Raw genomic sequence first — 55,888 nt, forward strand, 5'->3', positions numbered from 1 at the left:
GATCGACGTGAATAGGCCGCCCGCGCCGGCAGGATCGAACAAAGGAGAATGTCCACGGGCGTCCGGCAACGACGTCGTCGACAGCAGGAAGCCGGAGAAGCATATGCTGCAATGCTCCTCGTCATCATCCAGTCCGGCAGGATGGGCCTGTGAAACCAGCGACGTCGTCGGAGGCGTGAGGGCGCCTCCCACCGCTGTCACGCCGTGCACGGCGCTGCGCGCGGGAGCGACGCCGTGATCGTGAGAATGGCCGAAACAGAGCAGGATCTGGAGGATCAACGCCGCAAGCGCGACCCAGGCGGTCGCACGTCGGGCGGTGTCCCGCGTCACCATTGGTGCCGCCTCCGACGCGAACAGCATTCCGCTCCGATCCCCGAAAGCTCCGAGACCCGCGATCTCGAACGCGCAAAAGATGCACAGGTCGTCACAGGATAGCAGGAATATGGCAACCGATGGGCGGCGGCGGTTGACCGTGCAACGGCGTGTCACTCTTCTTGAGGCGCGAGAGTGGGAGTCAAACCCACGCAACAATGGGAGTGGCCGATCCAACTAAGCGTTGCGAACGCAAAATATCCGACCGCGGCACGAAAAATCAGCGTCGCGCGATCAGCGCTTTCGGCGTCGGTCCCGCACCGAGCGGCAACCGAGTCGCCCCAAGGTCGTCCAGCACGAATTAGGTCTCTCCGTTGGCATCGTGAAGGACCATGGATGGGGCACGCCTGACAAGAGCCTACCCTTAACCTCGCGGTCGATCTCTACGGGATTTCGGGTCAGAGGATTCGATTGCGATCAGGGCGATTGTGGAGTCCGGAACGGCATTAGGCGGGCCGCTGCGGGAAGCTTGAGGTTTTATTTTTGTCGGCGAATGGCGCACATCACCCTGCTGGTATTTGTGCTGGTATCGGCAGCGATTGACCAATAAAATGACTTTGAATTCAGATGGTTACGGGAATAAGCGATTGCCGGCCAGGGGCACCACGCTTTGCCCTTCCGGGCTTGGCGTGGCGTAGCCATGTGAGGCCGAAAGCGCGAAGCGTGTCCGGCGAGGCCTCTTGGCGAAGACGGACCGGCTGGTTGCCCTTCTCGTAGCTAAGCGACGTCCTCCCTAGCAATCATCAAGCCCGCCTATATTTTCTTGCGGTGGTCTCCACGCAGCGAGCAGCTTGATGGCCAGACGACGCGAGACCGACGCAAAGCCCGGCGACCTCCCCCGCTATTTCGTCTGGGTACGCGGGCTAGACGGACCCGAGCCGCAGAAATGGATGGCGATGGATTTCGGCGTCGACGGCTGGAAGCGGGCGCAGGTGCTGGCCTATCTCGAGCTGCCGGAGGAGGAGCGACATCTGTCGCTGTCGATACTGGCAAGACGCTATCCGCCGCCGCGGGTGGAGGCGTCGTAACCCGTCCGACCAGAGCGAACACTCACCTCCCCCTCGCTGCCGTCGGCGTCAGGCCGAATCGGCGGCGGAAGCAGCGGTTGAAATAGGAGAGGTCGTTGAAGCCGCAGGCAAATGCGATGTCGCTGATGCGCCCGTCGCTGCGGGCCAGGAGATCGGCGGCCTTGCGCAGGCGCAGCTCGTTCAGGCGCGTGGTGAAGCTGGCGCCGGCCTCAAACAGCAGCTCGTTGACGTAGCGTTCGGAGAGACCGGCCGCGAGAGCGAGCTTCTGCGCGGAAAAATCCGGCTCGTGGAAACGAGTCTGCAGGATCGCCAACGCGGCCTGGAGCCGCACGGCACGCAGGCCGCGTCGCCTGGCGGCGGACGCGACATCGGCGCGTGCGCCCAATCCGAGCGCCGCGAGGTCGAGCAGATGCGCCGCAATCGCCATGCCGGCCTCTTCGACGGCGGCGGAATGGCGCAGGAGAAGATCGCTGTAGTCCATCGCGAGCGACAGCGCCCCGCCGGGCGCGAGCTCCTGCCCGACCAATTCATCGACATCGGCCACCATCGCGCGCAGCGTCGCGACCGGCAGATGCACGTTGGTGAAACGCTTGTGGTTCGCGCCGTCAGCGGCGACGAACGGCTCGTCCAGCTTGAGCAGCACCATCGAGCCCGGCCGCAAGGTGATCTCGCGGCCGCGGTGACGCACATGGGAGGCGCGATCACCGGTGTTGCGCACCAGGCAGAAGCGGTCGTCCCCGGTCTCGACCACCTGTCGCTTTTCGCGCCGCACGGTGACGAAGCTGCCGTCGCAGCGACCAAGCATGGTGGTGCCGACGTGGATTGAGTTCATGGTGGCGCGAAACGGCACGTCGGACGCGGGGTCGAGCTCACCGGTATTGGAAAAATGCTCGAACAATTCCGCAAAGCGGATGAAGCGCTGCCGCTCGGACAGGCCCTGCGGCAGCATATCGGTCGATAACGCTTTCCGGATGACGGGCATCGGGGAAGGATTTTTGGGAAAAGGATTTTGAAGAGAGACTTGTGAAGACTGACTGGCAAGAAACGGAGCGAACCTGCCGGGCGCGGACTGAACCCCCGGTGAACGCGCTCCGTCAGGCTAACAGCACGATGACGTGATTTAAACAGCGCCGGTCAGTCCAAACCCAAAATCGTTCGACGCCGGACAGTCCAAGACGGCGTCCTCGCAAGAGTCTTATTCAGGCCGCGGATGCGCCGGGTTCGTCTTCACGCCGGTGCCTCCCGGCATCCGGGCAGCCGCACCTGTCGCCCGCTGGAGGAGACAACGCATGCGAACTTCCCTACCCCGCAGCCTCGCACTGGGCGCGGCGATCGCCGCAAGCCTCGGCATCGGCTACGCAATCGGCGCCCAGCCGCACATGGACGAGAGCGTCACGATCCTGCAACAGGCCCGCGCCGAGCTCACCAAGGCCGAACCGAACAAGGGCGGCCACCGCGAGAAGGCGCTCGGCCTGATCGACCAGGCGATTGCCGAAGTGCGCGCCGGCATCGCCTTTGCGGCCACGCATTGAGTCGCAATGGGGGACTGCACATGATGCGACACATCCTTGCCGCCGCGTTTGCGCTCGCCGCGATCACCGGCTCCGCCAAGGCCATTCCCCTTGCACCAGTCGATGCTCCCGCGGCGAACGACATCGTCGCGGTGGCCGGCGGCTGCGGCGCCGGCTGGCATCGCGGCCCCTACGGAGGCTGTCTGAAGAACTACGCCAACCCCGCCGCTCACGCCTGCCCACGCGGCTATCACATTGGCCCCAATGGCGGTTGCCGCGGGAACGGAAGGTAAATGGTCTCCCGGACGCCCGGCGCACCTCGCCCGGGCGTCTGCCAGCCTGCGAAGGAAGCCGCCTATGATGTCAGCGCCTGCGCACCGGTCAGGGGCGCCGTGTTGCGGGTCGGGATCAACGTGCGGTCGATCGAACCTTTCAACGTGATCGAGAGGTCACGGTGAAAGGTGGCGTCGGAGAAGTACCACGAATGCGATGTCACCGCGTCGAGAGTGACGTCGCCGGTCGCGGGGTAGGTCGCGTGAAAGTGATCCGAGCAATTGACGTTGACCGCCTTGGACGGTGCGTCGGCCGGCAATCCGACGCGACCGACGCGCGGCGATAGGCCAACGCGCTTCACGTTGGATATTTGCAAGACCTGATCATAGCCATTGAAGAAGTTGGTCAACCGGTAGCAGTGCCGGTAAGTGCTCTCGGTTTCCGGATTGCCTGCGGAAAACGACGATGCTGACACGTCGCCCGCGATCAGCACGAGCTGGCCGGCCGTCCATGCCGTCGCGGTGGCCTGTCCGTCGTCAGCATGATCAAACGCCTCGCGAATGAGATACGCCCCTGTTGAATGACCGAGAACGTGGACATTGATGTCGCACTTCTGCTGCTGGGCCCGCACGAACAGCTTGATGCCTGCGCTGACCAGACGCACGGCAGTGATGCGCGCGTGGTCGCGGTCCCTGAGATAAGCAAGGGCCAGATCACCGGACGGCCAGTCGAAGCTGATCACCTGGCAGGCAAACTGGTTCGTCGTCAGCCCGGCCTGGATCAGCTTGTGGCGCTGGTCAACCGTAGCAACGGTGTTGTTGTAGCCGTGAACAAAGAAGAGAACGTCGCCGCTCGGCCCATCGTCGGGATAGTTCGGATCGGGCGGAAAGATCGCCATGATCTGGCGGATCCACTGCGCCTGCGTGATCTGATGCTGGGGCGCGGGCGTTTCGTTGTCGGGCACTGCGAGATAGCGGGCCGGGCCAAGCTCGATCTCATCTGTAAATGCGCCGCCGGACACTTTTCGCAAGCTGATCCAGTACTTCATTGCACCGTCTCAAATGGTTGTCTCTTCGGGGGAGAGCAAAAGAAATCAGGACAACAATGATCGCGCGAAGCCGCGTCATATCGCAAACGAACGGTAGCTTGTGGCCGACTGCGATCGAAAAGCTGACGGCCTCCGCCGCCTCAGAAGGCTACAGTGCAACGATCGGTGAAGCAATCAAAACGTGCATATTTTAATCTCACGCCTTCTTGGAGTACTCGGCCTCATGGTCCGAGACGTCCGCTTTGCGGGCTCCTCACCCTGAAGGTCCGGGATTCTACCGCGATACAACAGGCGGGCATCTCGAAGGATGGCCGCAAGGAGAGGCTGCCGGGCAGATCCGTGCGGCTGCAACTACGGCAGATGAACGCATGCCTGCGCGACAACAGGGCCAAGCTCTCGCATGCGTGGCGCAAGGTCGTGCAGTCGCATGAAGATTGATGCGGGGGGCGCTAAAGCGACGAGATTAGGATGAACCGTCATCGCGCTTTAGGTTGTTGTTTGCGCATGATCTCCGCGCAAACGCTCCGCGTTTGTCGCGAGGGAAAACTGCTCCACACTTTTCAGGATCATGCTCTAATCGTCGTCGTCATCTCCGAACAGCCTCATCTGCGGGAAGCCGCGATTCTGCGGATAGCCACGGCGCGGACCTGAGCCGAATTCGCGAGCATCGGCATCTTCACGAACGTTGCGAGCGACGTCGTCCCAGTCAGTCCGATCACGCATCTCGCGCGGATCGCGCATGTCGTAGCGGCGGCGCTCGGCCCAGCGCTGCCGTCGATCGGCGCGATGCCGCTCCGATGCCGCGCGCTTCACGTCGGCCTCCTTTGCCTTCGCATAGGCATTGTCCGGTGAGGCCGACTGCTCGGTCGAAGCTTGCTGCTCCGCAGGCTTGGCAGGATGCGCGGTTTGCGTGTTGGCCTGCTGGGACTCACGGCTTGCAGCCGGCTGAGCCGGCGGCGCGGATGACTCGGCATTGACCGTGGCGGGCGGCGCCTCGGCCTGGACCGGCGGCGCGACCACGGCACCGAAGACCTTCGATCCCGTGAGATATTGCACGCGCTCGGATGGCGCATTGGTCGTTGCCGTCGATTCTGCACGCCGCTCCGGCTTCGTCGTATCGGGGCCGTGCTTGGGCGCGATGGGGTTCATGATATTGCCGGCGACGATGCCGCCGCCAAGACCGACGGCGATGGCTGCGACGATGGTTCCTCCACCGAAGAAATAGGCTGTCAAGGCGCGCATCGGTCCACTCCCTCTTTCGAGCGAGCAACGCATCGCGCAATTTGATGTTCCGGGAACGATACGACGTTCAGGAAAATGCTGGAGTTCCGTCGCTTAGTGCGCGGAACTCTCGAGCTCCGCGTCAGATCTGCTGAGCGACCTTCTCGAGCCCGATGATGCGGGCGAGCTTGCGCACTTCCTCTTTCTGGTCGTCGCGCAACTGGAACAGCAGCGGCATCGCGGCCGACTTCAACTGCTGGACCTCATCGCAGTTCGGATCGATTGGCACACCCTGCACCTGCGGATTGGAGAGCTTGTTCGCCTGGATCTTGCGCGCGACATTGCGCAGCGCTGTCTCGACCGAGGGCCAATAATATTCCTGCGACGACGACAGCTTCAGCCGGTCCTTGATACCCGCGATCTGAACGTCGGAGAGCAGCGAATAGGATTTCTGCGGCTGCGGCTTTGCGACCAGCTTTGGCTTGGCAGGCGCGTCGGTCGCTGCAGCCGGCGCCTCGGAGGCGCTCGCCTTGGGCGCAGGGGGGAAATCGGATGGCGTGGCGGCGGCGAAGGCTTGGCGCAACTGCTCCGTAAGAGCAGGCCTGTCGACCGGCTCGACGGCGGCGGAGGCCAGAGCGAGTGTCGGAACGTTCAGCCGGTCGGCCTTGCTGGCGCGGTTGGCGGCGACCGGCTTGGGAGCGACCTGCGAGACCATATCGGCGCCCGCGGCCGGCACGCTGTCACGGCCGAAAATAGCGATCGCGGCGGCGCCGAGAACCAGGAAGCAAGTCAGCACGACGATGGTGATGGCTTTCGACAAACGTCTCTCCGCGTCCGGCTCTCTACCGCTTGATGCTAGGAAACTGGGCAGGAATTAAGGCCTAACCGCGCCAGCGCAGCGGAAAACGCTGGGACGACGGCGACACCGATTTGGAAAACTCAACGAAATCAGGAAGCTAGCGCCAGGTCGTAGGCGTCCTGGATATCGGCGACGATCTCGGAGGCCTCCCACACCGCCCGCGGCTCAACCGACTGGAGCGTCACCGTCCAATTGCCGCCGCGCCGGGTGCGGGGCACGCTGAGGATGTCGAAGCGCACGTTGCGGCAGAGCGGGTGACGGGCGAGCGCATGTGCCACGCGGACGCGGACTTCATCCAGCGTCGCCGACGTCTTGGCGTTGAGAAAATCGTAGTCCATCGCCTGTCCCCTCTTCGTGCCGATTGGCGGCTGCGAGGGGGATTCTGGGAGCGCGATGGTTAATGCTGCGTTAAATACGACGGCCGGCTGGATTGCGTGGATGGCGAAGGCGGTTATCCGCATTTTCCAGAGATCTGGCATCGCATCGCGTCCACCGCTGCGCCCAAACCACAGGTGTCATCGCCCGGCTCGACCGGGCGATCCAGTACGTTGCGGCTTCTCCGCTCAATCACAGCCGCCTCTGGAATGCTGGATGCTCCGCTTGCCGCCTACGCTGACGCTTCGGCGAGCCAAGACCTCGCACCCCGGCGAAGCCTTGGCGTAGCCGGGCCGCGGGGCATGACACCGAGATTGAGGCGCGTGCGTCGCGCAGCCAATCACCGCTTCTCGATCACCAGGCTTTGCACCGCGCGGCCGAAATAGCCTTGCCGGTCGGCGAGCCGCGACATCGCAAGGCCCGCGCCATCTGCGCCGATCCAGGATTCTCCGTCGAGCAGGATCCAGTCGCCGACCGGCTGCCGTGCAAAACTGACGGTGAGGTCGGCGTTGATGTAGGTCCAGGCGCGAAAATCGAGTGTCGAGGCGGTGCCGTTGGAGAAGTCGGCTGCGACGACCGCGCGCATGGCCTGCGAGACGGCTTGTCCCTCGATCAACGGCGTGTCGACCCGAAACCAGATCGCACCGGCACCGGCCTGGCCGAAGCGGCCGCGCGCTGCGCGCATAGAGACCGAACGCACGAACGGGCTGGTGGCAGCGTGCCCGTCCTCGATCAGCGACTGCTCCGGCGGCGGCAGGGTCACCGGCAGCTCCTTGACGTCATCGGGCAGCGTCAGCGCCTGCCGCCTGATCTTCAGCACGGTCGCGCCGACCACGACGACGCCGTCAGCCAGGAGCTTGATGCCGCAGAGCTGGATCTTGCGGCCTTCGCGCAAGACCTCGGTCGCGATGGTGAGAGGCGCCACCGGCACCGGACGCATCAAATCAATGGTGACGCGCGCGATGTCCATCGGCACGGACGTTGCCATCCGCTCAGCCGCCCACACGACGAGCGATGCCGGCGCCGAGCCGTGCTGCATGCGCGGGTCCCATGGACCCGCAGCATTAGGACTGGTGACGACGCTATTGCCGTCGACGCGGTAGATGGCACCCATTGCGAGCGCCATCACAGCGGCGGATCGATCGCTTCGTCATATTCCTTCTTGAAGCGCGCGATCAGCTCGGCCGCGGGCACGATTCCCTCGACGCTGCCGATGCCCTGGCCCGAGCCCCAGATCTCCTTCCATGCCTTCGGCTTGGCGCGCTCGCCGGAAGCATCGGTGCCGAAATTCATCTTGGAGGGGTCGGACGTCGGCAGGTTCTCCGGATCCATGCCGGCAGCGAGGATCGACGGCTTCAGGTAGTTGCCGTGCACGCCGGTGAAAAGATTGGAATACACGATGTCGTCGGCGCTCGAGCCCGCGATCATCTCCTTGTACTTCTCGACCGCGTTTGCCTCTTTCGTGGCGATGAAGGCCGAGCCGACATAGGCAAAGTCGGCGCCGAGGATGCGCGCGGCGCGGATCGCCTTGCCGTTGCCGATCGCGCCCGACAGCGCGATCGGGCCGTCGAACCATTTTCGCGTCTCGGCAACGAAGGCGAGCGGCGAGATGGTGCCGGCGTGGCCGCCGGCGCCGGCCGCGACCAGGATGAGGCCGTCGGCGCCCTTCTCGATCGCCTTGTGCGCGAACTTCTGGTTGATCACGTCGTGGAAGACGATGCCGCCCCAGCCATGCACGGCCTGATTGAGCTCCTCGCGCGCGCCGAGCGAGGAGATGAGCATCGGCACCTTGTACTTGGCGCAAAGCGCCATGTCGTGATCGAGCCTGTTGTTCGACTTGTGTACGATCTGGTTCACCGCGAACGGCGCGGAAGGACGCTCGGGATGCGCGCGGTCATAGGCCGCGAGCTCTTCGGTGATCCGTGCCAGCCACTCGTCAAGCAGCTCCGGCGGCCGAGCGTTCAGCGCCGGGAACGAGCCGACCACACCTGCCTTGCACTGCGCGATCACCAGATCGGGCACCGAGATGATGAAGAGCGGCGAGCCGATCACGGGGATCGACAGACGCCCTTTGAACAAGGCAGGCATGGACATTGCGGAGCGATCCTCTATTGGCGGACGAGTTGAAGGCTTGGCGCCATACCAACAAGGCAATCTTTCCACTGTCAAGTATTGCGTTTGCACGCCGTCCGCCGGACGTCGTTACCGCAATTCCAAGTCGCGGAATTCACCGCGAGCGTCGGCGCCTCACTCGCCCAGATCAGGATTGATCAGCCGCTCGAACGAGAACATCTCGTCCCATTTCTCCTGTGTCAGCAGCTTGCGCTCGACCACCACGATCTGGTGTAGCGACTTGCCGCTCTTGTAGCCCTCGCGGGCGATCTCGGCGCACTGCTTGTAGCCAAGCAGCGGCTTCAGCACGGTGACGATGCCGAGCGAGTTGAGCACCATGTTGCGGGTGTGCTCTTCGTTGGCGGTGATGCCGACGACGCAGTTCTCGCGCAGGCTGTTGACCGCGCGCTCCATGGTGCGGATCGAGAAGAACAACGCGAACGAAATCACCGGCTCCATCACGTTGAGCTGGAGCTGGCCCGCGGAGGCCGCGAGGGTCACCGTGGTGTCGAGGCCGATGACGAGGAAGCTGGTCTGGTTGACGACCTCGGGGATCACCGGATTGACCTTGCCGGGCATGATCGACGAGCCCGGCTGAAGCTGCGGCAGGTTGATCTCGTTGAAGCCGGCGCGCGGGCCCGAGGCCAGCAGGCGAATGTCGTTGCAGATCTTGGTGAGCTTGCTCGCGGTGCGCTTCAAGACGCCGGAGAGCTGCACATAGGCGCCGGTGTCCGACGTCGCCTCGACGAGATCGCCGGCGAGCACGAAGTCGACGCCGGTCAGCGCGCTCAGGTGCCTGACGGCGAGCTTGGGATATCCGACCGCCGCTGTGACCGACGTGCCGATCGCGGTGGCGCCGAGATTGATCTCGCGCAACAATGCACGAGCTTCCGAGATGCGATCCACCTCCTCGCCGATCGTCGTGCCCCAGCCGCGGAACTCGGCGCCGAGCGACATCGGCACTGCGTCCTGGAGATGTGTGCGTCCCATCTTCAGCACGCGATCGAACTCGCGCCCCTTGGCGAAGAACGCCTCCTGCAACTGCCGCAGCGCCGTCATGTAGCTTTCAAGCCGCAGGATCAGCGCCAGACGGAAAGCGGTTGGATAGGTGTCGTTGGTCGACTGGCCGTAATTGACGTGGTCGTTCGGGCTGACGTGCTGATAGTCGCCCTTGCCGAAGCCGAGCGATTCCAGCGCGAGGTTGGCGATCACCTCGTTGGCGTTCATGTTGGTCGAGGTGCCGGCGCCGCCCTGGATGAAATCGGTGACGAACTGATCCATCATGTCGCCGGCGATGACGCGATCGCAGCCGAGGATGATCGCGTCCGCTACCTTGGCGTCGATCGCGCCGAGGTCGCGATTGGCCATCGCGGCGGCCTTCTTGACGTAGCCAAGCGCCTTCACGAAGTAAGGCTCCTGGTTCATCGGAATGCCGGTGATGTGGAAGTTCTCCTTCCCGCGGATGGTCTGGACGCCGTAGTAGATGTTGTCGGCGATCTCACGCTGTCCGAGGAAGTCCTGCTCCGTACGGCTCATAGGCGCTCCTTGTGGTTTGCTGGCGCGCAGGTCATCGCCTCAGTTCTGGCACAGCGCGCTGGTGACGAACGTATCGGTGCGGCAGTCATCCGGCTTGCGGGTTCTGCCGGGAATCAAGACCTTTGCTGAGCAGCTCTGCGCGGAGTCAGCGTTCAGGCTCTTGCCTTCCTTGTAGCCTTTGCCCTGGCAGAGCCTGTCGGCAGCCTGCTTGCAATCCGGCGCGCCGTTTGCGGAGGCCGGGCAGGCCGCGCGCCCCGACACCATGGTCGATGGCATTGCCATGCGCGACAGGTCGTCGATGGTCTCGCTCGGACTTTTGATCGGCGGCAGGATCGAGGGCAGCTTGTCGAACAGCTTACCGATTTCGTTGACCAGCCCGGGATTCTCCTCGCGCGCCGGTGGGGCTGATGCCGCGGGAGTTGATTGCGGCGGCGAAGCCTGCGGTCCGGCCTCTTGAAGGCCGAGCGACGGCGCCGTTGACTGTGCCCATCCGGGCCCGCCGGCGCAAGGCGGAAGGAATAGCGCTGCTGTCACAATCATCCGGAGTCGCGTGACCGGGTTGCCGGATCGAACCATCATGGCCCAACCGTAGCCGAAGCCAGCGCGCCGGCAAAGCGCCTGCCGCGCGATCGGATAAGTTGATCAGATCAGCTTGATCGCAACCACGAAGCCGAGCACCAGCACCGCGGCGCCGATCGCCACCCACAAGGCGAGATGCCGCTCGATCCTGACCCGGATCCAGTCGCCGTACCGGTTGAGAAGTACTGCGGCGACGAAGAAGCGCCCGCCACGCGCGATGATCGAGCACAGAATGAATAGCCCGATGTTGTAGCCGGCGAAGCCCGACGTGATTGTGACGAGCTTGTAGGGGATCGGCGTGAGGCCCTTGAGCAGGATGATCACCGCGCCCCATTCGGCATAGGAAGCCCGGAACGCATCAACCTTGTCGCCGAGGCCGTAGACCTGGATCAGCCAGTGGCCGACCGAGTCATAGAGCAGCGCGCCGATGGCATAGCCAAGCATGCCGCCCAGCACCGAAGTCGCGGTGCAGACCGCGGCGTAGACCCAGGCGCGCTGCGGGCGCGCCAGCGACATCGGGATCAGCATCACGTCCGGGGGGACAGGAAAGAACGAGCTTTCTGCAAAGGCCACGGCGCCCATGATCCAGAGCGCGTAGGGCTTGTGGGCGGAGTCGATGCACCAGTCGTAGATACGTTTCAGCATGGCGCCGCGATGAAGCACCATGGGAGCGATTTGTCCATGGCGAGATGGGGCCGATTTGTAGCGCTTCTAGTGGCGCTTGCGCGCCGTCCGACCCTCGAGCGCGACAATTGGCCGCCGGGCGGCAACGCCGGGTGAGGCGACTTTGGGCAGCTTCATCGGCGATTTCGGCAGCTTCTCGGCGATACCCAGCATGTCTTCCCGCCGCGCCATCTCGCGCCAGACGTCCTCGGGTCGCACGCCGGCCGAGGCCCAGAGCACGGTGAGATTGTAGAGCAGGTCGGCGCTTTCCCGGATCACGGCTTCGCTATCGCCATGAACGGCATCGATGACCACCTCGATGGCTTCCTCGGCAAGTTTTTTCGCCATTTTGGCCGGGCCACGCTGAAACAGCCGGGCGGTACGCGATGTTGCCGGATCAAGATCCCTGGCCGCGAGCACAGCCAGATATAGCCGCTCAAGCGAATCACTCATGTACTCAAAACTACTCTAAACCAATGGTGGACGTGTTAACGTCTGACAATAAAAGCAAAATTTGAGCCGGCGCGGCAACCGCGCCGGCTTATCGTGGTCAACAGCTTACCAACAGCCGGCGCCGCTTCGGCTGCAAGTCGCAAAGGGATCGCGACCGACATTGCCATTATAGGGGTAGTTCGGATCGCTCCCGTAGTAGCCCGAGCCGCTGTAGTAAGCCGGCCCACCGTAATAGGTTGGCCCGCCATAGTAGGCGGGTCCGCCATAGTCATAGGCGTAGGCATCGCGGGTGGCAGCGATCGCAAGCCCGGTGCCGACGATGCCGGCAAAGGCCGCCGCAGCGGCCGCTCCACCGCCACCATGCCAGTGGCGACCTCCGGCGAAGGACGTCGAGGGCGCGGCGATGGTCAGCGCCACTACGGCGACGGTGGCGAGTACGGCCTTGCGGCCAATCGTCGTGGAAATTCGGTCAAACATATCGGCCTCCATGGGTGCCTGCGGACGGGCTTATCTCTCTAAAACCCGCGCATCCCATGTTGGGTTCCCCAACCCCAACAGAAGCTGAACGGCGACAAATTCGCGCAGAGATTGCGAAATCGTGACACATTCCGCTCATCAACCGTTCAGGTTTGATGGGCCAGGATGACGACTGCCGGCGCTTTGCAAGCGTCACAAAAAGAAGCAACGCTAGTCCGGCGCGAATTCATGCGCGCATGCCCGAAATTCATCTCCCACTGTCTGTTGGCTCTCTGGATCGGGCTCGCGCTACTGGCGTGTCCGCGCCCGCGCCCGGCAAGCGCCGCGGACGACACGGCGCGGCATGCCGCGATCCAGTTCTCTTTCGACCGCCCGATTGAATCGAGCATGGCGCCGTTCTTCATGGCGGCGAAGGACGGGTTGTTCGGCGCCGAGCACCTCACCGTGTCGTTCAGCAACGCCGCAGGCTCGCCAGAGGCGCTTGCGCGAATCGCCAGGGGCGACAGTGATCTCGCTCTCGTCGACATCAACGAATTGATCCGCTTTCGCGACAGGCCAGATGCCCCGCCGATCAAGGCCGTGTTCGTGCTGTTCAACCGGGCGCCCTACGCGATCGTCGCGCGCAGGAGCCGCGGCATCCATACGCTATCCGACCTCGAGGGCAAGACGGTCGGCGTTGCCGACAGCGATTTGTCGATCCGGCTGTGGCCGGCGCTCGCGCGTCAGAATGCCATCAATGCGGCGCGTGTGAGATTCTACAAGATGAGTGCAGCGGTGCGCGAGCCGATCCTGTCCGCCGGACAGGTCGATGCCGTCGCCGGCTTCAGCTATTTGTCGGCCGTGAATTTGCGCGACCGCGGCGTGCCCGCCGACGATCTCGCGGTGCTGCGCTATGCCGATTATGGCTGCGAGGCCTATGGCTTTGCCGTGGTGGTGAACCCGTCCTTTGCCGCGTCGAAGCCGGACGCCGTGAAAGGTTTCGTGCGCGCGCTGATCGGCGGACTCAATGCAACGGTCAAGGAGCCGGAGCGCGCTGTCGACGAGGTCGTCAGCCGGATGGAGGACGGCGTGCGCGACCTCGAGCTCGCAAGGCTATCCACCGTGCTTGCCGACAACATCCTGACCGATGACGTCCGCCGCAACGGTCTCGGCGGCGTCGATCCCGCGCGCTTGGATCGCGCGATCGACCAGATCGCGCAGGATTTCAAGTTCCGCAGGCGCCCCACTGCGAGCGATATTTTCGACGAACAGTTCCTGCCGCCGATGGCTGGCCGGCTGATCAATTGAATAAAACTGAGAGCTTCGGCTGTATCTTGCGCCCCATCCCTGATTAGAATGCCACCTCGTTCGATCCCGCCCGCGCGAGTGCTGTACCTTCATGTCGATCCTTCGTCTCTACACCCGCGTTCTCGAGTTGCTCGGCAAGGAGGCGCGGCTGGGCTGGCTGCTGGCGATCGCCAATCTGCTGCTCGCGACGGCGCAGTTCGCCGAGCCCGTGCTGTTCGGCAAGATCGTCGACGTGCTCTCCGGCAAGACCGTCGCAGGCTCGAACTCCGCATGGCCATTCCTGTTCGCCTGGGTCGCGTTCGGGCTGTTCACGATCGGCTGTAGCGCGCTGGTGGCGCTGCATGCCGACCGGCTTGCCCATCGCCAGCGCCAGGCCGTGCTGACGAGCTATTTCGAGCACATTTTGCAACTGCCTCTGACCTTCCACTCCGGCACCCATTCCGGGCGGCTGATGAAGGTGATGCTCAACGGCACGGATGCGTTGTGGCGGCTGTGGCTCGGCTTCTTCCGCGAGCATTTTGCCGCGATCCTGTCGGTGTTCGTGCTACTGCCGCTGTCGCTCTATCTGAACTGGCGGCTCGCCATCCTGCTGTTCGCGCTCTGCGTCGTATTCACGGCGCTGACGACCTTCGTCGTGCGCAAGACCTACGGCATGCAGATGACGGTCGAGGAGCACTATAGCGACCTCTCTGCGCGCGCCTCCGACGCGCTCGGCAACGTGGCGCTGGTGCAGAGTTTCGTCCGCGTCGAAGCCGAGGTGCAGGGACTGCGCTTCGTTGCCGACCAGTTGCTCGCCGCGCAAATGCCGGTGCTGTCCTGGTGGGCGCTCGTCACCGTGATCACGCGCGCCTCCACCACCATCACGGTGCTCGCGATCTTCACGCTCGGAATCGCGCTGCACGACCAGGGACTGACGACGGTCGGCGAGATCGTGATGTTCGTGAGCTTTGCAACGCTTTTGATCCAGAAGCTCGAGCAGGTCGTGAGCTTCGTCAACAACGTCTTCATGGAGGCGCCGCGCTTACGCGAATTCTTCAACGTGCTCGATGCCGTGCCCGCCGTGCACGACCGGCCCGATGCGATCGACGTCGGGCGCCTGTCGGGCCTCGTCGAATTCCACGACGTCACCTTCTCCTATGACGGCAAGCGGCCGGCGGTCGAGGATCTCTCCTTCACCGCGCTGCCCGGACAGACGATCGCGCTGGTCGGCCCGACCGGCGCCGGCAAGTCGACCGCGATCGCGCTTCTGCATCGTGCGTTCGATCCGCAATCGGGCTTCATCAAGATCGACGGCATGGATGTGCGCGGGGTAACGCTCACGGCGCTGCGGCGGAACATCGGCGTGGTGTTCCAGGAAGCGCTGCTGTTCAACCGCTCGATCGCGGAGAATTTGCGCGTCGGCAAGCCGGACGCAACCGACGCGGATATGCGGCTCGCGGCCGAGCGCGCGCAGGCGCTCGAATTCATCGAGCGCAGCGGCGGCTTCGAGACCAACGCGGGCGAGCGCGGCCGCATGCTGTCCGGCGGCGAGCGGCAGCGGCTGTCGATCGCGCGTGCGCTGCTGAAGGACCCGCCAATCCTGATCCTGGACGAGGCCACCAGCGCGCTCGATGCCGTCACCGAGGCGAAGGTCAACGCTGCTCTCGATGAAGTGATGCGAGGCCGCACCACCTTCGTGATCGCCCATCGCCTCTCCACCATCCGCAATGCCACGAGGATCCTGGTGTTCGACAGTGGCCGCGTGATCGAAAGCGGAACTTTCGATGAACTCGTGGCCAAAGGCGGCCATTTCGCCGCGCTCGCCAGGGCCCAGTTCATGGTGCAGGAAAGTGCACGGACGAGCGTGACAGCGGCGGAGGCCGCAGCCCCGGCTGTGACCTCCCAGTAAAACCGTCGAAATTCGGCCTATTTCATCGCTGAATACCCGGTCAGGCCCCCTGTTCTCGGTGAACGAGCCGGTATAGGTTTGCACCCGCCGCAAGCGGCGGCGCTGACCTACGCTTCAAACCCGAACCTCAGATCATGAGAACCGCATTATCGGGCGGCTCTCCAAGGACCGGAATCGGATAGTGCACTTCTTTCGCCCGCTGCTTCGCCTTGCCCCGCTGAACCTGGCCATCGTGGCCGCCGCGCTGACGTTGCTTGCGCCGCGCGACGCGCGCGCCGAGGCGCTGCTTCTGATCGAGGCCGACAGCGGCAAGGTCTTGCAGGCGGAGAATGCGACCATTCCCTGGTATCCGGCCTCGGTAACCAAGATCATGACCGCCTACGTCACGCTGAAGGCGGTGAAGGACGGCAAGCTCACGCTCGACTCGCTGCTGACGGTCTCACCGACAGCGGCTTCGCAATCGCCCTCGAAGATGGGCTTTCGTCCCGGCACGCAGGTCACCGTCGACAACGCGCTGAAGATGATGATGGTCAAGTCGGCGAACGACATGGCCGTGGTGCTCGCCGAGGGCGTCGGTGGTTCGATCGACGGCTTCTCCGCAATGATGAACCAGACCGCCTCGAAGCTCGGCATGACGCAGACGAGCTACGTCAATCCGAACGGGCTGCCCGCCGACGGCCAGATCACCTCGGCGCGCGATCTTGGAATCCTGGCGCGCTCGTTCCTGCGTGACCTGCCGGAATACGAGTATTTCGTGCACATCCCGGCGATCCGCTTCGGCAAGCGCATCACGCCGAACTTCAACAAGCTGATCGGCCGTTATCCCGGCGCCGACGGTTTCAAGACCGGCTTCATCTGCGCCTCCGGTTACAACCTCGTGGCATCAGCGTCCCGCAACGGTCGACGGCTGATCGCGGTGGTGCTCGGCGCCAATTCCGGCACCGCGCGCGCGGTCAAGGCGGCTCAGCTTCTGGAGCGCGGCTTCTCGCAGGACACGCTGTCGTGGCTGCGTCCCGCGCTCGGCACGGTCGACAGCCTCGCGCCGGTCGACGCCTCGCCGCCGAACCTGCGCGACGAGATGTGCGGCGGCCACCGCAAGCGCCCGGCCAGCGACGACGACGATGCGCTGATCGCAACCAATGGCGGCACGGGCGGATCGACGTCCCTGACGGGCGGCGAAGCCCAGGTGACGTTCTTCACCGCCGGCCTGCAACCGCCCATGATGAAGGCGTCCGACTTGCTCGCCTCGGCCGCAGCGCCCGCCGAGCCGGTGCCGGTCTATACCGGGCCGACGCGAAGCGGCGCCGCCCTGATTGCGGCGGTCGCGGCCGATGCCGACCAGCAGGCGACCCCAAAGGCGCGAGGCAAGAAGTCGCGCGTTGCGGCGAAGAAGCCTGAGGCGACCGACAAGCCGAAAGATGCGGGCAAGGACGCCAAGTCGAGCGCCAAGCTTGATGCCAAGCCGGATGCGAAGGGTGAAGCCAAACCCGCAGCCAAGCCGGTCAAGCACGCCAATGCCAAGCCCGACACGGCCGCGAAGCCCCCGGAAAAGCCTGCGGCGAACGGCGACTCCGCGGCCAAGCCTGCCAAGCCGAAGGCAACCGCCAAGCCCGCGGCCAAGCCTGCGCCCAACAACAGTTAACGGCCCGCCGGCCGGCCCTTCACCCGCACTTCGCAACTGCGACAGCGCGGTTTGCGACGATTCCAGTAGCCACTTCCGGCCCCTTGTCCTAAGCCTCAACCGCTTGCCACCGGTTGCGGCAGGCTCAATACTGCGTGCAACGAGGCAAGCCTGAGACACATCGGGCTCTGGTTTAGGAGGGGAGTACCTATGGAGCGCATCTGGCTCAAACAATATCCGCCCGGCGTGCCAGCCGATATCGAGCCGACGCAATACGCATCGCTGGTCGACCTCCTGGAGGAGAGCTTTGCGAAGTTCGCCGACCGCAAGGCCTTCATCTGCATGGACAAGGCGATCAGCTACCGCGACCTCGACCAGATGTCTCTGGCGCTTGCCTCCTATTTGCAGAGCCGCGGCCTGCAACGCGGCGCGCGCGTCGCGATCATGATGCCGAACGTGCTGCAATATCCGGTCGCGACTGCGGCCGTGCTGCGCGCGGGCTTCGCGGTCGTCAACGTCAACCCGCTCTATACGCCGCGCGAGCTCGAGCACCAGCTCAAGGATTCCGGCGCCGAAGCCATCATCGTGCTGGAGAATTTTGCCCACACCGTCGAGCAGGTGATCGCCAAGACGTCCGTCAAGCACGTCGTCATGGCAAGCATGGGCGACCTGCTCGGCTTCAAGGGCGTGATCGTCAACCTCGTCGTTCGCCGCGTGAAGAAAATGGTGCCGGCGTATTCGCTGCCGGGTGCAATCGCCTTCAACGATGCGCTGGCAGCGGGCCGCAGCGCGACCTTCAACAAGCCAAAACTGTCGCCCGGCGACGTCGCTTTCCTGCAATATACCGGCGGCACGACCGGCGTCTCCAAAGGCGCCACGCTGCTTCACCGCAACATCGTCTCCAACGTGCTGCAGAACGACGCGTGGCTACAGCCGGCGGTCGCCGCGCCGCCGCATGTCGATCACCTCATGATCGTCTGCGCGCTCCCGCTCTATCACATCTTCGCGCTGACGGCCTGCTACCTGCTCGCGGTGCGTGCCGGCGGCTGCAATCTTTTGATCCCCAACCCGCGCGACATCCCCGGCTTCATCAAGGAGCTGGCGAAGTACCAGGTCAACAGCTTCCCGGCGGTCAACACGCTCTACAACGGCCTGATGCACCATCCCGACTTCAAGAAGCTCGACTTCTCCAAACTCAAGATCTCCAACGGCGGCGGCATGGCCGTGCAGCGCCCGGTCGCCGAGCAGTGGAAGGCGGTGACCGGCTGCTTCATCGCGGAAGGCTACGGCCTGTCCGAGACCGCGCCGACACTCACCTGCAATCCGGCGACCACGAATGAGTTCTCCGGCTCGATCGGCATTCCCGTGCCCTCGACCTGGATCTCGATCCGTGACGACGACGGCAACGAGGTGGCGCTGGGACAGCCCGGCGAAATCTGCGCCAAGGGCCCTCAGGTGATGTCAGGCTACTGGAACAGGCCGGAGGAGACCGCCAAGGTCATGACCACGGACGGCTACTTCCGCACCGGCGACATCGGCGTGATGGACGAGAAGGGGTATATCAAGATCGTCGATCGCAAGAAGGACATGATCCTGGTCTCGGGCTTCAACGTTTATCCGAACGAGATCGAGGAAGTGATCGCGAGCCATCCGGGCGTGCTCGAATGCGCGGTGATTGGCATTCCCGACGCGAAATCGGGCGAGGCGGTGAAGGCCTTCGTGGTGAAGAAGGACCCGAACCTGACGGCCGAGGACGTGATCAAGTACTGTCACGAGCAGCTCACCGGCTACAAGGTGCCCAAGCACATCGAGTTCCGGAGCGAGCTGCCGAAGACCAATGTCGGCAAGATTTTGCGTCGGCAGCTCCGCGACGAGAAGAAGGCCGAGGCGGCGTAAGCCAGCCCCTCGATGCCTGATGCCAACGACATCGCGCCGGCCGGCGTCCTCGCCTTCTGGCGCGAGGCCGGCGGCGAGCGCTGGTACAAGCGCGACGATGATTTCGACGCCGAAATCCGCAGCCGCTTTCTGGAGCTGTGGCAGCGCGCGGCGAATGGAGGCTTGTCGTCGTGGGAGGCCAGCGATGACGGTGCGCTGGCGCTCGTCATCGTGCTCGACCAGTTTCCCCGCAACATGTTCCGCGGCGACGCGCTGACCTACGCGAGCGACGCGCTGGCGCGCGAGGTGGCCCGCCGAGCGCTCGCCCGCGGCGCCGACGGACGGGTCGATCCAGCCTTGCGCGAATTCTTCTACCTGCCGTTCATGCATTCCGAGCATTTGCCCGACCAACTGCACTGCGTCGCGCTGTTCCGAAAAATCGACAGCAGCGACAACCTGAAATACGCCGAGGAGCACGCCGACATCATCCACCGGTTCGGACGCTTCCCTCACCGCAATCGCATCCTCGGCCGCTGCTCCACGCCGGACGAGCAAGCGTTCCTGGATGGTGGCGGCTTTTCCGGTTGATGACATCACGGTGAAGGGCGGAGAGCTTTCGTCCCCTTGCGCATCGGAAATATTGTGCGGCCCGGCCGCCCGGTCTACAAAGCGGAACCGAATTCCAGGGAGAACTGACGATGGCGATCCAGATTGGCGACAAGCTGCCCGAGGCGAAATTCCGCGTGATGACGGCGGAGGGTCCGCAGGTCAAATCGACCGATGACATTTTCAAAGGCAAGAAGGTGGCGCTGTTCGCGGTGCCCGGTGCCTACACCGGCACCTGCCACAAGATGCATCTGCCGAGCATCTTCCTCAACGCCTATGCCATCAAGGACAAGGGCGTCGACACGATCGCGATCGTCTCGGTCAACGACGCCTTCGTCATGAACGCCTGGAAACGCGACACCGACCAGCGCGATGAGGCGACCTTCCTCGCAGACGGCAATGCCGACTTCACCAAGGCGATCGGCATGGAGCTTGACGCCTCCGCCAACGGTCTCGGCATCCGCTCCAAGCGCTACTCGATGCTGGTCGAGGACGGCGTCGTGAAGAAACTGAACCTCGAGGCAATGCCCGGCAAGGTCGAGGTATCTGGCGGCGATACGCTGCTCGGGCAGCTGTAAGGCGCGACTCAACTTAAGCCAAACAAACGACTGTCATGCCCCGCGAAGGCGAGGGCTTTGCATAAGTTGGCGCGAAGATCGGAAACGGCACTCGTTTCTCGGGGCAGAGGCGCGTCGGCAGGATCGAAGATGGGCCGGGCGGGTCTGCCCGGCACCGGCCTAGGTCGGGTTCAAGATGGTCCAGCGCTTGAGGTTCATGGCGGCAAGGGCGAGATAGAAGGCTGTGGCATTGCGGGCAAGGCCGCGATGACGAGCGCGTGCGAAGCGATATGTATTCTTCAGTAGCGCGAACAGCGGCTCGACCGGCGCTCGGACGCGGGAGATGATCTCGTTGCGACGAACCGTCCATCGAGGCATCTGGTGCCAGCGGTTGCCTCGTCGCGCGATGCCGTCGCGAATGCCGAGATCTCTTAGTCGCACTCGACGAGCCTTGTTGTCATAGGCTTTGTCAGCATAAACCGTCGCCTCGTCTCCACAGATCAGTTCGTCCGCAGGTACGGTCTCATTGACGTTGGCGGGCGTGAAGATGGCTCGCCGTACAATCCGGCTACCTTGATCCATCGCGACATGCGCCTTGTAGCCGAAGAAGTATTTGTTCTCCTTCCTGGTCCAGGCGGCATCCGGATCGAGCGGGCTTCCGACCAGCTTGCTTCCAGGCCTGCCGTCGGCATCTGGAGGCGGCGGAGTGCTTGGCGGTTCGGGGGGATTAACGGAGGAACGGATCAGCGAAGCATCAATCAGCGTGCCGCGCTTCAGGACAAATCCAGACTTCTCGATCTGTGCCGTGATGATGGCAAACGCCCGCTCTGCCAACCCGCTCTTGGCCAACTGCTCCCGGAAACGCCACAGCGTCGAATGGTCCGGCACCGGATCACTCAGGGAGAGGCCCAGGAAACGCCTGAACGACAGCCGGTCGACCAAGGCTTCCTCAAGCCCAGGATCCGACAGTCCATACCATTGCTGCAGCAATAACGCCTTGAATAGCGCCAGCGAGGGGTAGCCGGGAGCGCCCATCGAGCCGCTACGCAAACCGCTCAGCAGACCATCCACCGCACTCCAGTCGACCAGTTCCGAGACCCGCTGCAGCGCGACGTTGGCCCGCCCTGCATCAGCCAACAAACCGTCGGTAAAGCTCAACTGGCCGATCTGCCGCTCCGCCATGATCCTCTCCCGCGAATCCTTCGGAAAAGAGAATCATCTCGCGCCAACTTATGCAAAGCCCTCGCGAAGGCGGGGCATCCAGTATTCCAGAGACGTCGAGATTTCATTGCGACCGCCGCAGCGTACTGGATCGCCCGGTCAAGCCGGGCGATGACGACTGAGGTTGAGGCGGCATCGCTACGATGACCGCGCCCTACTCCCTCACTCTCTGCTGCATCCTCGCCATCGCAATCCCGTCACGTGCGAGTTGGTCAGCGCGCTCGTTTTCGGGGTGGCCGGCGTGTCCCTTGACCCAGTGCCAGCGCACCTCATGCGCCTTCAGCGCTGTGTCGAGGCGCTGCCAGAGCTCGACGTTCTTCACTGGCTTCTTGTCGGCGGTGCGCCAGCCGTTGCGCTTCCAGCCATGGATCCAGCCGGTGATGCCCTGCCGGACATATTGGCTGTCGGTGTAGAGATCGACGGTGCAGGGCTTCTTCAGGGCTTCGAGCGCCGAGATCGCCGCCATCAGCTCCATCTGGTTGTTGGTGGTGTGGCGCTCGCCACCGTTCAGCTCCTTCTCCTTGTCGCCGAACCTCAGGATTGCGCCCCAGCCGCCGGGCCCGGGATTTCCCGAGCACGCGCCGTCCGTGAAGATCGTGACATTGGGCAGCTCGCTCACGCGACCAGTCCTGACGGCAAGAGGCCATAGTCACGCACGCTCGAAACGCTCCGGTGGAAGCGCAGCTTGCGGACGTATTCCATCGGGTCCTTGGGGCGCACCAGCGCACCCGATGGCACGTTCAGCCAGTCGACCAGCCGCGTCAGCAGGAAGCGGATCGCCGCACCGCGCGCCAGCAGCGGCAGCGCGGCTTCCTCCGCCTCAGTCAACTTGCGGACGCGCCCATAGGCATTGAGGAAGGCGCGCGCCTTGGTGACGTTGAAGGAGTGATCCGGCTCGAAGCACCAGGCATTGAGACAGATCGCGACGTCATAGGCGAACATGTCGTTGCAGGCGAAGGTGAAGTCGATGATCCCGGAGAGCTTGTCGCCGAGGAAGAAGACGTTGTCATTGAACAGGTCGGCGTGGATCACACCCTCGGGCAGGTTGTTAGGCCAGACACCGCTCGAGAGATGGTCGAGCTCGACTTCGAGGAATGCACGCAGGCCTGGCTGCACCTCGTCGGCGCGTGCTGCGGCCTGGTCGAACAGCGGCCGCCAGCCGGACACCGAGAGCGCGTTGGCGCGCCGAACCGGGAAATTGGCGCCGGCCAGATGCATCTTCGCCAGCGCCTCGCCGACACCCGCGCAATGCGTGGCGTTCGGCTTGCGCGGCCAGACGCCTTCGAGAAAGGTGATGATCGCCGCCGGCCGTCCCGCAAGCTCGCGCAGCGCCTCGCCGTCCTTGCCCTTCACCGGCAGCGGGCAGTTAATGCCGTGTTCGGCCAGGTGCGTCATCAGCGCGAGGAAGAACGGCAGGTCGTTCTTCGCCACGCGCTTCTCGTAGAGCGTGAGGATGAACGAGGCTTGATTGTTTCCTTGGCTCGTGTGCAGCAGGAAGTTGGAGTTCTCGACGCCTTCGGCGATGCCCTTGTAGGACAGGAGTTCGCCGAGATCGTATTGGCTTAAGTAATCCGCAAGCTCGTCGGCGGCGACATCGGTGTAGACCGCCATACAAGATTACTCGGCAGCGGCTTCGGGGCGCAGCGAGCGCGGCAGCGGGAAGAACTCGTTCTCTTCCGCGGCCGACACCGTCTCCACATGTAGTGTGTAGCGCTCGGCAAAGGCATCCATGATCTCCTCGACGATTACCTCCGGCGCCGAGGCGCCCGCGGTGATGCCGAGGCTCTTGATGTTGCCGAAACGATCCCAGTCGATGTCGGCGGCGCGCTGCGCCAGCACGGCGATGTTGCAGCCCTCGCGCTCAGCGACCTCGCGCAGGCGCTGCGAGTTCGACGAGTTCGGCGCGCCGACCACGATCAATGCATCGACCACGGGGGCCACCTTCTTCACCGCGAGTTGGCGGTTGGTGGTGGCGTAGCAGATGTCTTCCTTGTGCGGCCCATTGATGTTCGGGAAGCGCTCCTTCAGGAGCGCCACGATCTCCGCAGTGTCGTCGATCGACAGCGTGGTCTGGGTCACGAAGGCGAGGTTGTTCGGATCCTTCGGGGCGATGGTCTTGGCGTCCTCGGCGGTCTCGATCAGGGTCACGGCGCCGGCCGGGAGCTGGCCGAGGGTGCCGACCACCTCGGGATGATGGGAATGGCCGATCAGGAAGATCTCGCGGCCACGCTTGAAGTGGATCGCGGCCTCGCGGTGCACCTTGGTCACCAGCGGGCAGGTCGCATCCAGCGAGAAGAGGTTGCGGGATTGCGCGTCGGCCGGAACTGACTTCGGCACGCCATGGGCCGAAAACACCACGGGCGCAGTGGTATTTTCCGGGATTTCAGCCAGCTCCTCGACGAAAATCGCGCCCTTCTTCTTCAACCCGTCCACGACATATTTGTTGTGCACAATCTCATGGCGAACATAGACCGGGGCACCATACATGGTGAGCGCCCGCTCCACGGTGTCGATGGCCCGCACCACCCCCGCGCAGAAGCCGCGGGGAGAACAAAGCACGATGTTGAGGTCTGGTTTAGCTGACATGAAGCGATCTCGGGACCGAATCACCCTCGGCCGATGGGCCGGGAACGGTCGATGGATGAAATAGGGCTTGGCACGGACTGCTAGGGACTTGGGCCCCCTTTCGGGCGCTGTCAAGGCACTATCTATAGCAGAACCATTGCGTGAATGGCCCCTCACGGCTTATATAGGCGTTAATTCCCGTCATCGCTGATGACCCCCGGTTTCGCCTCCAAAGAGGTGGGCGAAGCACAAAGGAGATTTGCCCATGAGCAACGCACCTCTGATGCCCAAGGCGACCGCCGTCTGGCTGCTCGACAACACGGCGCTGACCTTCGATCAGGTCGCCGATTTCACCAAGATGCACCCCCTGGAGGTGCGCGCGATCGCCGACGGCGACGCCGCCCAGGGCATCAAGGGCATGGATCCCCTCTCCAACGGCCAGTTGACCCGCGAGGAGATTGAGAAGGGCGAGAAGAACCCCGACTACCGGCTCCGCCTCCAGGAGAGCAAGGTGGTGCTGCCGCCCCAGCCCAAGCGCAAGGGGCCGCGCTACACCCCAGTGTCGCGCCGCCACGAGCGCCCGAGCGCCATCCTCTGGCTGCTGCGCAGCCATCCCGAGCTCAAGGACGCCCAGATCATGCGACTGGTCGGCACCACCAAAAGCACCATCGCCAGCGTCCGGGATCGCACCCACTGGAACACCTCCCAGCTGACGCCGATCGACCCGGTCACGCTCGGCCTCTGCTCGCAGATTGAGCTCGATTTCGAGGTGGCGCGTGCAGCCAAGGAAAAGCCGGTCGACGCGGCCTATGGCGGCGCCACCCTGCTGCCGGCCTCCGAAACCACGAAGAAGGACGAATACGAGCCGGCGGAGAAGAGCAGCGACGACCTCAACGTCGACGCCGTGTTCGCCAAGCTGAAGACGCTCGGCGGCAAGAAGCAGGAGGAAGAGGAGTAGTTTCGCTCCTCGGCCGATCGTCGAAAATCATTTCAACGCGGCGGCCAACCCGCCGCGTTTTTGTTTGAGAGCACGATCCAGCCGATTTTCCGTTGTCATGCCCCGCGAAAGCGAAAGCGGCATCCAGTAAGCTGCGGCCTCTCGGTCCAACCATCGCTGTCGCTGGAATACTGGATCGCCCGGGCAAGGCCGGGCAGTGACAATACAGCGAGCAGCTTCGACGATATCATCGCCCGTCCCCCCTCCGGAACGATGCGGTCGATGTCGCATTGATCCGCGCGGAGGATGTGCGATGCAACTCGACGAAGAACGCTTTGCTGTGATGCTCGGGCGCGCGGTTCTGGCGGTCTGGGGCGATATGCCCCGCTACGTTCAGGAGGCCCTCTTCGACGCTGCCCTGAAGGATCATCCTGCGGACCGTGATCCACTGGCTAAGCTGCTCCATGAGCGGCATCCCCGGACGGCCCACGACTAGATGCATCTCCGTCATCACGGGAGCCGTCAATATAGGGCTCGCACGGGCAGATCAGCCCAGCTCGATCGCGTCGTCGACCTCGTGGACGAGCCCGACGCCGTCGATGGTCAGCACCATCTTCGCCTTCAGCTTCTCGTGACCCGTGATCCTGCCTGCCGCGATCGCATCGCGCACGGCCTTCTCGATCTCGCGCTGTGAAGTGACGCCGACTTGCTTGAGGAATTTGCGCAAGGACGTGTTGAACTGGTCCTCGTTCATGACGGCCTCCGTTGACCGGAACGACTTACGGCCGTTCCGGATGGTTGAGCATGTACTCACCAAGATCGCGTTGGCGGCGATCGGCACGGGCCGTCGCGGCACTGCGCTGGACATCGCGGTCCTTGCGGCAGGCAACGTATTCGGGCGAGCCCTGCGCATAGCCGCGGCCCTGGCAGACGGCGTCGTCATCGTCGTTGCCCATCGCCACCGGCGCCTGGTTGCGCGCGGCACAGGCGGACAGGGCCAGCGCAAGCAGAACAGCAGTGAGAAGGCGCGACGCGGTCGTGATGGGCATAACGGGTCCTCGATTGCCGGCACTCTGTAGCGCGGAATGAGGAGATTGTAAGTCCTGCAACGTGCGCTCGTCATGCCCCGCGAAGGCGAGGGCATCCAGTATTCCAGAGACCCCGAGAGATCCGGAGAGGGCGCGGCGTACTGGATTCCCCGCTTTCGCGGGGAATGACAGCGGAGGTCGAAGCGATGGCGTCCTGTTACGCTCGTAGAGTGCGCTTCGCCTCACACCCTCCCCTTCAAGGCATCCCCGATTTCATCCAGCACCTTGGGATCCTCGATGGTGGCCGGCATGGTCCAGGATTCGCCGTCGGCAATCTTCTTGATGGTGCCGCGCAGGATTTTTCCGGAGCGCGTCTTGGGTAGGCGGCCGACGGTGATGGCGAGCTTGAAGGCCGCCACGGGGCCGAGCTTGTCGCGCACCAGCGCGATGATCTCCTTTTCGATTTCGGCTGGCGCGCGCTTGACGCCCGCCTTCAGCACCAGGAAGCCGCAGGGGACCTCGCCCTTGATTGCGTCCTTGATGCCGAGCACAGCGCATTCGGCAACATCAGGATGCGAGGCGAGAATCTCCTCCATGCCGCCGGTGGAAAGCCTATGGCCAGCGACATTGATGATGTCGTCGGTACGGCCCATGACCCAGACATAGCCGTCCTCGTCCTTGTAGCCGGCATCGGAGGTTTTGTAGTAACCGGGGAATTCGGTCAGGTAGGCTTCCTTGAAACGCGCGTCCTGATTCCACAGCGTCGGCAGGCAGCCAGGCGGCATCGGGAGCTTGATGACGATCGAGCCCATGGTGTTGGCGCCAACGGGCTTGGCAGCCTCGTCCACCACGTCGACCTGATAGCCCGGCATCGGCACGGTCGGCGAGCCGTGCTTCACCGGCAGCTGACCTAAGCCCACCGGGTTGCCGGCGATACACCAGCCGGTCTCGGTCTGCCACCAGTGGTCGATGACAGGCACCTTCAACTGCTCTTCCGCCCATTCCACCGTCGGCGGGTCGGCGCGCTCGCCGGCGAGGAACAGCGTGCGGAAATTCGACAGGTCGTATTGCCGGATGAATTTTCCGTCCGGATCCTCTTTGCGGATCGCGCGGAAGGCGGTCGGCGCGGTGAACAGCGCCACCGCGTTGTGCTCTGAAATCACGCGCCAGAACGCGCCCGCGTCGGGCGTGCCGACCGGCTTGCCTTCATACATGACCGTGGTCGCGCCATGGATCAGCGGACCGTAGACGATGTAGCTGTGGCCGACCACCCAGCCGATGTCGGAGCCGCACCACCAGACCTCGCCCGGCTTGACACCGTAGAGGTTGAACATCGACCATTTCACCGCGACCAGATGCCCGCCATTGTCGCGCACCACGCCCTTGGGAATGCCGGTCGTGCCCGACGTATAGAGGATATAGAGCGGATCGGTGGCCGCGACCGGCACGCAGGGCGCGCGCTTGCCGTCGTTCAGCGCCTTGCGGCGCAGGCTCGCCCAGTCATAATCGCGACCCGGTGTCAGCTCGCAAACAAGCTGTGGACGTTGCAGGATGATGCAGGCTTTCGGCTTCGCCGTCGCGAGCTTGATCGCTTCATCGAGCAGCGGCTTGTACTGCACGATGCGCCCCGGCTCGATGCCGCAGCTTGCGGAGAGGATCAGCTTCGGCTGTGCATCGTCGATGCGGGTCGCGAGCTCCTTGGCGGCAAAGCCGCCGAACACCACCGAATGCACCGCGCCGATGCGCGCGCAGGCGAGCATGGCGACCACGGCCTCCGGCACCATCGGCATGTAGAGGAGAACGCGATCGCCCTTCCCGACCCCGAAATCCTGCATGATGGCGCCGAGCGCCTGCACCTCTTTCAGGAGTTCGGCATAGGTCAATTTCGTGACGCTGCCCGTGAGCGGGGAATCGTGGATCAGGGCGAGCTGGTCGGCGCGGCCGCGTTCGACGTGGCGGTCGAGCGCGTTGTAACAGGTGTTGACGACGGCGCCTGCGAACCAGCGGCCGTAGGTGCCCTGGGCGGGATCAAAAACTTTCTTCGCAGGTTCGATCCAGTCGATCTCCTGCGCGGCCTCGGCCCAGAACCTCTCGGGGTCGGCCAGCGAGCGCGCATGGACCTCGTGATATCGGCCTTTTCCTTCGAGGCTTCCCTGGACGTTCATACCCGGCTCCCGTTTTCTCTTTTTCGCTGGCTTTGACCTGACGGCGAAAACGCTGTTCCGCCATGATCAGCGTCAATTGCCCACGCTGTTTGGCGGGTATTTTCCCGGGAACGGGCGGCGGTTCAAGCTGAAAAGGATGGGTCTTTCGGCGAACATAGCTGGACTCGCGGAGGCTCCCCCTCACCCGGATCGCATCTGCGAGGCGATCCGGTCTCTCCCCGCGGGCGGGGCGAGGCGAAGAGAACAACCTCAGCTATCCGTCAGCCGCTGCAAACGCTCCTGCATGGCCTTCTTGAGATCGTAACCGGCCGGCCGAAATTCGTGTTGCGGGCACTCAGGAAATCGCGCTGGGTGCGGCGGAGGTCGGCGGCGGTGCGGCCGCTCGACGATTTCAGCACACGCGCATAGGTATCGGCGATCTGGCGGTCGAGCAGCCCAACTGCGGATCGGCGCAGATCGACCTCTCGACCTCGCGCTTTGCGGCGGAGCAATCGAACGACGGACCGCTGTCGTCGTCGGACCGCGCATGCAGCGGGCGCGACGGCTGGGCGCCGAACTTGGCGATCTCGGCAATCATGGTGCGGCGGCCATCGGCCGCATTCTCGTTGCCGGGATCGAGCCGCAGCGCCGACTCGTAATCGGCCAGCGCTTTCTTGCGCTCCCCCATCTTGCCGTAGAGCACGGCTCGGTTGTTATAGGTGAGTGCGAAGTTCGGATCGAGCTTGAGCGCGGCATCATAGTCGCTGAGCGCAGCACCGAGCTCGCCCTTGAACTGGTAGGAATCGCCGCGGTTTGTGAAGAAGTTCGGTCGGTGCTCCAGCTTGAGCGCCTGGTCGTAGTCGGCGATCGCCTTGTCGTACTCGGCCTTCGCCGCGTAGGACAGGCCGCGATTATCGTAGAATTCCGCTTCCGTGGGATCGAGCCGGATCGCCTCGCCGTCGTCGGCAATGGCCTTATCGAGCTGACCGAGCTTTTTGTAGGCGGCGCCACGGTTGGTGTAGCTGCGCGCGTGGTTCGGATCGAGCCGCAGCGCTTCGCTGAGATCCCGGATGGCCTTCTCATGGTCGCCGCGGAGATAATAAGTCGCGCCGCGATCGGACCAGGCCTGCGCATAGCCCGGTTGCAACTTGATCGCCTGGTCATAGTCCGCAAGCGCCCGGTCGAGGCGGCGCTGGCTGGTGTAGACGATGCCGCGCAGCTCGTACGCTTCGGCATCCTGCGGATCGAGCTCGATGGCCTTGCTGAGGTCGGCCGCGGCGCGGCCAAGATCGCCGCCGGCCTCGCGCAGGAGATCGCCGCGTAGGCGAAAGGCGCGCGCGTTCCTGCCATCGAGCGCGATGGCGCGGTCGAGATCCTTCAAGGCGCCCGCCGAGCCGCCGGAGGTTTTTGCATCGGCATCGGCGCGCACCACCAGCGCCGCGGCGCGGTCGACGGCCGCATTTGCGGTCTGGTCGATGATCGTCGTGCAGGCCGCGATGAGCTGCGGAATGGGCTCGTTGCTGCCGAGCACGCAATCGACGGATATGCCGCCCGCCACGGCCGGACTGCCGGTAAGCGCGAGGCCCAGCACAAGGCCTGCGCCGAGCAGCGCGGATCTGGCAAGAAACGAGAATTGCCCAGGTTGATGCGGACCGCACATGGCGTGGCTCCGTGACGACGGCTTTCCCCGTTGTCGCCACCAAGCGGCGGCAGGTTCAAGCTGCCGCCGCGAACTCACTGCACCTCTCCCGCTTCCGGAGAGGCACAGGCCGCCTTCGAATAGACGCTGAGGCGAAGCCCCGGCTACGGCGAAGCGCCGGGTGGAGGCTCTCTCCTCTCAGGGAGCTTCTCTGTTGAGACACCCTCGCCCCAAGCCTCTCCCGCACGCGCGCGAGAGAGCGCGCGTCCCGCGCCGATGCAGTTCAGTACCCATCCGCGCCGTTCAGCCGCTGCAAGCGATCTTTCATCGTCTTCTTCAAATCATACCCCGCCCGGCCGAATTCAGCGTTGCGGCGGGCGATGAAATCGTCCTGCTCGCGCTGGAGAGTTTTGGCTTCGCTCGGCCCCCGGGCTTCGCGCATGACGCGTGCGTTGGCGGCAAATATCTCGCGGTCGAGATCGGCAAGCTCCGGACTTCCGCAGATCGCCTTCTCCACGGCGCGGCGAGCGCGCGCGCAGTTGAAGCTGGGCTTGCCGGCGACCGCCATCTGCGCGCCCAGGCGCTCGAGCTCCTGCGCCATCGCCTTGTGGTTGGCCCTGGCCTTCTCATGATTGGGATTGATCCGCAGGGCCGCGCCAAAATCCTGCACCGCTCTGGGCCGGTCGCCCTTCTTCAGCCAGAGCTCACCGCGCGCGTTGAAGATGTCGGCGAGCGAGGGATCGAGCAGAAGCGCGCGGCTGTAGTCTGCGATGGCGCGATCGATCTGGTCGTGCCGCGCCAGCAGCGCGCCGCGCACGACCAGCGCCTTGACCAGATCGGGCTTGGCGGTCTTCTCGTTGTCGATCACATCAGCGCAGACGGATGTCGCCTTCTCGACATCATCCGCCGCGGTTGCAGCGAGGCACGGCGCGATGTCGGCTTGCCCGGCTGCAGCCGGCTCGCCGCCGGTCGCTCCCCAGCCTAGATGGGCCGGCAGCACGCACAGGATCATGGCGGTGCAGAGGTTCAGAATCAGAATGGATCGGCGCATCATCGTTGCAGTAGGAAGTTCTCGTGTCGTGGAGGCGATCTCCACTATATAGCCGGATTGGTGCTAGCCTCTCGCATCGTGCCGCCGACCGCTTTTAAGGATATCTCGTGTCGACCTTCGAATGGATCATCGCACTTCTGCTCGGCGCCGTTGCCTTATCGGCGCTGGCGCGGCGGATCAAGGTCCCCTACCCGACCTTTCTCGCCATCGGTGGCGCGCTGCTCGCCTTCGTGCCCGCGAGCCCATCCTGGACGCTCCAACCCGATCTCGCTTTGGCGCTTTTTGTCGCACCGGTACTGCTGGATGCCGCCTATGACACTTCGCTTCGCGATCTCCGCAACAATTGGGTTCCGGTGGCGACGCTCGTGGTCGCCGCGGTCGGCTTGACGACGGCCGGTGTCGCGCTGGTGGCGCATCGGCTGGTCCCCGATATGCCCTGGGCCGCTGCGGTCGCGCTCGGTGCGATCGTCGCGCCGCCCGATGCGGCCGCTGCGGTCGCCATCCTGCGCCAGGTCCGACTGCCCTATCGCATGGTCAAGGTCCTCGAGGGCGAAAGCCTGCTGAATGATGCGAGCGCGCTATTGATCTATCGCATCGCGGTCGGCGCGGTGGTGATGGAGCATCTGAAATGGAGCGAGATCGCACCGACGATCGCGCTCGCGCTCGGCGGCAGCATCGTCGCCGGCTATCTCGCGGCGCGCATCATGCCGCTGTTCATCACGCGGATCACCGAAGCGCCGAGTGCGATCATCGTGCAGTTCGCGACGACCTTCATGATCTGGATCGGCGCCGAGCACCTCGGCCTCTCCGGTATCCTGACCATCGTCGTCTACGCCATGACTGTCGCGCGCATGGCGCCGGCGCGCATGCCGGCGCGGCTGCGGGTGCCATCCTACGCGGTGTGGGAGACCACCGTGTTCGTGCTCAACGTGCTCGCCTTCATCCTGATCGGATTGCAGGTGCAGCCGATTTGGTCGCGTCTCGCAGAGGACGTGCGCTGGGAGTATTGCGTGGCGGCGGCGTGGATCCTGCTCACGGTGATCCTGGTGCGGCTCGCCTGGGTGATGACCTACCGCACGATCCTGCGCATACTCGTCGCATACGGCATCTATTGCCCGAAGGACCCGAATGCGGTGACCTCGCCCAAGGGCGGCATCATCGTGTCCTGGTGCGGCATGCGGGGCCTGGTAACGCTCGCCACCGCCTTTGCGCTGCCGGAAGGCTTCCCCTATCGCGACTTCATCCTGTTCATCGCCTTCGCCGTCGTGCTGGGATCGCTGGTGATTCAAGGCCTGACCCTGCGGCCACTGATCCTGGCGTTCGACCTCAAGGACGATGATCCCGTCTCGGGCGAGGTCGCCCGCGGACGCGCGATCGCCTATCAGGCGGCGCTCGCCGAGATCGACGCCGATCCGTCGGAAGAGGCGGAGATCCTGCGGCTGGAATATCGCGCGCTGCTGATGCAGGCCGAGAACGATCCCAATGGCGGCGTCGCCAGCGGCGAATTGCCCGCCGATCCCCTGCGCCGCCGCGCCATCGACGCGGCCCGCAAGACCATCTTCGACCTGCGGGCCACCGAGGTGATTGGCGACGACGCGTTTCACCGGCTCGAGGAGGAGCTGGATCGGGCGGAGCTGAGCGCGGGAGGATGATATGCGCGACACAAATTCAGTCGTCGTCCCGGACAAGCGCGAGCGCAGATCGGGGACCCAAACCGCGCAATCTATCGATTGTGATTGATAGAAGTACCGAACGACGAGTCTTCGCCAAACTTCTCCCTGTGGTTACGGGTCCCGGGCTCGCGCTAGGCGCCCCGAGACGACAGCGAAGGGCGTGGCTGGCGCCTACGCCCCCGACTTGCAGGTAATGCCGCCGTCGACGACGAGCTCGATGCCCGTCACGTATTTCGACTCGTCGGAGGCCAAAAACAGCGCGGCATTCGCGACGTCCCAAGCGTCGCCCATGTGGCCCATCGGCACCTGGGCGTCGCGGGCACGCCACATCGCCTCCACATCGCCCTTGGCGTAGCTGGCGGCGAACCCGGCGGAATGCTCGACCATCGGTGTCTTCATCAGGCCGGGCAGGATCGCGTTGACACGGACGTGGTGGCGCGCGAACTCGACGGCGGTGGTCCGCGTCATCATGTTCATCGCGGCCTTCGAGGTGCCGTAGCTGACGTAGGACAGGCCCATGTGGCGGATCGAGGCGATCGAGGAGATATTGATGATCGAGCCACCGCCCTGCTTTGTCATCACGGGGATCACCTGCTTCATGGCGAGATAAGCGCTCTTGAGGTTGACGGTGAAGACCCGGTCCCAGCTCTCCTCGGTCACCTCGACCACGCTGCCCATCTCGGCGATGCCGACATTGTTGTCGAGCACGTCGATGCGGCCATAAGCCTTCAGGCACGCCGCAACCATCAGCTCGATATCGCTCGCGCGCGCAACATCGGCGGTGAAGGCGGCCGCCTTGCCGCCCTCGCTCGTAATGATCTTCGCAGTCTCCTCGGCGGCAGTGCCGTTGCGGTCGACGCAAAATACCGAGGCACCCTCGCGCGCAAAGGTCACGGCGGTCGCCTTGCCGTTGCCCCAGCCCGGTCCGATCGAGCCGGCGCCGACCACCATCGCAACCTTGCCCTTGAGCCGATCCATCGCGTTTCTCCTTGTTGTTGTGATTGAAGCCCGGATGGAGCGCCGTGAATCCGGGCTACGGATCGTTACAGACCTTCATCATGGTGACATTAGCACCAATCGGATGACCGAAAATCTCCGACAACGTCCGGCATTGTCCCTCGCTGCACAACCGCCATTCTCCGGCCACGCCGGAATTGCCGAGCACGACCTCTTGCATCGGCGAACGCTTCGGCTGCCACTGAAACCAGCCGTCAATGAGCCTTGCCTCGGGCGGCGGCTCCATGCCGGCGCCGGAGCCTTTGACGCGCGCCTGCACGAGCTCGAGGCCGGCGGGCGTGATGCGCCAGTCTTCCTGCCAGTCGACCTTCTCGATCGAATGCGTCCACACGAGCGTGAAGCCCGTGAGCGCCAGCGCCTTCACGCTTCCCGCGGATAGCAGGCAGAGGCTCACACCGCCTCGACCGTTGCCGGTGGGCGCTGCCGCCACTGCCAGAGCACGAGGGCTGCCGTCAGCACGAAGCCGATGGTATCGCTGAGCGCGAAGTCGCCAAGCAAGCAGAGCGCGGCGCCGAGCGCGAGCGCACGCTCGATCAGCGTCAGGCGCGTGAACAAGAAACCGATCGCCACCATCCCGAACAGCGCGATCGCCACCAGCGCCTTGAAGGTCGCGAGCGCCACCGCGCCGTAGAAGCCGAGCTTTGCGGCCATGGGATCGCCCGCCTGCAGCATCAAGGCCGGCGAATAGACGAAGATGAAGGGGATGACGTAGCCGGCGAGCGCGATGCGCATCGCCTCCCAGCCGATCTTGTCAGGGTTTTCCTTCGCGATCGGCGCCGCCGCGAGCGCGGCGAGCGCCACCGGCGGCGAGAGATCAGCCATGATGCCGTAGTAGAACGCGAACATGTGGCTCGCGATCAGGGGCACCCCTAGCTTTGCCAGCGCAGGAGCGGCGAGCGCGGCGGTGATGATGTAGGTCGGGATCGTGGGAATGCCGGTACCGAGCAGGATCGACAGCAGCATGGTCATGATCAGCGCCAGAAACAGGCTCCTCTCCCCTAACCCGATCACCCAGCCGCCAAAAATGGTGCCGACGCCGGTCTGCGACATCATGCCGATGATGACACCGACGATGGCGCAGGCCATGCCGACGGTGATGGCGGATTTCGCGCTTTCGGCCAGCGCATCGCGGCAGGCGCGCAAGGCGGCAAGCCCGCCGCGGACGAAGGCGGTGATCACGATCAGCGCGAGGACGACACATGAAACCGGCACGATCTGGAGGCCGTCGCGCGACAGCGCGGCGACGACGAGGGCAAGCCCGATCCAGAAGATGTAGCGGATCACTATAGCAGATGCCCCCGCCGTGATGCTGGCCCCCAGGATCAGCGTCACCGTCAGTGCGAGGCCCATGCTGCCGGCATAGAGCGGCGTAAAACCTTCGAACAGCATGTAGACGAGGGCTGCGAGCGGCAGCACGAGGTACCAGCGCGTCACCAGCGCCTTCCAGGCGCTCGGGATCTCCGCGCGCTTCATGCCGGTGAGCCCGTGCTTGCCGGCTTCCAGATGCACCATCCAGAACGCGGAAGCAAAATAGAGCACCGCCGGGATCGCCGCCGCTTTGACGATTTCGGAGTATTGAACGCCCAGCGTCTCCGCCATGATGAAGGCGACCGCGCCCATCACCGGTGGCATGATCTGCCCGCCCATCGATGCGGTAGCTTCAACGCCTGCAGCAAAGGCGCGGCGATAACCAAACTTGATCATCAGGGGAATCGTGAACTGGCCGACGGTCACGACATTGGCGACGCCCGAGCCGGAGATCGTGCCCATCATCCCCGAGGCGAACACCGCGACCTTGGCGGGGCCTCCGCGGGTGCGGCCGAACAGGCCGAGCGAGACGTCGGTGAAGAGCTGGATCATGCCGGCGCGCTCGAGGAACGAACCGAACAGGATGAACAGGAAGATGTAGGTCGCCGAAACGTAGATCGGCACGCCGTAGAAGCCTTCCGTGCCGAAGGACAGATGCGTGACGATCTGGTCGAAGTCATAACCGCGATGGTTGAGCGGCGACGGCAGATACTGGCCGAAGAACCAGTAGACGAGACACGCGCCGCACATCAGCGGCAGCGCCGCGCCCATCAGGCGCCGCGTGCCCTCAAAGACGAGGATCGCGAGCAGCGTGCCGACGGCGAGATCGCCCCGCGTCGGATCGCCGTCGCGTGCGATCAGATCGGCATAAAAGATCCATTGATAGAGGCCGCACAAAAACCCGGCGCCGCCGATCAGCCAGCCGATGGCGCGCCCCATATCGCTCTTCGCGGTGAAGTTGCCGATCAGGCCGAAGGTGAGCAGCAGGAGGAAGCCGACATGAACGCCGCGCACCACCTGGCTCGGCAAATAGTTGAAGGCGGCGACGTAGAGCTGGAACGCTGCAAACGCGATGCCGATCCAGTAGGCGAGATGCCCCCACCAGCCCGGACCAAATCCTTCCGGAAAGCCATGCTCGAAATTGTCGAATTCAACCTTGATGGGCGCTTGTACGCTCTCAGCCTGCAACATGCCCGTTTCCCCGCGCCCTGATGGGGGCGTTCTTACAGCATTCGCGCTGCGTCCCAAATGCGTCGTACGCGGGCTCGACCCGCACATCCAAGCTTTCGCCTCTCGTGCCGTCATTCCGGGGCGATGCGCAGCATCGAGCCCGGAATCTCGAGATTCCGGGCCTGGCGCTTGGGCGCCATCCCGGAATGACAACGGAGAGAGTGTTACTTGATCAGCCCCTTTTCCTTGTAATAGCGGATCGCGCCGGGGTGCAGCGGAACCGGGCTCCCGGTGGCGGCCGTCTCGAGCTTGATCTCCCTGCCCGCGACATGCGCATTGGCAAGCTCCGGCAGCGACTCGTAGATCAGCTTGGTCATCTGATAGGCGAGATCATCCGAGACCGCCGAGCTGGTGACAAGATAATTCACCACCGCCGCCGTGGGCACGTCCTTGTCCTGCCCGGTATAGGTGTTCGCGGGGATGACGGCCGAGATAAAGGGCGGTCCGATCTTGTCGACGGTCTCCTTCGGCACGGCAACCACGGTGATCGGGCTCGAGGTCGAGAGATCCTTCAGCGAGGCGACGCCGAGGCCCGCCGATTGCAGCGTCGCGTTGAGCTGGCGGTTCTTCATGAGGTCGACGGACTCGGCGAAGGGGAGATACTCCACCTTGCCGAGATCCTTGTAACTCATGCCGGCCGCAGCCAGGATTGCGCGCGAGTTGAGCTCGGTGCCGGATTTTGGCGCGCCGACCGAGAGGCTCTTGCCCTTGAGGTCGGCGAGGGTCTTGATGCCGCTCTCGGCTGTCGCGACGATCTGGATGTAGTTCGGATAGATCGCGCCGATGGTACGGAGCTTGTCGAGCTTGGTCTTGAAGCCCGCCTCCTCCTCGCCGTCCCAGGCCGCCTTCAGGGAGTCGCCGAGCGTGAACGCCAGTTCACCGCGGCCCTGCTGCAAAAGGATGAGATTCTCGACCGACGCCTTGGTGGCCTGCACCTGTGTCTTCACGTTCGGAATCTTGTCGCCGTAGATTTTTCCGATCGCGACCCCGAGCGGGTAATAGACGCCGGAGGTGCCGCCGGTCAGCACGTTGATGAACGATTGCGCCTGCGCACACGACACCGACGCCGCCAGAGCAAGAGCCGAGGCCGCGCCGATCAACTTCAATTTCATGATTTCAATCTCCCCAAACCGGCGGCGAAATTGGCCGGATGAGGGGAGCGGGTCAACCCATCCAAAAGGCAAAACAGGGCTGCGCGAGACAGCCATTTCGACGGAAATTTAACGGAGGCCAGGAGGGTGCGGCGACATGGCGCAGTGAGCGCCTGGGGGGACACGCTCGAACGCAGCGCTCGAGCGTGCCCCATCCTCACTGGCAAGCCTTTCTAGCGAGCCTTACTGGAACGTCATATCCAAGCACTTGGAGATGTCGGAGCCGAGGCCGGAGGAGATGGTGATGCAGCCGCGGACCTTTTGCGCGGTGACGTCGGCCGCCCATATCGAATAGCCGCCAGGCCCGAAGAACGAGTTGGTATTCGGCGGCTCGGTCTCGGTCGCATCGAAATCGTAGCGGCCGTCGGTCTCGAAGATGCGCGGCTTCTTGGTGCAGCCGCCGTCGGTCTGCACGTTGATGACTTCCTTGTTGTCGCGGGTCAGCGCCAGCGAGACCTGACAACGGAAATATTCCGAGGTCTTGGTGTTGAAGAGATAGGTGTAGGACTTGCAGGTCGCGGTGTTCAGCTTTCCCGGGGCAAGGCCGCGGCTACAGGAAATCCGCTGGTTGTGGCTGAGCTGGTAGTCATCGGCATGGGCGACGGGCGCCAGCATCACCAGCAACGCGGCGGACAGGCAAATTTTTATGACATGGTTCATTCGAATCATCCCTACCCAATCTCTTTGTCGAATTGCGTTCTAGACGGAAAGCGGAACATAGTCGCGAGGGGACGAAGGGAAAATCACAAACTGCTAGTCAGGATGTGATTGGGCACGACGACCCGTTGGACGGGACGTGGTGCGTTGCGATCGAGGCGCGTCTTGACCGGCAAAGACCGTTCGTGATTTGTTCGGAACGGCAGCCAAGTGGTTATGGGGAGGATGAGGATGACTGGATTTCCAAGGAAGGCCTTGATGGCCGCGGCGATGCTTGGGGCGCTCGCCGCGCCAGCCGTCGCGCAGACCGCCGCGACGCCGTGGGAGCTAAAGCCCGACATGGGTTATGCCTATGACAAGGAAGGCAAGACCTTCTCCTACAAGATGGGCACCAGCAATGCCGGCGACCTCCTGAAGGGCGCCAAGAAAGTGCCGCGGGGCACGCTGTTCTTCATCGGCCAGAACGGCCAGCTCTACATGCGCACCGGTCCGTACCTCGAGGGCGACGGGCGATTCAAGTTCGGCCCGGATCAATAGGAGCGGCGAGGCGACGCCATATATTCGGTGTCATCACCCACGAAAGCGAAAGCGGGGCATCCAGTACGCCGCGGCTTCTGTGTACCCTCACCGGCCCTGGGATACTGCATCGCCCGCCTTCCGCGGGCGATGACTGAGAGAAATGAGGGGGCGCAGCTCCAACAATCTCGTCATTGCGAGCGCAGCGAAACAATCCAGAGTCTCTCCGCGGCGACATTGCTGGATGGCTTCGCTACGCTCGTAATGACGGAATGTGCGGGGCAGCTCACCTCTTGCCGCCGACATGTTCCAGCAGCGCGAGTAAGCCCTTCAGCAATTCCGTTGGCGAGGGCGGGCAGCCCTTGACGTGCAAGTCCACCGGCACGACGTCGGAGACGCCGCCGACGCAGGCGTAGCTGCCTTTGAAAATGCCACCATCAGCGGCGCAGCCGCCCGCCGCGACCACCCACTTCGGATCGGGCGTGGCGTTGTAGGTGCGCTCCAGCGCCTGCCTCATGTTCTTCGTCACCGGACCCGTGACCAGCAGCACGTCGGCATGGCGCGGTGAGGCGACGAAGCGCAGGCCGAAGCGTTCGATGTCATAGAAGGCGTTGGAGAGCGCGTGGATCTCGAGCTCACAGCCATTGCAGGAGCCGGCATCGACCTGGCGGATCGCGAGCGAGCGACCGAGCTTGGCCTGCGCCGCGCGATCGACCTTCGCCGCAAGTTCCGCAAGCGCGGCCTCGTCGGGCGCAGGCGCGGGCTCGGTCAGCGATCCATGCGTGAGGCTTTCGAGCAGAGTCTTGCGCATGGCTTAGAGATCCACGCCCGAATAGGAACAGTTGAACGACTTGTTGCAGAGCGGGAAGTCGGCGATGATGTTGCCCTCGATCGCGGTCTCCAGCAGCGGCCATTGGAACCAGGAGGCATCGCGCAGGTGGCAACGCTGCACGCGCAGCTCGGTATCCAGCCTCAACCAAACCAGCACGTCGCCGCGAAACGCTTCCGTCACAGCCAGGCCTTCGCATTCACCGTGCCCGGCCGGCAGCGCGCTCCTGATCTCGCCCGGCGCCAGCAGGTCCAGGATCTGCGCAATCAGTGCGACGCTCTGCTCGACCTCGCGGATGCGGATCCAGACCCGCGCATTGACGTCGCCCGCCTCGAGCATCGGCACTTCGAACGACAACCGATCGTAGGGGGCGTAAGCAAGCATGCGCCGCGCATCGAAATCACGCCCCGAGGCGCGGCCGACATAGCCGCCGGCGCCGAACTGCCGCGCATACTCCGTTTTCACCATGCCCGTGGTGACGGTGCGGTCCTGAAGCGACGCCGTATTGTCATAGAGCTCGATCAGACGCGGAAACACCTTGGTGACTTCGGCAAGCAGCGTGCGCAGTGCCGCAACGCCGTCCGGCGCGATATCACGCGTCACGCCGCCGGGCACGATGATGTCCATCATCAGGCGATGGCCGAACGCGACATTCGCGGCACGCAGGCAGCGCTCACGCAAAATGCCGGTCTGGGCATGCATCAGCGCAAAGGAGGCGTCGTTGCAGATCGCGCCGATATCGCCGAAATGATTGGCGAGCCGCTCCAGCTCCGCCATCAGCGCCCGCAAATGCGTCGCGCGCGACGGCGCTTCGATGTCGAGCGCCGTCTCCGCGGCGCGCGCAAAGGCGAAGGCGTAGGCGACCGCGCTGTCCCCCGACGTGCGATTGGCGAGTTTTGCCGCGGCCTCGAGGCTTGCGCCCTGCATCAGGGATTCGACGCCCTTGTGGGTGTAGCCGAGCCATTGCTCGAGCCGCACCACGTGCTCGCCGTTGGCGGTGAAGCGGAAATGGCCCGGTTCGATGATGCCGGCATGAACGGGGCCGACCGCAACCTGATGCAGCGCCTCGCCTTCGGCCGGCAGAAACTGATACGGGACCGCCTCGCGCGGCGCGTTGCGGCTTCCAAGTGGGAACGATTCTCCCCAGACGTGGTGATCGAGCCATGGCCGCATATCGTCCGCGCCGATTGGCGTCAGTCCGAACAAGTCGTGGATGGCACGCTCCAGCCGCAGCGCGGGCGGATGATGGCGAGCGACGCTCGGGAATGCGCCGGCTGCACATCCGTAACTGACGACCGCGAGCTCGGCGACGGCTTCATCGAGCAGCGCCATGTGGACAGCGGTCGGCTCCCCCCAGAAGCCGAGCAGCGTCAGGCGGCCTGCGGCCAGTTGGTCGATTGCGGCCCGCCAGCCGGCTTCCACCACGACGACACGCGGCCAGGGCCGATGCGATGGCACTGCGTGAACATGGGGGATGCTGTCGAGGATGCCCATCGCCTATCCCAGCAGCTTTGCGACGTTCGTAAAGCCGGTCACCAGGACCGGCGGCAGATAGATGCCGGCCATAGCGACCAGCGCCAGATGCGTGAACATCGGCACATAGGAGGCGTCCGCCGGAGCAGTCTTGCCCCTGGGCTCGCCGAACATCACGACGCCGACCCGCAGCAACAGCCCGCCGAGCGCGATGATGATGCCGAGCACCAGGATCGCGGTCACCCATGGCGCGCGAGAAAAGGTCGAACTGATGACCAGGAACTCGCTCATGAAGATGCCGAGCGGCGGCAGGCCGACGATGGCGATGACGCCGAGCATCAGGCCCCAGCCGAGCACGGGGTTGGTCACCGTAAGGCCGCCGATGTCGGCGATCTTCTGCGTACCCTTAACCTGCGCGATATGGCCAACCGCGAAGAAGATCGCGGATTTGGTCAGCGAGTGCATGGTCATGTGCAGAAGGCCGGCGAAATTCGCGAGCGGCCCGCCCATACCAAAGGCAAAGACGATGATGCCCATGTGCTCGATCGAGGAATAGGCAAACATGCGCTTGATGTCACGGCGGCGATACAGCATCAGCGCCGCGAAGATCACCGAGATCAGGCCCATCGTCACCATCAGCGGTCCCGGTGCAATCGCCGCGGAATTGACCGCGAGCATCATCTTGAAGCGCAGGAGCGCGTAGAGCGCGACGTTGAGCAGGAGGCCCGAGAGGACCGCGGAGATCGGCGTCGGGCCTTCGGCATGCGCGTCGGGCAGCCAGGCATGCAGCGGCGCGAGGCCAACCTTGGTCCCGTAGCCGAGCAGCAGGAAGACGAAGGCGACATTCAGCAGCGCCGGGTCGAATGCGGCGGCGTGCTGCACCAGCACAGTCCACACCATGCCGTCGAGCCCCTCCCCCACCGCCGGGCGCGCCGCCATGTAGACCAGGATTGTACCGAACAGCGCCAGCGCAATTCCGACGCTGCCGAGGATGAAATATTTCCAGGCGGCTTCCAGCGCCTCATGGGTGCGGTAGATGCCGACCATCAGCACGGTCGTCAACGTTGCGACCTCGACTGCAACCCATATCAGGCCGATATTGTTGGCGACGAGTGCGAGGTTCATCGCGAACATCAGCGTCTGGTACATCGCGTGGTAGAAGCGCAGGAAGGCTGGTGTCAACCGTCCGGTCTCGATCTCGTGGTGTATGTAACTCGCGCTGAACACGGATGTCGTGAAGCCGACGAAGGTCGTCAGCACGATGAAGACCTTGTTGAGGTCGTCGAGCAGCAGATATTGGCCTGACGTCGGTTCGATCACGAATAGCGACAGCGAGGTTAGGAAAGTCGCAAGCGCTGCAACGACGTTGAGCTTTGCCGTCAAGAAGTAGCCGGGCAGGATCGCGAGCAGCGCCGCCGAGACGGCCGGGATCAGCAGGATGACACCAAGCGCGTCGACCGTCATCGCCGCTCTCCCCTGAACCGGTCGAGTGCCTGCACATCGACGCTGTCAAAGCGCTCGCGGATACGGAACAGGAAGATGCCGATCACGATGAAGGCGATCAGCACCGAGAAGGCGACGCTGATCTCGACGACGAGTGGCATGCCCTTGGCGCCGGTCGCCGCCAGCACGAGGCCGTTCTCCAGCGACATGAAACCGACCACCTGGCTCACGGCATTGCGCCGCGTCACCATGATCAGGAGCCCGAGCAGCACCACCGACAAGGCGAAGGCGAGATCCTCCCGCGCCAGCGCATCCGCGCCCGGCGTGACCCGCAGCATCACCACCATCGATAGCGCCACGAGGCCGATGCCGGCCATCATGGTGAGCCCGATCCCGATCACGTTCTCGATCTCGCGGTGAATGCCGAGCCGCCGGATGATCCGGTGCAGCGCCACCGGAATGATGATGGCCTTGAAGACGAGAGCGATCAGCGCGGTGACATAGAGATGCGGCGCGGCCTGCACGTAGGCCTGCCAGGCCACCGACAGCGCCAGCACGCCGGCGTGCAGCGCATAGACGTTGAGCAGCGCGTAGAGCCGGTCCTGGTAAAGCAGCATGAAGCTCGCCAGCACAAGCGAGCCGGCGAGCAGGTGGGCGATGTCGAATTGCAGGCTGCTCATGTCTTACAGGCTCCCCGACACGAAGCGCAGCAGGGTCGCGAGCAGCGCCAGCATCAGCGCCGCGCCCAGGAATTCAGGGATACGGAAAACGCGCATCTTGGCGATCGACGTCTCGAACAGCGCAAGCAGGAAGCCGCATAGTCCAAGCTTGCCGAAATAGAGCAGCGCGCCGACGCCGAGCGCTCCGATGCCGGCGTCCGCGGTCGCGGCGCCCCAAGGCAGAAACACGCAGGCGATCAGGGAGACGTAGAGCAGAAGCTTGAGCTGCGACGACAGGTCGACCAGCGCGAGATGCCGTCCGGAATATTCCAGCACCATCGCCTCGTGCACCATGGTGAGTTCGAGATGGGTGGCGGGATTGTCGACGGGGATGCGGGCATTTTCGGCGAGCGCCACGATGGTGAGCGCGACCAGTGCCATCCCCAGCGAGACGCGCAGGCCCACCAGGCTCGATCCCATATATTCGGCGACCGTGGAGAGCTGGGTCGAGCCGGCGATCATCGCGACTGCGAACACCGTCATCAGGATGGCGGGCTCGGCCAGGGTTGCGATCATCACCTCGCGGCTGGAGCCGATTCCGCCGAAGGCGGTGCCGACATCCATGCCGGCAAGGGCCTGGAAGAAACGGGCGCTGCCGAGCAGCGCAATGATGGCGATGAGGTCGGCGCTCCAGGAGAACAACAGGCCGTTCCCGAAGGTTGGCACCAGCGAGGCCGCTACCCAGGTGCCGGCGAACATCAGATAGGGAATGACGCGGAACAGCCAGGAGGCGTTGTCCGCGAGCACGACATCCTTGCGCATCAGGCGCACGAGGTCGCGATAGGGCTGAAGCAGCGGAGGCCCGCGCCGGCGGAGCAGCCGCGCCTTCACCTTGCGCACGAAGCCGGTCAGCAGCGGAGCGAGCAGGAGCACCAGCAGCATCTGCACTCCTTGCGAGATGATGTCGCGCAGCGCGGTCATAGGGCCACCACCAGGAGCAGCACGATCAGCGCCACGAAGACCAGGGTCAGATAGCGGCGGATGGTGAGGAACTGGAGGACGTTGATGTGCTCGGTGGCGAAGCCAATGCCCTTTGCGATCGGCGCGTAGAGCGCCTCCCAGATCAGGTCATGCAGCTCGACGGTGAGCCGCGCTGGCGCGGGCGAGGACGGCGGTGGCATCTCGCCGATCTCGCGCGCGGCGAAGATGACACTGCCGAACACGCGGCGGATCGGCTGCGAGAAGCTCGAGGCCGAATACTGGATCGCGGGGTTGGGGTCGGGATAGCCGCAATCCCAGGCAGGGGCGCGGCGCAGCCGGTCGGAGGCGAGACGATGAATGGCTGTCGCCGCCGCGGTGCCGCTGAGCGCGGCAAACAGGAACACCAGAAGTCCATTATAGGAGCTGCGGCTTTCCGCGATCGGCACGATCGTGAGCCATTCCAGCCCGGTCTGATGCGGCATGACATTGCCGACCATGGCCTTGCTCACCGGCGCCAGCGCATCGATGAACAGGCCCGGCAGAATGCCCGCAATGAGGCAGAGCGCCGCGAGCGCGAACATCGCGGCCAGCGAGAAGCGATCGGTCTCATGCGCAACCGCTGCGACGTCCGAGCGGGGACGGCCGAGGAAGCCGATACCATAGAGCTTGACGAAGCAGGCGGCGGCGAAGGCGGCGGCCAGCGCCAGCAGGCCGCCGACCGCGGGGATGGCGAGCTTAAGGCCCCAGGACGGTAGTTGCGGCGACAGCAGTATCGCCTGAAACGTCAGCCATTCTGAGACGAAACCGTTGAACGGCGGCAGCGCCGAGATCGCGACGCAGCCGACCAGCACCGCGAATGCCGTCTTCGGCATGCGATGGATCAGCCCGCCGAGCTTCTCCATGTCGCGCGCGCCGGTCGCTTCCAGCACCGCGCCGGCACCGAAGAACAGAAGACTCTTGAACAGCGCGTGGTTGAAGACGTGCAGCATCGCCGCGGTGAAGGCGAGTGCCGCCACCCAGTCGACCCCCTGCGCCTTGAAGGCAAGCGCAAGACCGAGGCCGGTGAAGATGATGCCGATGTTCTCGATGGTCGAATAGGCCAGCACGCGCTTGATGTCGCGCTGCATCAGCGCATAGAGCACACCCAGCGTCGCGGTAGGGCCGCCGACCAGCAGCACCACCATGCTCCACCACCATTCCGGCTCCGGCAGCAGGTCGAAGACGATGCGGACAAAACCGTAGACGGCGACCTTGGTCATCACGCCGCTCATGAGGGCCGAGACGTGGCTGGGTGCGGCGGGATGGGCGAGTGGCAGCCAGGCGTGCAGCGGTACGAGGCCCGCCTTGGAGCCGGCGCCGAGCAGGACGAGGATCACCACCGTGCCGGCGAGCGCGGCCGGGGGATGCGAGGCGCGGATTGCATCGAAATCGTAACCTGCACCACTGGCGAGCAGGCCGAAGGCGAGCAGCAGCGCCAGCGTGCCGAAGCTCGCCATCAGGAGATAGACATAGCCGGCGCGGACGTTGTCCGTGTCACGATGATGCGCCACCACCAGCGCCCAGGAGGTCAGCGACATGAACTCCCACGCCACCAGGAAGCTGAAGGCATCGTTGGCGAGCACGACCGTGTTCATGCCGGCGAGATAGGCCGGATAGAACGGCAGCACGCGGCCGGGAGATTCTTCATGCGCGCCATAGCCGAGCGCGAACAGGCTCGCGGCTGCGCCACCAAGATTGATCACGACCAGGAGGAAAGCCGACAGTGCATCCAGACGGAAGTGAGCCCCCAGCCAGGGCAGGCCTATCGGCAGCGTCGTGCCCAACGCCGGATGGGCGGGATCGAGCAAGTACACGAGCGCGACGATGCAGAGCGTCGCAGTGACGACGAGGCAGCCGCCATAGAGCACGATCGAACCGCGCGGACGCGTCGACAGCGCGATCCCGACCGGCGCCAGCGCCAGTAGCAGTGCCACCGACCATAGCGCCACCGAGATCATCAGAGCTCCCGGGTTGCGAGTTGTGCGCGTGTCGTCATTTGTTGTCCTCACCCGCGCTCTGATGGGATTTCAGCCGCACGCCGCGGCCGCTTCCGGTTGAGGGCGCGCCCTCGCCGATCAACTCGATGCCCGCGACCGCGAGCGCCTCGACCAGTTTCATCAGGGAATCGACGTTGCCGCGAATGACGCCCTCGGAGGCCTCCATGCGCTGGATCGTCGGCAGCGACAGCGAGCAGCGCTGCGCCAGCTCGCGTTGGTCGATCCCGAGCAGGGCTCGAGCGGCCCGGAGCTGCGCGGCGGTAATCATTGGAAGCGGCTCCATTGCAGGTGCCATGATTGATAAGGCAAGCGTACAGCATCTAAAATGATGTATCAAGCATCAATATTGCTGCATTGAAAATCAGGATGTGAATCGCCGTCAGCTGCAATCTCGTCGCGACCCCTTAACGTGAAATTCGCTGCAACTTCAGGAAGCTGCCTGCGCGGACGGCAGATCGTGGAGACCATTCACCGGCCTCTGCTCTAATGCTTTCCGCACTTGAAGGGGGCGAAGACACATGGAGGATCGCGACAGTCAGGTCGCCGACGCCGGCGGGCTCAGCTCGCTCGCCTTGGACGGACTGCTCGAGCAGGCCGTCAACAATCTTTGGCTCGGCATCATCCTGTTCAACCGGAGCCGCGAGGTCATCTACTGCAACCAGCGCTACATGGACATGTACGGCCTTGGGCCGGACGAGGTGCGGCCGGGCACGCCGGTCAGCAACCTGATCCAGCATCGACTCAAGCTCGGATTGAAGGTCCGTGGAAAGGCCGATGACTATGTTCGCGCCCGCACGGAGCGCACGATCGTCAGGGAACGAGCGGTGCAGGAATTCGCGGACGGGCGGATCATCGCCTATACCGTCCACCCTCTACCGGACGGCGGCGGCATGGCGACCCACGAGGACATCACCGAGCGCGAGGAGCTCAGCGCGCGACTGCAACAGCGCAACATGCAGTTCGACATCGCGATCAACAACATGTCGCACGGTCTGTGCTTCTTCGATGCCGATCACCGGCTGATCGTGTGCAACAAGGACTTCATCGACATGTACGGACTGCCGCCCGAGCGTGTCCGTCCCGGCACGCCCCTGTCAGACATCGTCGACATGCGCTTTGAGGCCGGCAGCGTGCCCGCGATGTCGCGCACCGAGTACATGAAATGGCGCACCGGCGTCGTCGTTTCAGCCGAGCCCGTCGACAGCATCGTCGAGATGCGAAACGGGCGCACCTTCAAGATCCGCCATCGCCCGATGCCGGACCTCGGCTGGGTGGCGACCCACGAAGACATCACCGAGCAACGGCAGACCGAGCTGAAGATCGCGCATATGGCGCATCACGACGCGCTGACTGATCTCGCCAATCGCGCCCTGCTCAACCAGCGGCTCGAGCAGGCGTTCGCATCGCAACAGATCTTTGCCCTGCATCACATCGACCTCGACAAGTTCAAGTCGGTGAACGACACGCTGGGCCATCATGCCGGCGATGCCCTGCTCAAGGGCGTGAGCGAGCGTCTACGGCGCCTCGTTCGCCCGGGCGACACGATAGCCCGGATGGGCGGCGACGAATTCGTCGTCCTGCAGACCCCGATCAGCGAGGCAAGCGAAGCAGGCACGCTGGCGCAGCGCATTATCGGCCAGATGAGCGCGCCGTTCGAGATCGACGCACAGCAGACGATCGCTGGGGCAAGCATCGGCATCGCCATTGCGCCGGCCGATGGAGCAACACCCGAGCAATTGCTGCGTAACGCCGACCTTGCTCTCTACCGGGCCAAGAGCGACGGCCGGGGAATGTACCGCTTTTTCGAGCCGGCGATGGACGAGCAGGTGCAGAGCCGCCGCGCATTGGAGGTCGATCTGCGCAAGGCGCTCGCTAGTGGCGAATTCGAGCTTCACTATCAGCCGCTGGTAAGGAGTCACAGCGGTGCGATCAGCGGCTTCGAGGCGCTGATCCGCTGGCAGCATCCGCAGCGCGGACTGATCCCTCCGGGCAGCTTCATCCCGCTTGCCGAGGAGATCGGCCTGATCGTGCCGATCGGCGAGTGGGTGATCCGGCAGGCCTGCATGACGGCCAGCCGATGGCCAAAGCACCTCCACGTCGCCGTCAACATATCGGCCGTACAATTCCGCTACGCCGGCCTTGCCGAGGTGATCGTCGGCGCGCTTGCGGCCGCGGGGTTGGAAGCCAGTCGACTCGAAATCGAGATTACCGAGAGCGTCCTCTTGCAGGACAAGGAGGGGACGCTCGCCACGCTGCACCGGCTGCGCGAGCTCGGAACCCGGATCGCGATGGACGATTTCGGCACCGGCTATTCGTCGCTGACTTATCTGCAATGTTTCCCGTTCGACAAGATCAAGATCGACCGCTCGTTCGTGCGCGACATCGCCACCGATGCCGGATCACTCAACATCGTGCGGGCGATTGCTGCGCTCGCAAGCGGGTTGGGAATGACGGCGACGGCGGAAGGCGTCGAAACGCGCGAGCAGCTCGACCGGATCGCTGCCGAAGGATGCACTGAGATGCAGGGCTATTTGTTCAGTCGCCCCCTGCCCGCAGCGGAAATCGAGCGCCGCTTCCTGTCCCCGGAAGCGCCCACCTTGCCCGACCGGTTCGCTGCGGCGTAATCGCCTCCAGCCGCATCGTCTCTCTCTCCGCACGCACTGCTGCGTTCCCTCCCCCCTTGCGGGGAGGAAGCGCTGGGGGCCAAGTGGGGAGAACGAAGCCTCAGTAAGTTCAGGGAGAAGTCATCGCGGCGTGAGATCACTCGCGCGTCGGAATGACGTGAAGCCTCAAAACTCGTTGGCGATCTTGGACAGCATCGCGATCAGGGACTCGCGGTTGGCCCCGCCCAACAACTCGTTCAGCCGCGCCTCGTGCTTGGTGGCGACGAGCTTTTTGGCGCGGGACAGCACGGCCTTGCCCTTGTCGGTCAAGACCAGGATGTGCGAGCGGCGGTCGTTGGTGGAGCGGATCCGCGCGCAAAGATCGCGGCTCTCGAGATTATCCAACATGGCCACGAAATTCGGGCGCAGAATGCCGAGCGTGGAGGCGATCTCGGTTTGATTGCGGCCTGGATTCTTCTCGACCAAAAGTAGCACGGAGAACTGCGCCGGCGTGAGCTGGAGCGAGGCCATGCAGCGCAGGAAGTTCTCGAATACCTTGAGCTGGGCGCGTTTGAGCACGTAGCCGAGCTGTTCGGAGAGTTCGCCAAGCTGAAGGGCCCCGCCGGCATCATCAAGCGCGTCCTTGCGCGCCCTGGCCGCCTCCGCTCCCTTAGCGGTTGCTTCCGCCGATTTTTCCGCCGCCTTGGAAACGGTCATCGCCTGTTGCTCGCAATCCCGTTAGATTTGGATCCGGTGTTCCCCGGCCCTTGAAGTTATAATCGATAATTGTTATTGACCATACCAAATATCGTCAGCGATTTTCAATGGCTGTGAGGGACGATTCACCGCGAAAGCGGGATCGGCCCGGATCTTAATAAGGGGGAGCGTCCGGTCTTGAATACCACCATCCTGCTGTTCCTTATCCAGGACGGCATCACCAACGGCGCGATCTACGCGCTGCTCGGACTAGCGCTGGTGCTGGTATTCGCGGTCACCCGCGTGATCCTGATCCCGCAAGGCGAATTCGTCACCTATGGCGCGCTGACCTATGCCTCGCTCGCCTCTGGGCAGATGCCTGGCACGGCCAAGCTTGCGCTCGCGATGGGCCTCGTCGCCTTCGTGTTCGACCTGTTCGCGGCGCGCAAAGCACTGCACGGGCGGCTGATCCTCCGCACCTTTCTCACCAACATCGCGCTGCCGGGAATCGTGCTGGCGGCAACCCTCTACTTCGCCGGCCAGAAGCCTCCGGTCGCGATCTCGATGGCGCTGTCGCTCGTGATCGTCGCGCTGATCGGCGTGTCGCTCTATCGCATCGTGTTCCAGCCGCTGGCGCACACCTCCGTGCTCGTGCTGCTGATCGCCTCCGTCGGCGTCCATCTCGCGCTGCAGGGCCTGGGTCTTCTGTTCTTCGGCGCCGAGGGCCAGCGCGGCCCGGCGGTGCTGTCGACGGCCTTTACGCTCGGCACGCTGCGCTTCACCGGCCAGAGCATCACGGTCTACGGCATCACCATCGCCTTCATCGTCGGCCTCTGGCTGTTCTTCGGCTTCACGCGCTACGGCAAGGCGCTGCGCGCGACCGCCGTCAACCGTTTGGGTGCGCGGCTGGCCGGCATCCGCACCTCGCTGTCGGGGCAGATCGCCTTCCTTCTGGCATCCGTGATCGGCGCGCTATCGGGCATACTGATCGTCCCAATTACAACTCTCTACTACGACAGCGGCTTCCTGATCGGCCTGAAAGGCTTCGTCGCCGCGATCATCGGCGGCCTCGTCAGCTATCCCCTGACGGCAATCGCGGCGCTCTTTGTCGGCATCGTCGAGGCGTTCTCGTCCTTCTACGCCAGCAACTACAAGGAGGTCATCGTCTTCATGCTCCTGATTCCGGTGCTGCTGCTGCGCTCGCTCGCAGCCCCCGCGGTCGAGGAAGAGAAGGACTGAGCACGATGAACGACCGGCTTCCCATTCTCGTCTTCGCCCTTGTCATGGCGGCGATCCCATTCATTCCCGGCATGCCGCCGTTCTGGATCGTGCTGCTGGACAATATCGGCCTCGCCGCGCTGGTCGCGATGGGCCTCGTCCTGCTCACTGGCGTCGGCGGTCTCACCTCGTTCGGACAGGCGGCCTTCGTCGGCTTCGGCGCCTATACCACGGCAGTGCTGTCGACGGCGTATGGCCTGTCGCCCTGGCTGACCTTGCCGCTCTCGCTGCTGGTCAGCGGCCTGCTCGCGGTGCTGCTCGGGCTGATCACGGTCCGCCTGTCGGGCCACTATTTGCCGCTCGGCACGCTCGCCTGGGGGCTCGGGCTGTTCTATCTCTTCAGCAAGCTCGAATTTCTGGGACGCAACGACGGCATCTCCGCGATTCCCCCGCTGTCGATCGGCACGTTCAAAATGCTCTCACCCGGCTCGATCTACTACGCGATCTGGGTTGCGGTGATCGTCTCGGCGCTGCTCACGATGAACCTGCTGGACTCCCGCACCGGCCGCGCCATCCGTGCGCTCAGGCGCGGGCATGTCGCTGCCGAAGCCTTTGGCGTGCAGACGCCGCGCGCAAAGCTGCTGGTGTTCATCCATGCCGCGGTGCTCGCAGGTCTCTCCGGCTGGCTCTATGCGCATCTCCAGCGCGCGGTGAATCCGACGCCGTTCGGCGCGCAGGCCGGCATCGAGTATCTCTTCATCGCGGTCGTCGGCGGCGCCGGCTATGTCTGGGGCGGCGTGCTTGGCGCGGCGATCGTCGTCGTCCTGAAGGAAGTGCTGCAGAGCTATCTGCCGCTCATCCTGCCGGGCTCTGGCCAGGTCGAGACCATCGTGTTCGGCATCATGCTGGTGGCGCTCTTGCAGCTCGCGCCCGGCGGCGTCTGGCCGTGGCTGATGTCGTTCATGCCGCAGAGGGCTGGCGGTAGGAAGCCGGATACCTCGCTGACCCTGCCGGCGCGCGTCCGCGCGCCCGGCGAGGCAAGCGTGCTGCTGCAGGTGGAAAAGGCGCGAAAGCAGTTCGGCGGCGTGATCGCCGTGAACAATGTCTCCTTCGATGTCCAGGCCCGCGAGATCGTTGCGCTGATCGGTCCGAACGGCGCAGGAAAGAGTACGACGTTCAACTTGATCACCGGCGTGCTGTCGGCAACATCAGGCTCGATCTCGGTGCTCGGCAAGAAGGTCGACAAGGCGCCGCCGCAGGAGATCGTCAAGCTCGGAATTTCCCGAACCTTCCAGCACGTGAAGCTGGTGCCCGATATGACCGTGCTGGAGAACGTCGCGATCGGCGCGCATCTGCGCGGCCATTCCGGCCCGATTGCCTCGATGCTGCGGCTCGACCGTACTGACGAGGCGCGGCTGCTGGCGGAAGCCGCGCGCCAGATCGAGCGCGTCGGCTTGGGCGAGCAGATGCATCAGCTCGCAGGCTCACTCTCGCTCGGACAGCAGCGCATCGTCGAGATCGCACGCGCTCTGTGCGTCGATCCGATGCTGCTGCTGCTCGACGAGCCGGCGGCTGGCCTGCGCCACATGGAGAAGCAGCAGCTCGCAAGGCTGCTGCGCGACCTGCGCGACGGCGGCATGAGCGTCCTCCTGGTCGAGCACGACATGGGCTTTGTGATGAATCTCGCCGACCGCATCGTGGTGCTCGATTTCGGCACCAAGATCGCCGAAGGCACGCCCGCCACGATCAAGACCAATCCCGAAGTGATCAAGGCCTATCTCGGAGTGGCGGCATGAACGCGCTGTTGTCAGTCGCCGACGCGCATGTCGCCTATGGCAAGGTCGAGGCCGTGCGCTCGGTTTCGCTCGAGGTCGGTCAAAACGAGATTGTCACCATCGTCGGCGCCAACGGCGCCGGCAAGACCACGCTGCTCTCCGCTGTCATGGGTATCCTGCCGCTGAAGGGCCGGGTTACCTTTGCCGGGCAGGACCTCGCACGGCTCGACATCGAGGACCGCGTCGCGATGGGTTTGGGGCTCGTACCGGAGCACCGCGAATTGTTCGTGACCATGAATGTCGAGGACAATCTGGAGTTAGGGGCCTTCCGTATCGAGAAGAGCAGGGCGAAAAGCTCGATCGAGCGCGTCTACGCGCTGTTCCCGCGACTGAAGGAGCGGCGCAAGCAACTCGCTGGCACGCTGTCCGGCGGCGAGCAGCAGATGCTCGCAATGGGCCGCGCGTTGATGGGAGAGCCAAAACTGCTGATGCTGGACGAGCCGAGCCTGGGCTTGGCGCCAATCATCGTTGCCGACATCTTCCGCATCGTCACCGAGCTGCGTGCCAGCGGCGTCTCGGTGCTGCTGGTCGAGCAGAACGCACAGGCCGCGCTGAAGATCGCGGACAAGGCTTACGTGATGGAGCTCGGCGAGTTCGTGCTTTCCGGCAAGGCCAGCGACGTCGCCGCCAATGAGCGCGTCGCGGCGAGCTATCTCGGCTTCCAGCACGAAGGCGCGAGCGCGCTGTAGTCTTGCGATGACGCCCACGAGCGCATCATCCGCACCGCTGTCATCGTCCGCCTTGTGCGCAATTGCGCACTGGAGCGGACGATCCGGTATCTCAGTGGCGGCTGTACTTGAACCGAAACGGCGTACTGGATCTCCCGCCTTCGCGGGGCATGACAGCGAAGAATGCGACGAGATTCGCTCTTAAAGGCCTGCCGCCTTCTCTCCCTTCAACGCCGCCACCTCCGCTTCGAGCTCCGCAATCCTTGCATCACGCGCGGCGAGTGCTGCGGCGACATCCGCCGCGTCGAATTTCTGCGGGATGTGCTGCGGGCAGTTGGTGTCCCAGGCGGCGATCTTGAACACGATGACCTGCTCGGGGCGCGCTTTGTAGCCTCTTGGCATCAGCGACTGCGTCAGCGCGGGATCGTCCTCCACCACGCGCGCTTCGCCCCATATCTTCACCCTGCGGCGATGGGCGTAGTCCATCACGAAAATATAGGCTTTTGGATTTTCGGAGAGATTTCCTTGCGTGAGATACTGTCGATTGCCAGCGTAGTCGGCGAAGGCAAGCGTCTGCTTGTCCAGCACCTTCAAAAAACCCGTCGGGCCGCCACGGTGCTGAATATAGGGCTGGCCGTCGGCCGAGGCCGTGGCGAGATAGAAACTGTTGGCATCGCCCAGGAACGCCGCGAGGTTTTCGTCGACCTCGGTGCGCCAACCGCGCTGCTCGGCGTGGGAATACGCCTCGCGCGACCCTTTTCGCGTCTGAATCAATTTGACTGCTGGGGTGAAGGCGACGTCGCTGGCGTAGGTGCGGGCGGACGGCATCGGAGCATCTCCAGGAAACTGACGCGTTAGCGTTCTCACACCGAAAAGTGGCCCCCTTTCGGTCCAAAACAATCGACCTGCTTGACACTTCATCATTGCGATATATGCAATAATAGCGATGGACCGGCTCGAGGCCATGCACGTCTTCGTCACCGTCGCCGAGATGCGCGGCTTTGCGCCGGCGGCGCGCAAGCTGCGGCTGTCGCCGTCGGCGGTGACCCGCCTGATCGCTTCGCTGGAGGAGCATCTCGGCGCGCGGCTGTTGCAGCGGACCACGCGCTCCGTGACGCTCACCGACGTCGGCACGCGCTATCTGGAGCGCGCGCGACGGATCCTCGCCGATGTCGAGGAGGCGGATGGCTCGGCGCGCGCAGAGCGAAACCGGCCGAGCGGGCGGCTCGTGGTCTCCGCGCCGGTGGGGTTCGGCCGGCTGCATGTCGGGCCCGTGATGTCGGCGTACCTGAAGCGCTATCCGGATGTCACCGGCGAATTGCGGCTCTCCGACCATATGATCAACCTCATCGAGGACGCGGTCGACCTCGCGGTACGCATTGGCCACCTCGCCGATTCCTCGCTGGTCGCGCGGCAGGTCGGCGAGATGCGACGGATCGTGGTTGCCTCGCCCAACTACCTCAAGCGCCATGGCGAACCGAAGTCGCCGGAGGCACTGCTTCAGCACCGAACCATCCAGTTCGGCCCCGCCACCAACTGGCTCTTCTCGCGCGATGGCCGCGATATGGAGGTCACGCCGAGCCCGCGCTTCATCAGCAACAGCGCCGATGCGGTGCTGCAATATGCCGAACAAGGTGGTGGGGTGACGCGGGTGCTGGCGTATCAGGCCGCCGATGGCCTGAAGCGCGGGCGCTTGAAAATCGTGCTCGCGAAATTCGAGCAGGCGGCCTTGCCGATCCACATCGTCTACCCGACCTCGCGGCTGCTCTCCGCCAAGGTGCGCGCCTTCATCGATCTCGTGGTGGAGACGACGAACTGGCGGTTTGGATAACTCTCGTATCCCGGATACAGCGCACCGTGTCCGGGACACGAGATCGCTCACTCCTTCTTCGGCACCACGCGGAACGTGCCGTTGGCCCGCGCGATGACGATGTCGTCGGCCTTGACCAGACATTGCGCGAAGCAGATCGTGCTGCCGGTCTTGATCACCTCACTCTCGACCGCACACCACTGCCCGATCTCGGCTGCGCCGACATAGTCAACGGCGAGCGAGATCGTAACGAACGAAGTCGTCCAACCCGTTGCCTGCGCACAGCTATAGCCCATCGCGGCATCGGCCAGCGCTGCAATCAGGCCGCCGTGAATGAGCCCGCGCGCATTGGTGTGCGGCTTTGCCAGCCGCAATCCGACGACCACGGCCTTCTCGGCGCGCTTGGAATAGAGCGGCTCCCAGGGATCGGTGAGCGGGCTTTTGCGGAAATGCGGCTCAAAGCCGTCGGGAATCCCGGTGGTCGTCATGTGCGTCTCGCATCGTTAGCTGCCACCATTGAACGCGATGGACGTGACGGATGCACCACCTACAAAGTTTTAAACGACATTTGCGCGGACGTTTGAATTGACTGCTGGGCCGTAGGGTAAGCAAAGGCGCATCGCGCCGTGCCCACCATCTCTCCGCGATTTGCGACAGAAGTGGTGGGCACGCTTCGCTTTGCCCACCCTACAAGCTACAGATCAGAACGGCAGCCCCACGTAATTCTCCGACAACGACGTCATCGCAGCCTGCGACTGCGTAACGTAGTCGAGCTCGGCGAGCTGGATGCGAGCGCCGATGGTGCCGGTGTCGGGGAACTTGTGCAGCATGGAGGTCATCCACCAGGAGAAGCGCACTGCCTTCCAGACCCGCGCCAGCGCTGTCGTGGAATAGGCATCAATGCCCGCGCTCGATTTCTCGTCGTAATATTCACGCAAAGCGGTCGCGAGGTAATGCGCGTCGCTCGCGGCGAGGTTGAGCCCCTTGGCGCCGGTCGGCGGCACGATGTGGGCGGCATCGCCGCACAGGAACATCCGGCCAAAGCGCATCGGCTCGGCCACGAAGCTGCGCAAGGGCGCGATGCTCTTCTCGATCGAGGGACCCGTCACGAGGCTGTCGGCCGCCTCCTGGTCGATCCGACGCTTCAACTCGTCCCAGA

The 55,888-nt window shown here is 64.1% G+C and carries 55 protein-coding genes and 1 pseudogene (2 of these 56 only partly in view); 18 read left to right on the forward strand and 38 right to left on the reverse strand.

The window, feature by feature from the left end:
- Positions 1–360, reverse strand: the 5' portion of a protein-coding gene (locus SO139_RS10245; protein WP_498540010.1) for a hypothetical protein. 66 nt of this gene lie to the left of the window's left edge; only the first 360 of its 426 coding nucleotides appear in the window; it begins with the start codon at positions 358–360; its stop codon lies beyond the left edge, outside the window.
- Between the two features lie 806 nt (positions 361–1,166).
- Here SO139_RS10245 and SO139_RS10250 point away from each other — a divergent pair.
- Positions 1,167–1,400, forward strand: coding sequence for a hypothetical protein (locus SO139_RS10250; protein WP_449379345.1), 234 nt, complete (start codon positions 1,167–1,169; stop codon positions 1,398–1,400).
- A 22-nt stretch (positions 1,401–1,422) separates the two neighbouring features.
- Here SO139_RS10250 and SO139_RS10255 read toward each other — a convergent pair whose 3' ends face one another.
- Positions 1,423–2,382, reverse strand: a complete 960-nt coding sequence (locus SO139_RS10255; RefSeq protein ID WP_498540011.1) for a helix-turn-helix transcriptional regulator — start codon at positions 2,380–2,382, stop codon at positions 1,423–1,425.
- Positions 2,383–2,689: 307 nt separating this feature from the next.
- Here SO139_RS10255 and SO139_RS10260 point away from each other — a divergent pair, with 307 nt between their 5' ends.
- Together SO139_RS10260 and SO139_RS10265 are read left to right on the forward strand one after the other, a co-directional pair.
- Entirely contained in the window at positions 2,690–2,932 is a 243-nt protein-coding gene (locus tag SO139_RS10260; RefSeq protein WP_449379347.1) for a hypothetical protein, read from the forward strand.
- A gap of 20 nt (positions 2,933–2,952) precedes the next feature.
- Entirely contained in the window at positions 2,953–3,204 is a 252-nt protein-coding gene (locus SO139_RS10265; RefSeq protein WP_474799442.1) for a GCG_CRPN prefix-to-repeats domain-containing protein, read from the forward strand.
- 62 nt (positions 3,205–3,266) lie between these two features.
- On the opposite strand, the gene SO139_RS10270 is transcribed toward SO139_RS10265, so the two are convergent.
- The 11 genes from SO139_RS10270 to SO139_RS10320 all read right to left on the reverse strand — a co-directional run bounded on the left by SO139_RS10270 (position 3,267) and on the right by SO139_RS10320 (position 12,507).
- Positions 3,267–4,232, reverse strand: a complete 966-nt coding sequence (locus SO139_RS10270) for an alpha/beta hydrolase (protein ID WP_474799444.1) — start codon at positions 4,230–4,232, stop codon at positions 3,267–3,269.
- A 573-nt stretch (positions 4,233–4,805) separates the two neighbouring features.
- Entirely contained in the window at positions 4,806–5,474 is a 669-nt protein-coding gene (locus SO139_RS10275; protein WP_474799446.1) for a hypothetical protein, read from the reverse strand.
- A 121-nt stretch (positions 5,475–5,595) separates the two neighbouring features.
- Positions 5,596–6,273: a hypothetical protein gene (locus tag SO139_RS10280; protein WP_474799447.1), complete on the reverse strand. Its 678-nt coding sequence runs from the start codon at positions 6,271–6,273 to the stop codon at positions 5,596–5,598.
- A gap of 128 nt (positions 6,274–6,401) precedes the next feature.
- A complete protein-coding gene (locus SO139_RS10285; protein ID WP_474799449.1) occupies positions 6,402–6,650 on the reverse strand; it encodes a hypothetical protein in 249 nt (82 codons plus the stop codon).
- A 377-nt stretch (positions 6,651–7,027) separates the two neighbouring features.
- Positions 7,028–7,801, reverse strand: a complete 774-nt coding sequence (locus tag SO139_RS10290; RefSeq protein WP_474799451.1) for a thioesterase family protein — start codon at positions 7,799–7,801, stop codon at positions 7,028–7,030.
- A gap of 11 nt (positions 7,802–7,812) precedes the next feature.
- Positions 7,813–8,781, reverse strand: a complete 969-nt coding sequence (locus SO139_RS10295; RefSeq protein ID WP_474799453.1) for an NAD(P)H-dependent flavin oxidoreductase — start codon at positions 8,779–8,781, stop codon at positions 7,813–7,815.
- Positions 8,782–8,934: 153 nt separating this feature from the next.
- Positions 8,935–10,335, reverse strand: coding sequence for an aspartate ammonia-lyase (locus tag SO139_RS10300; protein WP_449379355.1), 1,401 nt, complete (start codon positions 10,333–10,335; stop codon positions 8,935–8,937).
- Positions 10,336–10,374: 39 nt separating this feature from the next.
- Positions 10,375–10,914: a hypothetical protein gene (locus tag SO139_RS10305; RefSeq protein WP_449379356.1), complete on the reverse strand. Its 540-nt coding sequence runs from the start codon at positions 10,912–10,914 to the stop codon at positions 10,375–10,377.
- Between the two features lie 63 nt (positions 10,915–10,977).
- The gene (locus SO139_RS10310) at positions 10,978–11,580 is read right to left on the reverse strand and encodes a YqaA family protein (RefSeq protein ID WP_449379357.1); all 603 of its coding nucleotides are present in this window, start codon (positions 11,578–11,580) and stop codon (positions 10,978–10,980) included.
- Positions 11,581–11,625: 45 nt separating this feature from the next.
- Complete coding sequence (hisE, locus tag SO139_RS10315) at positions 11,626–12,030, reverse strand: phosphoribosyl-ATP diphosphatase (RefSeq protein ID WP_449379358.1); 405 nt, start codon at positions 12,028–12,030, stop codon at positions 11,626–11,628.
- Positions 12,031–12,135: 105 nt separating this feature from the next.
- Positions 12,136–12,507: a hypothetical protein gene (locus tag SO139_RS10320; protein WP_498540012.1), complete on the reverse strand. Its 372-nt coding sequence runs from the start codon at positions 12,505–12,507 to the stop codon at positions 12,136–12,138.
- A 228-nt stretch (positions 12,508–12,735) separates the two neighbouring features.
- Between SO139_RS10320 and SO139_RS10325 the strand changes: the two genes are divergently transcribed.
- The 6 genes from SO139_RS10325 (at position 12,736) to SO139_RS10350 (ending at position 20,362) form a co-directional block, all read left to right on the forward strand.
- A complete protein-coding gene (locus tag SO139_RS10325) occupies positions 12,736–13,794 on the forward strand; it encodes an ABC transporter substrate-binding protein (protein ID WP_449379360.1) in 1,059 nt (352 codons plus the stop codon).
- Positions 13,795–13,885: 91 nt separating this feature from the next.
- Positions 13,886–15,682, forward strand: a complete 1,797-nt coding sequence (locus SO139_RS10330) for a glucan ABC transporter ATP-binding protein/ permease (protein ID WP_449379361.1) — start codon at positions 13,886–13,888, stop codon at positions 15,680–15,682.
- 181 nt (positions 15,683–15,863) lie between these two features.
- Positions 15,864–17,324 (forward strand): D-alanyl-D-alanine carboxypeptidase family protein, encoded by a 1,461-nt coding sequence (locus tag SO139_RS10335; protein ID WP_449379362.1) that lies wholly within the window; start codon positions 15,864–15,866, stop codon positions 17,322–17,324.
- Positions 17,325–17,513: 189 nt separating this feature from the next.
- Positions 17,514–19,199 carry a long-chain fatty acid--CoA ligase gene (locus SO139_RS10340; protein ID WP_449379363.1) on the forward strand — a complete coding sequence of 562 codons (1,686 nt, stop codon included), beginning with the start codon at positions 17,514–17,516 and terminating at the stop codon, positions 19,197–19,199.
- A gap of 12 nt (positions 19,200–19,211) precedes the next feature.
- Entirely contained in the window at positions 19,212–19,766 is a 555-nt protein-coding gene (locus tag SO139_RS10345) for a DUF924 family protein (RefSeq protein ID WP_449379364.1), read from the forward strand.
- A gap of 110 nt (positions 19,767–19,876) precedes the next feature.
- Entirely contained in the window at positions 19,877–20,362 is a 486-nt protein-coding gene (locus tag SO139_RS10350; protein WP_027520654.1) for a peroxiredoxin, read from the forward strand.
- Between the two features lie 159 nt (positions 20,363–20,521).
- Here the strand turns inward: SO139_RS10350 and SO139_RS10355 are convergent, their stop codons facing one another.
- From SO139_RS10355 to ispH, 4 genes are all read right to left on the reverse strand, one after another.
- Positions 20,522–21,523, reverse strand: a complete 1,002-nt coding sequence (locus SO139_RS10355) for an IS5 family transposase (RefSeq protein ID WP_474799458.1) — start codon at positions 21,521–21,523, stop codon at positions 20,522–20,524.
- Between the two features lie 193 nt (positions 21,524–21,716).
- Positions 21,717–22,181 carry a ribonuclease HI gene (rnhA, locus tag SO139_RS10360; protein WP_449379365.1) on the reverse strand — a complete coding sequence of 155 codons (465 nt, stop codon included), beginning with the start codon at positions 22,179–22,181 and terminating at the stop codon, positions 21,717–21,719.
- Positions 22,178–23,173 (reverse strand): homoserine kinase, encoded by a 996-nt coding sequence (locus SO139_RS10365; RefSeq protein WP_474799460.1) that lies wholly within the window; start codon positions 23,171–23,173, stop codon positions 22,178–22,180. Before SO139_RS10365 ends, rnhA begins: the two co-directional genes overlap by 4 nt.
- A 6-nt stretch (positions 23,174–23,179) precedes the next feature.
- Positions 23,180–24,148, reverse strand: a complete 969-nt coding sequence (gene ispH, locus SO139_RS10370) for a 4-hydroxy-3-methylbut-2-enyl diphosphate reductase (RefSeq protein ID WP_498540013.1) — start codon at positions 24,146–24,148, stop codon at positions 23,180–23,182.
- Positions 24,149–24,392: 244 nt separating this feature from the next.
- Between ispH and SO139_RS10375 the strand changes: the two genes are divergently transcribed.
- Both SO139_RS10375 and SO139_RS10380 read left to right on the forward strand, forming a co-directional pair.
- Positions 24,393–25,085, forward strand: coding sequence for a DUF1013 domain-containing protein (locus SO139_RS10375; protein ID WP_449379368.1), 693 nt, complete (start codon positions 24,393–24,395; stop codon positions 25,083–25,085).
- 292 nt (positions 25,086–25,377) lie between these two features.
- Entirely contained in the window at positions 25,378–25,560 is a 183-nt protein-coding gene (locus SO139_RS10380; RefSeq protein WP_449379369.1) for a hypothetical protein, read from the forward strand.
- Positions 25,561–25,611: 51 nt separating this feature from the next.
- Here the strand turns inward: SO139_RS10380 and SO139_RS10385 are convergent, their stop codons facing one another.
- The 5 genes and pseudogenes from SO139_RS10385 to SO139_RS10405 form a co-directional block, all read right to left on the reverse strand.
- Entirely contained in the window at positions 25,612–25,818 is a 207-nt protein-coding gene (locus SO139_RS10385) for a DUF6494 family protein (protein ID WP_449379370.1), read from the reverse strand.
- Positions 25,819–25,843: 25 nt separating this feature from the next.
- Positions 25,844–26,113 carry a hypothetical protein gene (locus SO139_RS10390; RefSeq protein WP_449379371.1) on the reverse strand — a complete coding sequence of 90 codons (270 nt, stop codon included), beginning with the start codon at positions 26,111–26,113 and terminating at the stop codon, positions 25,844–25,846.
- A gap of 221 nt (positions 26,114–26,334) precedes the next feature.
- The gene (locus SO139_RS10395; RefSeq protein ID WP_449379372.1) at positions 26,335–28,257 is read right to left on the reverse strand and encodes a propionyl-CoA synthetase; all 1,923 of its coding nucleotides are present in this window, start codon (positions 28,255–28,257) and stop codon (positions 26,335–26,337) included.
- Between the two features lie 249 nt (positions 28,258–28,506).
- A pseudogene (locus SO139_RS10400) lies at positions 28,507–29,896 on the reverse strand (tetratricopeptide repeat protein).
- A gap of 262 nt (positions 29,897–30,158) precedes the next feature.
- Complete coding sequence (locus SO139_RS10405; protein WP_449379442.1) at positions 30,159–30,887, reverse strand: hypothetical protein; 729 nt, start codon at positions 30,885–30,887, stop codon at positions 30,159–30,161.
- 146 nt (positions 30,888–31,033) lie between these two features.
- Between SO139_RS10405 and SO139_RS10410 the strand changes: the two genes are divergently transcribed.
- Positions 31,034–32,578, forward strand: a complete 1,545-nt coding sequence (locus SO139_RS10410) for a cation:proton antiporter (RefSeq protein ID WP_449379374.1) — start codon at positions 31,034–31,036, stop codon at positions 32,576–32,578.
- 192 nt (positions 32,579–32,770) lie between these two features.
- On the opposite strand, the gene SO139_RS10415 is transcribed toward SO139_RS10410, so the two are convergent.
- The 5 genes from SO139_RS10415 to SO139_RS10435 all read right to left on the reverse strand — a co-directional run bounded on the left by SO139_RS10415 (position 32,771) and on the right by SO139_RS10435 (position 37,965).
- The gene (locus SO139_RS10415; RefSeq protein WP_449379375.1) at positions 32,771–33,577 is read right to left on the reverse strand and encodes an SDR family NAD(P)-dependent oxidoreductase; all 807 of its coding nucleotides are present in this window, start codon (positions 33,575–33,577) and stop codon (positions 32,771–32,773) included.
- 55 nt (positions 33,578–33,632) lie between these two features.
- Positions 33,633–34,046 carry a DUF1850 domain-containing protein gene (locus SO139_RS10420; protein WP_449379376.1) on the reverse strand — a complete coding sequence of 138 codons (414 nt, stop codon included), beginning with the start codon at positions 34,044–34,046 and terminating at the stop codon, positions 33,633–33,635.
- Complete coding sequence (locus tag SO139_RS10425; protein ID WP_474799466.1) at positions 34,007–36,115, reverse strand: TRAP transporter permease; 2,109 nt, start codon at positions 36,113–36,115, stop codon at positions 34,007–34,009. The genes SO139_RS10420 and SO139_RS10425 overlap by 40 nt, the downstream gene beginning before the upstream one ends.
- Positions 36,116–36,318: 203 nt before the next feature.
- Positions 36,319–37,266 carry a TAXI family TRAP transporter solute-binding subunit gene (locus SO139_RS10430; protein ID WP_449379378.1) on the reverse strand — a complete coding sequence of 316 codons (948 nt, stop codon included), beginning with the start codon at positions 37,264–37,266 and terminating at the stop codon, positions 36,319–36,321.
- 222 nt (positions 37,267–37,488) lie between these two features.
- Positions 37,489–37,965 carry a hypothetical protein gene (locus SO139_RS10435; protein WP_498540014.1) on the reverse strand — a complete coding sequence of 159 codons (477 nt, stop codon included), beginning with the start codon at positions 37,963–37,965 and terminating at the stop codon, positions 37,489–37,491.
- Positions 37,966–38,193: 228 nt separating this feature from the next.
- Between SO139_RS10435 and SO139_RS10440 the strand changes: the two genes are divergently transcribed.
- Positions 38,194–38,499 carry a hypothetical protein gene (locus SO139_RS10440; RefSeq protein ID WP_449379380.1) on the forward strand — a complete coding sequence of 102 codons (306 nt, stop codon included), beginning with the start codon at positions 38,194–38,196 and terminating at the stop codon, positions 38,497–38,499.
- Between the two features lie 265 nt (positions 38,500–38,764).
- Here the strand turns inward: SO139_RS10440 and SO139_RS10445 are convergent, their stop codons facing one another.
- Genes SO139_RS10445 through SO139_RS10475 form a run of 7 tightly spaced genes read right to left on the reverse strand, consistent with a single transcriptional unit; the run spans position 38,765 to position 46,167 of the window.
- The gene (locus SO139_RS10445; RefSeq protein WP_449379381.1) at positions 38,765–39,289 is read right to left on the reverse strand and encodes an NADH-quinone oxidoreductase subunit B family protein; all 525 of its coding nucleotides are present in this window, start codon (positions 39,287–39,289) and stop codon (positions 38,765–38,767) included.
- Positions 39,290–39,292: 3 nt separating this feature from the next.
- The gene (locus SO139_RS10450) at positions 39,293–40,801 is read right to left on the reverse strand and encodes a hydrogenase large subunit (protein WP_474799469.1); all 1,509 of its coding nucleotides are present in this window, start codon (positions 40,799–40,801) and stop codon (positions 39,293–39,295) included.
- Positions 40,802–40,804: 3 nt separating this feature from the next.
- Complete coding sequence (locus tag SO139_RS10455) at positions 40,805–42,244, reverse strand: hydrogenase 4 subunit F (RefSeq protein WP_449379383.1); 1,440 nt, start codon at positions 42,242–42,244, stop codon at positions 40,805–40,807.
- The gene (locus tag SO139_RS10460; protein ID WP_027521310.1) at positions 42,241–42,903 is read right to left on the reverse strand and encodes a hydrogenase-4 component E; all 663 of its coding nucleotides are present in this window, start codon (positions 42,901–42,903) and stop codon (positions 42,241–42,243) included. Before SO139_RS10460 ends, SO139_RS10455 begins: the two co-directional genes overlap by 4 nt.
- 3 nt (positions 42,904–42,906) lie before the next feature.
- Positions 42,907–43,863 carry a respiratory chain complex I subunit 1 family protein gene (locus SO139_RS10465; protein ID WP_449379384.1) on the reverse strand — a complete coding sequence of 319 codons (957 nt, stop codon included), beginning with the start codon at positions 43,861–43,863 and terminating at the stop codon, positions 42,907–42,909.
- Positions 43,860–45,860 (reverse strand): hydrogenase 4 subunit B, encoded by a 2,001-nt coding sequence (gene hyfB / locus SO139_RS10470; protein WP_449379385.1) that lies wholly within the window; start codon positions 45,858–45,860, stop codon positions 43,860–43,862. Before hyfB ends, SO139_RS10465 begins: the two co-directional genes overlap by 4 nt.
- A gap of 34 nt (positions 45,861–45,894) precedes the next feature.
- Complete coding sequence (locus SO139_RS10475; protein ID WP_449379386.1) at positions 45,895–46,167, reverse strand: helix-turn-helix domain-containing protein; 273 nt, start codon at positions 46,165–46,167, stop codon at positions 45,895–45,897.
- Positions 46,168–46,417: 250 nt separating this feature from the next.
- Between SO139_RS10475 and SO139_RS10480 the strand changes: the two genes are divergently transcribed.
- The gene (locus SO139_RS10480; RefSeq protein ID WP_498540015.1) at positions 46,418–48,523 is read left to right on the forward strand and encodes an EAL domain-containing protein; all 2,106 of its coding nucleotides are present in this window, start codon (positions 46,418–46,420) and stop codon (positions 48,521–48,523) included.
- 165 nt (positions 48,524–48,688) lie between these two features.
- On the opposite strand, the gene SO139_RS10485 is transcribed toward SO139_RS10480, so the two are convergent.
- Positions 48,689–49,219: a MarR family winged helix-turn-helix transcriptional regulator gene (locus SO139_RS10485; protein WP_449379388.1), complete on the reverse strand. Its 531-nt coding sequence runs from the start codon at positions 49,217–49,219 to the stop codon at positions 48,689–48,691.
- A gap of 177 nt (positions 49,220–49,396) precedes the next feature.
- On the opposite strand from SO139_RS10485, the gene SO139_RS10490 reads away from it, so the two are divergent.
- The 3 genes from SO139_RS10490 to SO139_RS10500 are packed head-to-tail and all read left to right on the forward strand — an operon-like array spanning position 49,397 to position 52,940.
- Positions 49,397–50,437: a branched-chain amino acid ABC transporter permease gene (locus SO139_RS10490; RefSeq protein ID WP_449379389.1), complete on the forward strand. Its 1,041-nt coding sequence runs from the start codon at positions 49,397–49,399 to the stop codon at positions 50,435–50,437.
- A gap of 5 nt (positions 50,438–50,442) precedes the next feature.
- Positions 50,443–52,212, forward strand: a complete 1,770-nt coding sequence (locus SO139_RS10495) for a branched-chain amino acid ABC transporter ATP-binding protein/permease (RefSeq protein WP_449379390.1) — start codon at positions 50,443–50,445, stop codon at positions 52,210–52,212.
- Positions 52,209–52,940 carry an ABC transporter ATP-binding protein gene (locus tag SO139_RS10500; protein ID WP_474799473.1) on the forward strand — a complete coding sequence of 244 codons (732 nt, stop codon included), beginning with the start codon at positions 52,209–52,211 and terminating at the stop codon, positions 52,938–52,940. The genes SO139_RS10495 and SO139_RS10500 overlap by 4 nt, the downstream gene beginning before the upstream one ends.
- A 180-nt stretch (positions 52,941–53,120) precedes the next feature.
- On the opposite strand, the gene SO139_RS10505 is transcribed toward SO139_RS10500, so the two are convergent.
- Positions 53,121–53,747, reverse strand: a complete 627-nt coding sequence (locus tag SO139_RS10505) for a pyridoxamine 5'-phosphate oxidase family protein (RefSeq protein ID WP_449379392.1) — start codon at positions 53,745–53,747, stop codon at positions 53,121–53,123.
- A gap of 118 nt (positions 53,748–53,865) precedes the next feature.
- Here SO139_RS10505 and SO139_RS10510 point away from each other — a divergent pair, with 118 nt between their 5' ends.
- Positions 53,866–54,750, forward strand: coding sequence for a LysR family transcriptional regulator (locus tag SO139_RS10510; protein ID WP_474799476.1), 885 nt, complete (start codon positions 53,866–53,868; stop codon positions 54,748–54,750).
- 47 nt (positions 54,751–54,797) lie between these two features.
- Here SO139_RS10510 and SO139_RS10515 read toward each other — a convergent pair whose 3' ends face one another.
- Complete coding sequence (locus SO139_RS10515) at positions 54,798–55,217, reverse strand: PaaI family thioesterase (RefSeq protein WP_474799478.1); 420 nt, start codon at positions 55,215–55,217, stop codon at positions 54,798–54,800.
- Between the two features lie 213 nt (positions 55,218–55,430).
- On the reverse strand, positions 55,431–55,888 hold the 3' portion of the coding sequence (pobA, locus tag SO139_RS10520) for a 4-hydroxybenzoate 3-monooxygenase (RefSeq protein WP_449379395.1). The gene runs 712 nt beyond the window's last position; the window shows 458 of its 1,170 coding nt (coding positions 713–1,170); its start codon lies beyond the right edge, outside the window — the gene reads right to left on this strand; it ends in the stop codon at positions 55,431–55,433.

It is taken from the genome of Bradyrhizobium sp. UFLA05-89 (assembly GCF_059803475.1).

What these genes read in the sequence shown, in the direction of transcription:
- SO139_RS10435 (WP_498540014.1), bottom strand. Translation starts at nt 37,965, where the DNA reads ATGAACCATGTCATAAAAATTTGCCTGTCCGCCGCGTTGCTGGTGATG.
- SO139_RS10390 (WP_449379371.1), bottom strand. Translation starts at nt 26,113, where the DNA reads ATGCCCATCACGACCGCGTCGCGCCTTCTCACTGCTGTTCTGCTTGCG.
- SO139_RS10455 (WP_449379383.1), bottom strand. Translation starts at nt 42,244, where the DNA reads ATGACGGTCGACGCGCTTGGTGTCATCCTGCTGATCCCGGCCGTCTCG.
- SO139_RS10285 (WP_474799449.1), bottom strand. Translation starts at nt 6,650, where the DNA reads ATGGACTACGATTTTCTCAACGCCAAGACGTCGGCGACGCTGGATGAA.
- SO139_RS10355 (WP_474799458.1), bottom strand. Translation starts at nt 21,523, where the DNA reads ATGGCGGAGCGGCAGATCGGCCAGTTGAGCTTTACCGACGGTTTGTTG.
- SO139_RS10395 (WP_449379372.1), bottom strand. Translation starts at nt 28,257, where the DNA reads ATGAACGTCCAGGGAAGCCTCGAAGGAAAAGGCCGATATCACGAGGTC.
- SO139_RS10495 (WP_449379390.1), top strand. Translation starts at nt 50,443, where the DNA reads ATGAACGACCGGCTTCCCATTCTCGTCTTCGCCCTTGTCATGGCGGCG.
- SO139_RS10460 (WP_027521310.1), bottom strand. Translation starts at nt 42,903, where the DNA reads ATGAGCAGCCTGCAATTCGACATCGCCCACCTGCTCGCCGGCTCGCTT.
- SO139_RS10345 (WP_449379364.1), top strand. Translation starts at nt 19,212, where the DNA reads ATGCCTGATGCCAACGACATCGCGCCGGCCGGCGTCCTCGCCTTCTGG.
- SO139_RS10375 (WP_449379368.1), top strand. Translation starts at nt 24,393, where the DNA reads ATGAGCAACGCACCTCTGATGCCCAAGGCGACCGCCGTCTGGCTGCTC.
- SO139_RS10270 (WP_474799444.1), bottom strand. Translation starts at nt 4,232, where the DNA reads ATGAAGTACTGGATCAGCTTGCGAAAAGTGTCCGGCGGCGCATTTACA.
- SO139_RS10380 (WP_449379369.1), top strand. Translation starts at nt 25,378, where the DNA reads ATGCAACTCGACGAAGAACGCTTTGCTGTGATGCTCGGGCGCGCGGTT.
- SO139_RS10250 (WP_449379345.1), top strand. Translation starts at nt 1,167, where the DNA reads ATGGCCAGACGACGCGAGACCGACGCAAAGCCCGGCGACCTCCCCCGC.
- SO139_RS10440 (WP_449379380.1), top strand. Translation starts at nt 38,194, where the DNA reads ATGACTGGATTTCCAAGGAAGGCCTTGATGGCCGCGGCGATGCTTGGG.
- SO139_RS10430 (WP_449379378.1), bottom strand. Translation starts at nt 37,266, where the DNA reads ATGAAATTGAAGTTGATCGGCGCGGCCTCGGCTCTTGCTCTGGCGGCG.
- SO139_RS10500 (WP_474799473.1), top strand. Translation starts at nt 52,209, where the DNA reads ATGAACGCGCTGTTGTCAGTCGCCGACGCGCATGTCGCCTATGGCAAG.
- SO139_RS10415 (WP_449379375.1), bottom strand. Translation starts at nt 33,577, where the DNA reads ATGGATCGGCTCAAGGGCAAGGTTGCGATGGTGGTCGGCGCCGGCTCG.
- SO139_RS10515 (WP_474799478.1), bottom strand. Translation starts at nt 55,217, where the DNA reads ATGACGACCACCGGGATTCCCGACGGCTTTGAGCCGCATTTCCGCAAA.
- SO139_RS10300 (WP_449379355.1), bottom strand. Translation starts at nt 10,335, where the DNA reads ATGAGCCGTACGGAGCAGGACTTCCTCGGACAGCGTGAGATCGCCGAC.
- SO139_RS10485 (WP_449379388.1), bottom strand. Translation starts at nt 49,219, where the DNA reads ATGACCGTTTCCAAGGCGGCGGAAAAATCGGCGGAAGCAACCGCTAAG.
- SO139_RS10480 (WP_498540015.1), top strand. Translation starts at nt 46,418, where the DNA reads ATGGAGGATCGCGACAGTCAGGTCGCCGACGCCGGCGGGCTCAGCTCG.
- SO139_RS10265 (WP_474799442.1), top strand. Translation starts at nt 2,953, where the DNA reads ATGATGCGACACATCCTTGCCGCCGCGTTTGCGCTCGCCGCGATCACC.
- hisE (WP_449379358.1), bottom strand. Translation starts at nt 12,030, where the DNA reads ATGAGTGATTCGCTTGAGCGGCTATATCTGGCTGTGCTCGCGGCCAGG.
- SO139_RS10340 (WP_449379363.1), top strand. Translation starts at nt 17,514, where the DNA reads ATGGAGCGCATCTGGCTCAAACAATATCCGCCCGGCGTGCCAGCCGAT.
- SO139_RS10290 (WP_474799451.1), bottom strand. Translation starts at nt 7,801, where the DNA reads ATGGGTGCCATCTACCGCGTCGACGGCAATAGCGTCGTCACCAGTCCT.
- SO139_RS10510 (WP_474799476.1), top strand. Translation starts at nt 53,866, where the DNA reads ATGGACCGGCTCGAGGCCATGCACGTCTTCGTCACCGTCGCCGAGATG.
- SO139_RS10275 (WP_474799446.1), bottom strand. Translation starts at nt 5,474, where the DNA reads ATGCGCGCCTTGACAGCCTATTTCTTCGGTGGAGGAACCATCGTCGCA.
- SO139_RS10445 (WP_449379381.1), bottom strand. Translation starts at nt 39,289, where the DNA reads ATGCGCAAGACTCTGCTCGAAAGCCTCACGCATGGATCGCTGACCGAG.
- SO139_RS10260 (WP_449379347.1), top strand. Translation starts at nt 2,690, where the DNA reads ATGCGAACTTCCCTACCCCGCAGCCTCGCACTGGGCGCGGCGATCGCC.
- SO139_RS10465 (WP_449379384.1), bottom strand. Translation starts at nt 43,863, where the DNA reads ATGACCGCGCTGCGCGACATCATCTCGCAAGGAGTGCAGATGCTGCTG.
- SO139_RS10320 (WP_498540012.1), bottom strand. Translation starts at nt 12,507, where the DNA reads ATGTTTGACCGAATTTCCACGACGATTGGCCGCAAGGCCGTACTCGCC.
- hyfB (WP_449379385.1), bottom strand. Translation starts at nt 45,860, where the DNA reads ATGATCTCGGTGGCGCTATGGTCGGTGGCACTGCTACTGGCGCTGGCG.
- SO139_RS10305 (WP_449379356.1), bottom strand. Translation starts at nt 10,914, where the DNA reads ATGATGGTTCGATCCGGCAACCCGGTCACGCGACTCCGGATGATTGTG.
- SO139_RS10295 (WP_474799453.1), bottom strand. Translation starts at nt 8,781, where the DNA reads ATGTCCATGCCTGCCTTGTTCAAAGGGCGTCTGTCGATCCCCGTGATC.
- SO139_RS10255 (WP_498540011.1), bottom strand. Translation starts at nt 2,382, where the DNA reads ATGCCCGTCATCCGGAAAGCGTTATCGACCGATATGCTGCCGCAGGGC.
- SO139_RS10425 (WP_474799466.1), bottom strand. Translation starts at nt 36,115, where the DNA reads ATGTTGCAGGCTGAGAGCGTACAAGCGCCCATCAAGGTTGAATTCGAC.
- SO139_RS10310 (WP_449379357.1), bottom strand. Translation starts at nt 11,580, where the DNA reads ATGGTGCTTCATCGCGGCGCCATGCTGAAACGTATCTACGACTGGTGC.
- SO139_RS10405 (WP_449379442.1), bottom strand. Translation starts at nt 30,887, where the DNA reads ATGATCCTGTGCGTGCTGCCGGCCCATCTAGGCTGGGGAGCGACCGGC.
- SO139_RS10505 (WP_449379392.1), bottom strand. Translation starts at nt 53,747, where the DNA reads ATGCCGTCCGCCCGCACCTACGCCAGCGACGTCGCCTTCACCCCAGCA.
- SO139_RS10330 (WP_449379361.1), top strand. Translation starts at nt 13,886, where the DNA reads ATGTCGATCCTTCGTCTCTACACCCGCGTTCTCGAGTTGCTCGGCAAG.
- SO139_RS10385 (WP_449379370.1), bottom strand. Translation starts at nt 25,818, where the DNA reads ATGAACGAGGACCAGTTCAACACGTCCTTGCGCAAATTCCTCAAGCAA.
- SO139_RS10475 (WP_449379386.1), bottom strand. Translation starts at nt 46,167, where the DNA reads ATGATTACCGCCGCGCAGCTCCGGGCCGCTCGAGCCCTGCTCGGGATC.
- SO139_RS10365 (WP_474799460.1), bottom strand. Translation starts at nt 23,173, where the DNA reads ATGGCGGTCTACACCGATGTCGCCGCCGACGAGCTTGCGGATTACTTA.
- SO139_RS10325 (WP_449379360.1), top strand. Translation starts at nt 12,736, where the DNA reads ATGCGCGCATGCCCGAAATTCATCTCCCACTGTCTGTTGGCTCTCTGG.
- SO139_RS10350 (WP_027520654.1), top strand. Translation starts at nt 19,877, where the DNA reads ATGGCGATCCAGATTGGCGACAAGCTGCCCGAGGCGAAATTCCGCGTG.
- ispH (WP_498540013.1), bottom strand. Translation starts at nt 24,148, where the DNA reads ATGTCAGCTAAACCAGACCTCAACATCGTGCTTTGTTCTCCCCGCGGC.
- SO139_RS10450 (WP_474799469.1), bottom strand. Translation starts at nt 40,801, where the DNA reads ATGGGCATCCTCGACAGCATCCCCCATGTTCACGCAGTGCCATCGCAT.